Source organism: Candidatus Solincola tengchongensis, from assembly GCF_015711935.1.
Lineage (GTDB): Bacteria > Actinomycetota > Geothermincolia > Geothermincolales > RBG-13-55-18 > Solincola_A > Solincola_A tengchongensis.
In genome coordinates this window covers 1-48,499 of the sequence record NZ_JACVJJ010000080.1, presented here as the reverse complement: position 1 = coordinate 48,499, position 48,499 = coordinate 1, and the positions used below count along the sequence as shown (strand labels likewise).

At 66.4% G+C, this 48,499-nt stretch carries 43 protein-coding genes and 1 tRNA gene; 41 read left to right on the top strand and 3 right to left on the bottom strand.

Going from position 1 to position 48,499, the window contains the following annotated elements; genetic code table 11:
- From H7007_RS06980 to H7007_RS06925, 12 genes are all read left to right on the top strand, one after another.
- On the top strand, positions 1-583 hold a 583-nt coding region (locus H7007_RS06980), incomplete at its 5' end, for a hypothetical protein (protein ID WP_287154207.1).
- A 72-nt stretch (positions 584-655) separates the two neighbouring features.
- Positions 656-1,207, top strand: a complete 552-nt coding sequence (locus H7007_RS06975; protein ID WP_287154205.1) for a FumA C-terminus/TtdB family hydratase beta subunit — start codon at positions 656-658, stop codon at positions 1,205-1,207.
- Positions 1,208-1,951: 744 nt separating this feature from the next.
- Complete coding sequence (gene tmk, locus H7007_RS06970; protein WP_287154203.1) at positions 1,952-2,611, top strand: dTMP kinase; 660 nt, start codon at positions 1,952-1,954, stop codon at positions 2,609-2,611.
- A 430-nt stretch (positions 2,612-3,041) separates the two neighbouring features.
- Positions 3,042-4,190: a DNA polymerase III subunit gene (locus tag H7007_RS06965; RefSeq protein WP_287154201.1), complete on the top strand. Its 1,149-nt coding sequence runs from the start codon at positions 3,042-3,044 to the stop codon at positions 4,188-4,190.
- 168 nt (positions 4,191-4,358) lie between these two features.
- The gene (locus H7007_RS06960; protein ID WP_287154199.1) at positions 4,359-5,231 is read left to right on the top strand and encodes a PSP1 domain-containing protein; all 873 of its coding nucleotides are present in this window, start codon (positions 4,359-4,361) and stop codon (positions 5,229-5,231) included.
- 183 nt (positions 5,232-5,414) lie between these two features.
- Positions 5,415-6,011: a 2-oxoacid:acceptor oxidoreductase family protein gene (locus H7007_RS06955; RefSeq protein WP_287154197.1), complete on the top strand. Its 597-nt coding sequence runs from the start codon at positions 5,415-5,417 to the stop codon at positions 6,009-6,011.
- A 144-nt stretch (positions 6,012-6,155) separates the two neighbouring features.
- The gene (locus H7007_RS06950) at positions 6,156-6,458 is read left to right on the top strand and encodes a 4Fe-4S binding protein (RefSeq protein WP_287154196.1); all 303 of its coding nucleotides are present in this window, start codon (positions 6,156-6,158) and stop codon (positions 6,456-6,458) included.
- A gap of 73 nt (positions 6,459-6,531) precedes the next feature.
- Positions 6,532-7,794, top strand: coding sequence for a hypothetical protein (porA, locus tag H7007_RS06945; RefSeq protein WP_287154194.1), 1,263 nt, complete (start codon positions 6,532-6,534; stop codon positions 7,792-7,794).
- On the top strand, positions 7,791-8,753 hold the full coding sequence (locus H7007_RS06940) for a thiamine pyrophosphate-dependent enzyme (RefSeq protein ID WP_287154192.1): 963 nt from the start codon (positions 7,791-7,793) through the stop codon (positions 8,751-8,753). The genes porA and H7007_RS06940 overlap by 4 nt, the downstream gene beginning before the upstream one ends.
- A 138-nt stretch (positions 8,754-8,891) precedes the next feature.
- Positions 8,892-8,967, top strand: a tRNA-Thr gene (locus H7007_RS06935).
- A gap of 445 nt (positions 8,968-9,412) precedes the next feature.
- A complete protein-coding gene (locus H7007_RS06930) occupies positions 9,413-9,934 on the top strand; it encodes a hypothetical protein (protein ID WP_287154191.1) in 522 nt (173 codons plus the stop codon).
- Between the two features lie 409 nt (positions 9,935-10,343).
- Complete coding sequence (locus H7007_RS06925) at positions 10,344-11,357, top strand: COG1470 family protein (RefSeq protein WP_287154189.1); 1,014 nt, start codon at positions 10,344-10,346, stop codon at positions 11,355-11,357.
- Between the two features lie 475 nt (positions 11,358-11,832).
- Here H7007_RS06925 and H7007_RS06920 read toward each other — a convergent pair whose 3' ends face one another.
- Both H7007_RS06920 and H7007_RS06915 read right to left on the bottom strand, forming a co-directional pair.
- The gene (locus tag H7007_RS06920; RefSeq protein WP_287154187.1) at positions 11,833-12,066 is read right to left on the bottom strand and encodes a hypothetical protein; all 234 of its coding nucleotides are present in this window, start codon (positions 12,064-12,066) and stop codon (positions 11,833-11,835) included.
- A gap of 463 nt (positions 12,067-12,529) precedes the next feature.
- Entirely contained in the window at positions 12,530-13,132 is a 603-nt protein-coding gene (locus tag H7007_RS06915) for a PASTA domain-containing protein (RefSeq protein WP_287154186.1), read from the bottom strand.
- A gap of 607 nt (positions 13,133-13,739) precedes the next feature.
- Here H7007_RS06915 and H7007_RS06910 point away from each other — a divergent pair.
- Positions 13,740-14,567: a prolipoprotein diacylglyceryl transferase gene (locus tag H7007_RS06910; protein WP_287154184.1), complete on the top strand. Its 828-nt coding sequence runs from the start codon at positions 13,740-13,742 to the stop codon at positions 14,565-14,567.
- A 131-nt stretch (positions 14,568-14,698) separates the two neighbouring features.
- Positions 14,699-15,214 (top strand): DUF6141 family protein, encoded by a 516-nt coding sequence (locus H7007_RS06905; RefSeq protein WP_287154182.1) that lies wholly within the window; start codon positions 14,699-14,701, stop codon positions 15,212-15,214.
- 136 nt (positions 15,215-15,350) lie between these two features.
- Here H7007_RS06905 and H7007_RS06900 read toward each other — a convergent pair whose 3' ends face one another.
- On the bottom strand, positions 15,351-16,493 hold the full coding sequence (locus tag H7007_RS06900) for an acyl-CoA dehydrogenase family protein (protein ID WP_287154181.1): 1,143 nt from the start codon (positions 16,491-16,493) through the stop codon (positions 15,351-15,353).
- Between the two features lie 600 nt (positions 16,494-17,093).
- Between H7007_RS06900 and H7007_RS06895 the strand changes: the two genes are divergently transcribed.
- From H7007_RS06895 to H7007_RS06765, 27 genes are all read left to right on the top strand, one after another.
- Complete coding sequence (locus H7007_RS06895) at positions 17,094-17,522, top strand: response regulator transcription factor (protein ID WP_287154179.1); 429 nt, start codon at positions 17,094-17,096, stop codon at positions 17,520-17,522.
- A gap of 952 nt (positions 17,523-18,474) precedes the next feature.
- Complete coding sequence (locus H7007_RS06890; protein WP_287154178.1) at positions 18,475-19,458, top strand: 2-hydroxyacid dehydrogenase; 984 nt, start codon at positions 18,475-18,477, stop codon at positions 19,456-19,458.
- A gap of 111 nt (positions 19,459-19,569) precedes the next feature.
- Positions 19,570-21,243, top strand: coding sequence for a thiamine pyrophosphate-binding protein (locus H7007_RS06885; RefSeq protein ID WP_287154176.1), 1,674 nt, complete (start codon positions 19,570-19,572; stop codon positions 21,241-21,243).
- A gap of 175 nt (positions 21,244-21,418) precedes the next feature.
- Complete coding sequence (locus tag H7007_RS06880) at positions 21,419-21,841, top strand: secondary thiamine-phosphate synthase enzyme YjbQ (protein ID WP_287154174.1); 423 nt, start codon at positions 21,419-21,421, stop codon at positions 21,839-21,841.
- Between the two features lie 19 nt (positions 21,842-21,860).
- Positions 21,861-22,697 (top strand): SAM hydrolase/SAM-dependent halogenase family protein, encoded by an 837-nt coding sequence (locus H7007_RS06875; RefSeq protein ID WP_287154173.1) that lies wholly within the window; start codon positions 21,861-21,863, stop codon positions 22,695-22,697.
- Between the two features lie 310 nt (positions 22,698-23,007).
- Entirely contained in the window at positions 23,008-23,205 is a 198-nt protein-coding gene (locus H7007_RS13700) for a DUF6485 family protein (RefSeq protein WP_350340628.1), read from the top strand.
- 926 nt (positions 23,206-24,131) lie between these two features.
- Positions 24,132-25,682: a hypothetical protein gene (locus H7007_RS06865; RefSeq protein ID WP_287154169.1), complete on the top strand. Its 1,551-nt coding sequence runs from the start codon at positions 24,132-24,134 to the stop codon at positions 25,680-25,682.
- 299 nt (positions 25,683-25,981) lie between these two features.
- The gene (locus tag H7007_RS06860; protein ID WP_287154167.1) at positions 25,982-27,160 is read left to right on the top strand and encodes a thiolase family protein; all 1,179 of its coding nucleotides are present in this window, start codon (positions 25,982-25,984) and stop codon (positions 27,158-27,160) included.
- 462 nt (positions 27,161-27,622) lie between these two features.
- On the top strand, positions 27,623-28,414 hold the full coding sequence (locus H7007_RS06855; RefSeq protein WP_287154165.1) for a DUF7839 domain-containing protein: 792 nt from the start codon (positions 27,623-27,625) through the stop codon (positions 28,412-28,414).
- Between the two features lie 847 nt (positions 28,415-29,261).
- Entirely contained in the window at positions 29,262-30,323 is a 1,062-nt protein-coding gene (locus H7007_RS06850; RefSeq protein WP_287154164.1) for a precorrin-8X methylmutase, read from the top strand.
- On the top strand, positions 30,320-31,114 hold the full coding sequence (locus tag H7007_RS06845; RefSeq protein ID WP_287154163.1) for an energy-coupling factor ABC transporter permease: 795 nt from the start codon (positions 30,320-30,322) through the stop codon (positions 31,112-31,114). The genes H7007_RS06850 and H7007_RS06845 overlap by 4 nt, the downstream gene beginning before the upstream one ends.
- Before the next feature lie 12 nt (positions 31,115-31,126).
- Positions 31,127-31,465, top strand: a complete 339-nt coding sequence (locus H7007_RS06840) for a hypothetical protein (protein WP_287154161.1) — start codon at positions 31,127-31,129, stop codon at positions 31,463-31,465.
- 16 nt (positions 31,466-31,481) lie between these two features.
- Positions 31,482-32,267 (top strand): CbiQ family ECF transporter T component, encoded by a 786-nt coding sequence (locus tag H7007_RS06835; RefSeq protein ID WP_287154160.1) that lies wholly within the window; start codon positions 31,482-31,484, stop codon positions 32,265-32,267.
- Positions 32,254-33,084: an energy-coupling factor ABC transporter ATP-binding protein gene (locus tag H7007_RS06830; protein ID WP_287154158.1), complete on the top strand. Its 831-nt coding sequence runs from the start codon at positions 32,254-32,256 to the stop codon at positions 33,082-33,084. The genes H7007_RS06835 and H7007_RS06830 overlap by 14 nt, the downstream gene beginning before the upstream one ends.
- Entirely contained in the window at positions 33,081-34,964 is a 1,884-nt protein-coding gene (gene hemA, locus H7007_RS06825; RefSeq protein WP_287154157.1) for a glutamyl-tRNA reductase, read from the top strand. The genes H7007_RS06830 and hemA overlap by 4 nt, the downstream gene beginning before the upstream one ends.
- On the top strand, positions 34,957-35,865 hold the full coding sequence (hemC, locus tag H7007_RS06820) for a hydroxymethylbilane synthase (RefSeq protein ID WP_287154156.1): 909 nt from the start codon (positions 34,957-34,959) through the stop codon (positions 35,863-35,865). Before hemA ends, hemC begins: the two co-directional genes overlap by 8 nt.
- Positions 35,862-37,418, top strand: a complete 1,557-nt coding sequence (gene cobA, locus H7007_RS13695) for a uroporphyrinogen-III C-methyltransferase (protein WP_287154155.1) — start codon at positions 35,862-35,864, stop codon at positions 37,416-37,418. Before hemC ends, cobA begins: the two co-directional genes overlap by 4 nt.
- 11 nt (positions 37,419-37,429) lie before the next feature.
- Positions 37,430-38,413, top strand: coding sequence for a porphobilinogen synthase (hemB, locus tag H7007_RS06810; RefSeq protein WP_287154154.1), 984 nt, complete (start codon positions 37,430-37,432; stop codon positions 38,411-38,413).
- A complete protein-coding gene (locus H7007_RS06805) occupies positions 38,392-39,759 on the top strand; it encodes a glutamate-1-semialdehyde 2,1-aminomutase (RefSeq protein WP_287154153.1) in 1,368 nt (455 codons plus the stop codon). Before hemB ends, H7007_RS06805 begins: the two co-directional genes overlap by 22 nt.
- A complete protein-coding gene (cbiD, locus tag H7007_RS06800) occupies positions 39,756-40,961 on the top strand; it encodes a cobalt-precorrin-5B (C(1))-methyltransferase CbiD (protein WP_287154152.1) in 1,206 nt (401 codons plus the stop codon). The genes H7007_RS06805 and cbiD overlap by 4 nt, the downstream gene beginning before the upstream one ends.
- A 3-nt stretch (positions 40,962-40,964) precedes the next feature.
- Positions 40,965-42,206: a precorrin-6y C5,15-methyltransferase (decarboxylating) subunit CbiE gene (cbiE, locus tag H7007_RS13690; RefSeq protein ID WP_287154151.1), complete on the top strand. Its 1,242-nt coding sequence runs from the start codon at positions 40,965-40,967 to the stop codon at positions 42,204-42,206.
- Between the two features lie 25 nt (positions 42,207-42,231).
- The gene (gene cobI / locus H7007_RS06790) at positions 42,232-43,065 is read left to right on the top strand and encodes a precorrin-2 C(20)-methyltransferase (RefSeq protein ID WP_287154150.1); all 834 of its coding nucleotides are present in this window, start codon (positions 42,232-42,234) and stop codon (positions 43,063-43,065) included.
- A gap of 42 nt (positions 43,066-43,107) precedes the next feature.
- Complete coding sequence (gene cobM / locus H7007_RS06785) at positions 43,108-43,842, top strand: precorrin-4 C(11)-methyltransferase (protein WP_287154149.1); 735 nt, start codon at positions 43,108-43,110, stop codon at positions 43,840-43,842.
- Positions 43,843-43,975: 133 nt separating this feature from the next.
- Entirely contained in the window at positions 43,976-46,054 is a 2,079-nt protein-coding gene (gene cobJ / locus H7007_RS06780; RefSeq protein ID WP_287154147.1) for a precorrin-3B C(17)-methyltransferase, read from the top strand.
- Positions 46,055-46,340: 286 nt separating this feature from the next.
- Positions 46,341-47,015 (top strand): Dph6-related ATP pyrophosphatase, encoded by a 675-nt coding sequence (locus H7007_RS06775; protein WP_287154146.1) that lies wholly within the window; start codon positions 46,341-46,343, stop codon positions 47,013-47,015.
- A gap of 182 nt (positions 47,016-47,197) precedes the next feature.
- Positions 47,198-47,920 (top strand): bifunctional adenosylcobinamide kinase/adenosylcobinamide-phosphate guanylyltransferase, encoded by a 723-nt coding sequence (gene cobU, locus H7007_RS06770; protein WP_287154145.1) that lies wholly within the window; start codon positions 47,198-47,200, stop codon positions 47,918-47,920.
- The coding region (locus H7007_RS06765) for a nicotinate-nucleotide--dimethylbenzimidazole phosphoribosyltransferase (RefSeq protein WP_287154143.1) at positions 47,874-48,499 on the top strand (626 nt) is incomplete at its 3' end. The genes cobU and H7007_RS06765, both read left to right, overlap by 47 nt.

Here is a 48,499-nt window from a genome sequence, read left to right as displayed (position 1 = left end):
GATATCCTTCCTGGTGGCCTTCCTGGGCGGCGTCTTCATGGGCTATGCCATCGTGGGCATGGTCACCCTCCTGCATGAGAGGCTGGACGAGGAGTACCGGGGGAGGGCCTTTGCCACCATCCAGGTCATCATGCGGGCTTCCATATTCGTGTCCATCATGCTGGCCGGGCCCCTGGCGGACCTGATAACCGGGCTGGGCCGCCGGTTGGGCCTGCGTCCCCTCTCCCTGTGGCTGGTCAGGTTGGGCGGGTCCTACCAGGGTGAGATAGACGGGAGATACGCGGACTTCCGCTATCTCCTCAACGGCCCCCAGCTCATCCTGCTCGTGGGAGGGCTGGTGATCTTCGCCGCCGGCGTCTACGGGCAGCGTTCCTTCCACCGCCATTTCGCTTTCGCCGGCGAGGGGGCCTGTGGAGGGCCCCTGACCCCGGAGCGGGAGGAGGGCTATGGCTTGCCCGCCCCCTCGCTTGCCGGGGACGGGTCCGCGACCACCACCCTGGCGGGGGAAAGGGGGATGGATCCGGAGGGGCAGGATTCCGGCCGAGGGGAACCTTCCACGGAGGAGGTGGTGGAGGACCGTTGAGACCAGGACGGTCGCGTCGTCAGAGGGGCATGAACGCGGCGGATTCTCAGCTTGGGGAGGTGGGGTAGGGAAATGGCGGGAGGCAACGGGATCAGGGTGGCCACTCCCCTGACGCGGGAGTTCCGGGAGAAGGTCTCCGCGGGGGACCGCCTGCTCCTGACCGGGAGGCTCATCACCGCCCGGGACCAGGCGCACCGGAGGCTGGTGGAGGCCCTTGAGAGGGGGGAACGACCGCCCGTGGAACTGCGGGGGGAGGTCGTCTATTACACCGGCCCCACCCCCGCACCCCCGGGAAGGGTGGCCGGTTCCGTGGGGCCCACCACGGCTTCCCGCATGGACCCCTATACGCGGCGGCTGGCCGAGGAGGGCATCGCCGCCTGCATCGGAAAGGGGCCTCGATCCCCGGAGACAAGGCGGGTCCTGGCGGAGAACGGCGTCCTCTACCTGGTGGGTATCGGGGGGACCGCGGCCCTGTTGGGCTCCCGGGTGCGCGCCTTACGCCTCCTGGCCTATGGGGAGCTTGGGCCCGAGGCGGTGTACGAGCTGGAGGTGGAGGACCTCCCCGTCCTTGTGGCCTACGATCTCAAGGGGGGCGACGTCTTCTCCCACCTGGCCCGTTTGTGAGGGCGGAAAAGCAGCCCGCTCCAGGTGGCTCACTTATCAATGTTCAAGCTCGTTGATCCGCGACCGTGGCAACCTATCGGGGAGGGAATGACGACCTCGGCGCCGCCCCGTTTGAGGTTCTCGCCGGTGCGAAAGGTGGTAAGGTCCGGCCATATGTCTAGTCCAACCTGCGTGATCGCGCAGGTTGGGCGCGTCGGCCTTCCCACGGGGCATAGCGTCCTCGGTCGCGTATGGCCCCAAGGCGACGGGGATATGCCTCTTCAGGTAGCGATTCACTGCCCGCCGGAGCTCCCTGCCGCTAGAAGAACGCGTTCCCCGGTACGGATGAGTGGGGGGCGCCCGATGGTTGCCGTTCCCGCATGGAAGGGAGGATGCCGGAGCGGGACATAGCAGGGTTGAGCGGGTGCAGGACTTCCAGTTTTTAGGCTCGTAAAGAAGGGCCCGTGGGGTGGCACAGAGCGCTTTGGGCATGGGGCGGGAGAGGCTAGATAGGAAAAAAGGCCAATATGGGAGATGGTCAAGGACGGAAAGGCGAGGCATTGGTAGCCGTTGAGTTCCTGCTCCTGCAACTTGAAGGAGCTCCCGCTTCAGAGAAAGAGGACCCCGGTCAGCGGTGCCCAGGTCCAGAAACATGGTGCCCAGGTTCAGAAACATGGTGCCTAGGTCCAGAAACACGGTGGACTGGAGCCGCCGTGGGGGATAAACTTTTCCCTTGACGGGAAGAAGAAGGCGGAAGGGAAGGATATGAGCCACAGGAACGCTTCGAAAACGCCGGGGAAGAGGAAGGGAGTCCTCATCACCTTCGAGGGCGTGGAGGGCTCGGGAAAGACCACCCAGATGAACATGCTCCACGCCCACCTCATCCGCATGAAGGTTGACGTGGTGGCCACGCACGAGCCGGGCGGGACCAGGCTGGGGGAGGAGATACGGCGTATCCTTCTCGACCCCGCCTTCCGGGAGATGCATCCCCTCACCGAGACGGTGCTCTACGCCGCGGACCGGGCCCAGCACGTGTACGAGGTGATAAAACCGGCCCTGGAGGCGGGCAAAGTGGTCTTGTGCGACCGCTACCTTGACTCCTCGCTGGCCTACCAGGGGGTGGCCAGGCGCGTGGGCCTGGAGGGCGTGCGCAACCTGAACGAGTGGGTAACCGACGACCTCTATCCCGACCTGACCTTCCTTTTGGAGATCCCCTACCGGGTGGGCCTGAAGAGGCTGGAGAAGCGCAAGGAAACCCTGGACAGGATGGAGGCGCAGCCGGAGTCCTTTCACGAGCAGGTGCAGGAGGCCTATCGCACCCTGGCCAAGTTCTTCCCCTACCGCTACGTGGTGCTCAACGGGGCGGACAAGCCGGAGAACATCCATCACCGGGTGATGGAAGAGGTGATGAAGCTCATCGGCTGACCTTTCGGGATACGGCGGGGGCACGGAGGGGCATTCCGGCCCCCGACTGCGGTTCCCAGCCGCGGCTTCCCGGAAGGCAAGCGCCTTTCACCCGCGATGATCCTTCCTCCCCCTCGGTGTGGCCTCAAAGGGGGCCCAGAGGTTGGGGCCAAGCGGTCTGAGCGGGGCGGCGCGTAGGGTCGTCGCGGTCTTTGCGGGGGCGCGGGGGAGAGAGGCGGAAGGCATTCCATGAGGTTGCCGGCATCGAGGGTAAGAACCGTCGTCGTGGGGAGAAGCGGTCCGGAAGCCCGGTGGGCATCCCCGGAGATTAAGGGGGCACGGCGCGGAACCGGCGTGACGGGTGAAGGAGAGGGCGTGGATCCCGGAAGGAGAACCCCGGGGAGACGCGCACACGTCATTGGGGGCAGCGGCAGGAAACGGAGGAGAGAGCGTGAATCCCGGAAAGGTTTCCGGTTGGGATGACGTGTTCGGGCAGGAGGCGGCCGTGGGCCACCTCCGTTCCATGCTCCTCAGGGGTGACGTTCCCCACGCCCTCCTCTTCACCGGTCCGCGCGGTGTGGGAAAGTTCACCACCGCTCTGGTGATGTCCGCCGCCCTGCTCTGCCCCTCCGGCGACGCGGATGGATGCCCATCCTGCCGCAGGGTGGCGGCGCGGATGCACCCCGACCTTCACCTGCTGGAGCCGGAGGGCATGAACATAAGGGTGGAGCGGGTGCGCGAGCTGGAGAGCGCCCTCAGCCGAAAATCGGTGGAGGGTCGAGGCCATGTGGTGGTGGTGGACGAAGCCCAGTCCATGACCGCGGAGGCCGCCAATGCCTTCCTCAAGACCCTGGAGGAGCCTCTGCCGGACACCCACCTCATACTGGTCTCCGAGAGCCGGGATAGTCTGCCCCCCACGGTGGTCTCCCGTTGCCGGGAGGTGCGTTTCACCTCCATCGGGTGGAGGGAGCTTGAGGAATACCTTGTGCGGCGGGAGGGCCTCCCCCGGGAGGAGGCGCGGTCCCTGGGCCGGCGGGCGGGAGGGATGTTCGGCCGTGCCGTCACCTGGGCCCGCCACCCGGAGGCCGCCGTTTACTGGAAGCGGGGCGTGGAATGCGCGGCCTCCCTGCGCCGCCTCACCCTCCGGGAAGCGCTGGAGAGGATGGAGTCCTGCCGCCGGGCGCTGCACGAGCTCCGGCTTGAGGAAGAGGATGAGGGGTTGGAGGCCTACCTGGCGGCCCTGGACAGGAAAAGCGCGGAACGCCTGCGCAAGCGCCGGGAGGAAGAGGCCTCCCGCCGCGACAAACGGGCCAGGCGCCTGGCGGCGCGTGACTTCCTGGATGGCATGGCCTCTTTCTACCGGGATATAATGCTCTTGATTGTTGTGGGCGATGAGGGAGGAGAGGCCGTGGAATCCATGCTCCTGAACCCGGAATGGCGGAAGGAGTTGGAGAGGGAGGCCGGCCACCTCGATGCCCGTCGCGCGTACAGGTGCCTGGAGAGGTTGCGGGAGGCCGGAAAGGCGCTGGAGGCCAACGTGGACGAGGAGCTCGTCCTCTCCCACCTGGTGACGGAGATAAGGAGCCTTTATTGTGGCTAGCGCTGCCCCGTTTGGAGGCAGCGGTGTCCGGGGAGAAGGCAGACCCGGGGACCGGTCGAGACGGCAGGATGCGGGCAGCGAGGTCCGGTGGAATGTCGTTCTGTGAGGATTCGTCCAGGTGTCGCCCCCTCGCCGGGGAGGAGCGGGGAGTGGGCCGGGAGGTTGAAGATGGCCACCATAGTGGGTGTGGTTTTCAAGAAGGGCGGGAAGGTACATTACTACGATCCCGACAGGCTCTCCCTCCGCGTGGGGGACGAGGTCATGGTCCCCACGCCCAAGGGACCGGAATTCGCGGTGGTGGTGGTGCCCCCGCGGGAGATACCCGACCCGCGTTGCTCCGGGCAGCTTCAGAAGGTCATCAGGCGGGCGACGGACCGGGACCGCCAGCAGAAGGAGCGTAACGAGTTCCGGCGGGACCGCGCCTGGCGTAAATGCCAGGAGCTCATCGCCAAGCACCAGTTGCCCATGAAGCTGGTGGACATGGATTACGCCTTCGACGGCAGCTCCATAACCTTCTATTTCACCGCCGAGGGGCGTGTGGACTTCCGGGCCCTGGTGCGCGATCTGGCCTCCACCCTGAAGACGCGCATCGAGCTGCGGCAGATAGGCGTGCGGGACGAGGCCAAGATGATCGGTGGCCTGGGGCCCTGCGGCCGCCCCCTCTGCTGCGTGACCTTCCTCAACCAGTTCCATCCCATCTCCATCCGCATGGCCAAGGAGCAGCACCTCCCCCTCAATCCGGCGAAGATATCCGGTATATGCGGACGCCTCATGTGCTGCCTGCACTACGAGCAGGAAGCCTACCGGCGCTTCCTCCGCTGGGTTCCCGCAGTGGGGGAGGAAGTGGAGACGGAGAGGGGGCCGGCGCGGGTGGTGGCCCACGACGTCCTCCACGAGAGGGTGACCCTGGAACTCGAGGGAGGGGAGAAGTTCTCCGTCCCCGCCAGCTACTTCGGCCCGCCGCCGCAGGATGTGGAGCCGGAGGAGGAAGTGGAGGACGAGGTGGTGGAGGACACGGACGAAGAACTGGCCCCGGATTGAGCCCGCTCCACTTTCCCGACCCCTAAAACCTTGCCCGCTGAAGCGGGGAGCCGAGGTCCGCCGGCGGTCTCCTTCTCTCATCGACAACTCAAACTTGCGTGTGCTATATATTTGGTCTATGCGGGCCCAGGCTTTCGTGGCCCTATAGTCCCGTAAGGGACGGCGTTCGTTTTAAGGAAAAAAATGGTAGAGATACGTTTTCACAGTCTGGGCGGCCAGGGAGCGGTGACCCTCATCAACCTCCTGGCCCAGGCGGGAGACCTGGTGGGAAAGCAGGTTCAGGCCTTCCCCTTCTTCGGCGCCGAGAGAAGGGGAGCTCCGGTGAAGTCCTACGTGCGTATGGACGACCGGCCCATATATCTGCGGAGCCAGATATACCGTGCGGACTTCCTGGTGGTGATGAACATTTCTTTGCTGGAGTCGGCACTCAAGGAGGGGACCAAGGAGAGCACCGTGGTGCTGGTGAACCAGCGGGAGGAGGAGGACGCGGCCCTGAAAGGGCTTCCCTTCAAGGCCTATGCCCTGGACGCCACCTCCATAGCCCTGGAACTGGGCATGGTGGTGGAGGGGATGCCCGTCCTCAACCAGGTCTTTCTGGGGGCCGTCTCCTACGTGACCGAGATTGTACCCCTGGAGGCGGTAAATGAGGTGATCCGCCGCAACGTGCCCGCAACGCGCCAGGAGGCGAGCATGGAAGCGGCCCGCAGGGGCTTCACCTCCGTGCGGGAGGTCAGGGGGACGGGAAAGAGGGAAAGCCGGGAGAGGACCGCCGCCTCCTGAGGACATCCCCGGAGAGGGGCCGCCCGCCTTGACCCTGGATAAACATCGCCGAAGGAAGGGTAGTCATCATCTCGGGAAGTCTCGCGGATGGCGGGCCGTATGGGCCGGGACTTCGTGAAGGATCGGAGAAAGGAAAGGGTGAAAATGCCTGGAAGGAAGAGGAGGGAGGAGCCTGAGGAGATCGGTTTCCTCACCACCCTCTCCGTTCCCTCGGAGGGTAGCGTGGGGCTCACCGGCAGCTGGAGGACCTTCCGTCCCGTGCTCGACGGGGAGCGCTGCAATAAATGCCTGCTCTGCTGGATATACTGCCCGGAGGCCTGCATTAGCAAGGACCTGAGGATAAATTACGACTACTGCAAGGGATGCGGAGTGTGCGCCGAGGAGTGCCCCACAAAGGCCATGAGCATGGTGAAGGAGGACGAGGAGGAAGGGGCTGCAGGGGATTGAAGCGGGTCCGCGGCGTTCGTGCCGGGCCATGCTCCTACAGGCCCCGGGAACGATTCCGGGAAAGCGATGAGTCATGAAGACGATCCAGGAACACGGCGAGGAAAAGAGGGTGAGGATGAGGCTGGTGGAGACCGGCAACCACGTGGCCGCCTGGGGAGCCCGCTTGGCCCGGGTGGAGGTGGTGTCCGCCTACCCCATCACTCCCCAAACGCAGGTCATCGAGGAGATCTCCCGTTTCGTGGCCGAGGGTGAGATGGAGTGCGAATACATCCCCGTGGAGAGCGAGTACAGCGCCATGGCGGCCATGATCGGCGCGGCGGCCATGGGGGTCAGGGCCTTCTCCGCCACCTCCTCGCACGGCCTCGCCTACATGCACGAGCTCCTGCACTGGGCGGCTGCCATCCGTCTGCCCATGGTCATGGTCAACGTCAACCGCGCCCTGGGGCCGGGGTGGAACATCTGGTGCGACCACCAGGACACCATGGCCGCCAGGGACACGGGGTGGATACAGCTCTACTGCTCCGACCACCAGGAGATCCTGGACACCGTCATCCAGGCTTACCGCATATCCGAGGACCCGCGGGTAATCCTGCCGGTGATGGTGTGCTACGACGCCTTCGTCATGTCCCACACCTACATGCAGGTGGAGATACCCGAACAGGAGGCAGTGGACCGCTTCCTGCCGCCCTTCCGCTCCCTGTGGAAGCTGGATCTGGAGCGTCCCTTCACCCACGGCTCGGTGATCTATCCCGACGACTACGAGGAGGTCAGGTTCTCCATGCAGCGGGCCATGGACAACGCCCGCCGGGTCATCGTGGAGGCCGCCGGGGAATACCGGGAGCTTGTGGGGAGTTACCACGGCGAGTTGGTGGAGGCCTACCGCATGGAGGACGCGGAGTACGCCCTTCTGGCCATGGGAACCCTTGCCTCGGAGTGCCGGGTGGCGGTGGACGTGCTCCGGGAGAGGGGCTATCCCTGCGGACTGGTGAGGATCCGTTCCTACCGTCCCTTCCCGGCGGCCGAGCTGCGGGAGCTGCTCTCCCCCCTGCGTGCGGCTCTGGTCGTCGACCGCGCCGTTTCCTTCGGGATGGAGGGTCCCTTGTTCTCCGAGGTCAAGGCGGCGGTCTACGGGAGCGGCAACCCCTCGATCCACGGCATCATCACCGGCCTGGGGGGGCGGGACGTTCCCTACGACCTCCTCGTGGAAAACGCGGAGGCCGCCTTCAAGGGGAGGTTACCCGCCGGGAGCCACTGGCCTTCCGTACGCCTTAATGAACACCACCGTCTGGTGAAGAGGAGCCTGGAGGAGTACTGGAGGAAGGAGGGAGTGCGGTGAGGCTGCGCGACTTTCCGGAGGAGGAGCTCTTCCTGCAGGGTAGCGCCGCCTGCCAGGGTTGTCCGGGAAGCGCGGCCCTCCGGGTGGCTTTCAAGGCCCTGGGGAGGAACACCGTCCTGTGCGTGATCGCCTCCTGCACCTCGGTCCTGCAGAGCCCCTACCCCGTCTCCGCTCTCAACCTGCCCACCCTGAACATGGCCTTCGCCACCGGGGGGGCGACGGGGTCGGGCATGGCCGCGGCCGCCGAGCGTCTCGCAGCCAGAGGTAAATTCCGCGAGAAGCCCACCATCCTGGTCTGGGCGGGGGACGGAGGGACATACGACATCGGCATCCAGGCCCTCTCCGGGGCCGCGGAGCGCAACGCGGACTTCATCTACGTATGTTACAACAACGAGGCCTATTCCAACACCGGGACGCAACGCAGCGGGGCCACTCCCTACGCCGCCTGGACCACCAACACCACCAAAGGGAAGGAGGAATGGCGTAAGGACGTGGCTCAGATCATGATCGCCCACGGCATCCCTTACGTGGCCACCGCCTCCTTGGCCTACCCCACGGACATGTTCCGCAAGTTCGCCAAGGCCAAGGAGGTGAAAGGCACGCGTTACATCGAGATCCAGGCCCCCTGCCCCCCGGGCTGGAAATTCCCCTCCGCCCATACGGTGAAGGTCGCCCGGCTGGCGGTACAGACCGGTATGTGGATGCTCTACGAGCACGAGAACGGCAAGACCACCTACACGGCAGGCACGCAGCGCATCATCCAGGGGCAGGCCAAGCTCCTTCCGGTGGAGGAGTACCTGAAAGCCCAGGGGAGGTTCCGCCACCTCTTCCATCCGGAGAGGGACGAGGAGCGCATCGCCGCCATCCAGAAGCGCATAAGCGGCGTCTTCGAGGCCCTGCAGTTCACCCACAAGATGAAGGAGCATCTCATGGACATAGAGATCTCCCCCCGTTTGTGAAAGGGGTCAGGTCTTGAATTGTGAAAGGGGTCAGGTCTTGAATTGTGATACCCCCAAGGGTATCTGACGAAGGTAAATGGTACACTATACCTCCAGGGGTATCACAATTCAAGACCTGACCCCATATAATCTTTTTGGGCCGGCGTAGCTCAGCAGGTAGAGCAGCTCACTCGTAATGAGCAGGTCAGGAGTTCGAGTCTCCTCGCCGGCTCCAGGAAAAGCGCGGGTCGGAGGCATTGGTTGATGGCCTCCGGCCTTTTTTTTCGAGGTGCTGGTTGCCTCTCCCGTCTCTCGCCACGCCTTTCAAAGGGCAATGCGTTTTCGTCCTTACCTCTCCCACGCGATCCACGACCTCCAGGTCCGGCGCCATCTCAATGCTGGGATCAGTCCTGGGACCTCTAAAGCGCCCTTTGAGGTCCGGGAGAGCGGGTGACCGGGTAAATCCGCCGTGACCGGGGACAGGAGCGCGGCCTGTTCTCCTCCGCAGGCTACCCGCGAGTATTTTCCTGTGCCCGCTTTCCGTTCGCCCCCCGGCAAGCGCCGTTCGCCGCCACTATGCCCGCGCTTAGGGTGTCAATGATTAAAAGAGGCCGCGGAAGCTCGATAATCGTAGCGAGAAACGATTCTCGAACCATATTTCCCGAGAAGGAGGTAGGAAGATGGGAAAGAGGATGAGAGTCCTGGGGATGCTGGGGGCCGCCGCCCTGCTCCTGGTGTTCCTGCTCGTCGCCCCGGCCCAGGCCGCCAACCCGGAGAACGTGAACGTCTCCGCCACTGTGGCCGAGGCCCTGCGCCTGACGGTTAGCAAGAACACCGTTAACTTCGGCGGTTCCCTGCTGCCTGACGGCGGACCCGGCTCGGATGGGGTGTACACCGACACCCTGGGGGCCACGGTGTCCGCCAACCGTCCATGGAGGCTGGAGGTGGACAAGACCGGGGACCTGACGGACGGCACATACACCATCCCTTCCAGCCGCCTGACCTTCACCTCCTCATCCGGCGACTCGAGGGTGACGGCAGTGCAGAGCTCGAACACGGAATTCGGCACCGACGTCATGGTGGCGGAAGGCAACCGGGGAGGGAACATCAACCTCTCGGTGAACTACCGCATCGACATCGAGTGGGAGGACCCCCCGTCCACCTACACCGCCACCCACATCTACACCGTGGTGGGGCGGTAAGGAATTCGCAGACAAAGACGTGGCCGCAAGGAGGGAGGGCCCGGCGCAGGCCGGGCCCTCCGGTCTTCGCGCCCCGCCGGAGTGAGACCTCAGCGGGGAGGCGGGTGGCCGTACCTCAGGGAAACGAGGCCGCTCATCCGATCTCGCCCTTTGCGGGGGAGTTCCAGGGATCAAGGGGGAACGCCCGCCGTGTCTGGGATTGTATTAGGTTATGGCGGCATGTGGAGGATTTGTATCCTCCTTTCGCTTCCACCATAATGTTTCCCGGGAGAAGAGGATGAGCCCCGCTCGGCCCGCTATTGCCGAGAACTTCGCATCCGCGCCTCGAGAATCAGGTGGGGGAAGGCGGCGAACCGAATACCTTGAAGGGGAGGAGGACATGTCAAGGAGAGGACTTCGAAGGAGGCAATTGGTTCTGAGAAGTCGTGAAGCCGTTCGGGCAGCGTGGGGCAGGCCCGCGGCCACGGTGGCCGTGGCGCTCGTACTGTCGCTCCTTGTCCTCGCCTTCCCTATAGAAGCGGAGGAGGCGCGGGCCCAGGATTTCGACCTCACCGTCTCACCGGTGAAGAAGGAGCTCACCGTGCGTCCGGGGGAGAGGGTGGACTTCACCATCACCCTGGTCAACCACACCGACGGGGATTTGAAGCTCCTGGTCTATCCCATGGACTTCTTCATAAGACCGGACAACAGCTATGAGTTCAACGAGCCGGGTTACTACACCTATTCCTGTTCCAAGTGGATAGAGATGCGGCGCGACCGTCTGACCGTCCCGCCGCGCTCCCAGCACGAGGAACCCTTCACCCTTGTGGTGCCCCAGGACGCGGAGCCGGGCGGGCATTACTCGGTGCTCTTCTTCCAGGACGCCTCGGAGCCTCCTCCGGGCATGGGGGTCAAGCCCACCTACCGCATAGGCTCGCTCATCCTGGTCACCGTCCCCGGGGACATCGTGAGGGACGCCGAGATAAAGGCCCTCTCCGTGGAAAGTGACTTCTTCTCTCTCTGGGGTCCGCCCGAGGGGGGTGAGGCGGGGTGGCCGGCGCGGAGCATGAAGTACCACCTGGAGGTGGAGAACAAGGGCAACGTGCACCTCACCCTGCAGGCCCAGCTCACCTACCGCGCCGGGGCGGGCTTCGGCTCCGGGGTGATTGACTTGGGGGAGATCACCATCCTCCCGGGGACGGTGCGCTACTTCGACGGCTACCTCCCTTCCCCTCCCGCCCTGGGGTATTTCCGCGCCGAGGCGGTCATCAAGTATGGGCCGGATATGTACACCTTCGACACCGAGAAGCGCGCCGGGAGCGGGTTCTGGGTGTTGCCCATCCTCTGGATACTGTTCATCCTGCTTATCGGGGTGGGACTCCGTTACCTGATACGCTACCTGCGGGGACGCTTCCGGGTGAGCCTGAAGGTCGCCCGTAAATGACCTTCGGATCCTTGCCGCGGGAGGGGAAACAAGAGTAGAGTAGAGACCCTCCCTACAAGCTTCGGGTTGGAGAAGAAGGGAATAGACCCCACGAAGGCGCGCGCAATCCTCGGTCTCTTGCCCAGACAGCCGGAGGAAAGTCGCGCGGACGCTATTATCCGGAGGGCTTGCATCTCGGCCTACGACATTCTCGGTCGGAGGTGGATCCACATCACCTTTGGAGCAGGATTGGGCGCGCCCCTGGAGTTTGCGCGGTGAGGGCATCGGGTCGGTGCCGGAATCCAGCGGGTTTCCGCCGGGGTCGGGCGGGGCGAGGAGAGCCGCGGCAAGAAAGATGTATCGTGTTTCCCGAGGGCCGAGCGATTGGGGACGTCGTCCGGAAGTTGTTTTGCCGGTCAGCACTCGCCAAACCGCGTTCCCTTGGAGTCGTGGGGTCCGAAGAATTGAGGGAAGGCGTTCCTCCGGTTGTGGAGGTTCATCTCGCGGTCACGGTGAGAAGGAGTCCCTCCTCGTGCCAGGTCATCGTGGTCGGAATGTTGCTCTGCAGGGTCCCGTCCGCGCGCACCCGCAAAGCGGGGGCTATGGAGACCTTCACCGTGACCCCGGGCGCGGCCTCGACCGCCGCGGTGAAGGCCAACAGGGCTATCAATATAGTCACCACCAGGGAAGCGGTGATGAGATATCTTGCCCACTTTTTCCCGCTTGCCATCTTCTTCGGCACCCTCCGAAACACCCGTTCTTCGTCTTCCTGCACTTTATTTGACGGCATGGAGAGGTGTGCCGCATATCGACTGATGGTCGGATAGTCGCCCGCCTGAGGTAGTAACGTAATGCCGGTGCATTTGCCCTGATTGCGCGTGCCGTGTGGTGTTGTGTGGGTTTACGGCCTCTTGTAAATGCGGGCCTTCGTCGGGCGGCCGGCCTCGGCGGAGAGCGGCGAAACCTGCGTCTTCCGCCGGCTGTCGGTGGGGGTGAAAGGCCGGCATTGAGTTCCTCTGCCCGAAGTCCGCCCGGAAGGACGCTCTTCGCCGGCGGGTACCGTGATTCGGTATGTCAACCCGGGGAGCCCGTCAGCGGTGGACCCTGCCCCGCCCCCCGCATCTGGAGCAGGTCTCGGTCCGCTTCAGGGTCCCCGTCCCTCCGCACGTGCTGCACGGCACGCTGGAGCCCCCTCACGTGTAACACACGCCGGAGCCGCCGCATTCCGGGCAGGTCTCGGAGACGGTCACCGTGCCCTTTCCCCCACATACGGGGCAGGTCACGTAGGCCGACCCCAGGCTCACGGTGAGTGTAACCACGGACCCCTTAACAAGGGATGTGCCGGGCGGCGGGTCCGAGGCGCAGACCAGCCCGACGGGGACGGACTCGTTGTAGGCCTGCTGCATGTTGGGCTGCAGCCCGAGATTCTTGAGGAGGGCAACAGCCTCTCCCTCCGGCTTTCCTCTCAGGTCGGGAAGGGAGACCGGCTCCGGACCCCTGCTGACCACCAGGTCAACCGCAGTCCCCGGCTCCACCGTTTCCCCTTCCGGAGGCAGGGTGCGGATGACCAGGCCCGGGGGCACGGTCTCCGAATATTCCTCCGAGAGGGAGCCGACTGCCAGTTCCTCTTCCAGCAGCGCTCCCCTGGCGTCCTCGACGCCCATGCCGCCGAGCGCGGGCACCGTGGCTTTGGCCGGCTCCGGCGCCGACCTCCCGCATCCGCAGACGGGCACGGTCAGGAACAGGAAGAACGGCAGGACAACAAGGGCCCACTTCCGGCTCCTATATCCCTCCATGTCCGTCACCCCCTCCAGTCTCCATTTTCCCCACTTACGAGGAAAAAGATTCCCTCCTCCTAGTCTCGGTATCCGCTGATATCCTCGGCACCGCCCCGGCGGGGAGGGTGGCTCGGATTTCCCGCGCCGCCGCGCCCGGAAGCGCCGGATGGAGCTCGTCCCTCTCGGTCCTCTCGACATCTGGCTAATTTTAGGGCGCGTTCCCCGACGAAGGTGGCGTGAGTGAGGGGGTGGCCATACGCTATCCCCTCCGGCGGACAGAGGTACGCGGCAGCGGCCGCGGAGATGTCGGAGAGGTGATGTGACCCTCGCGCCCTCGCCATGACCGCTACCCGGGCGAGCCCTGTACAGAGGGTTTGGGCCGGAGAAGGAGCAGGTTTGAGGAAATCCCCATAAGAGAGGGGCCTGCCCGATACCCCGGTGGAGGCCGAGGGGGTCGAAGGAAAGCTCCATCTGTTAGACTTCTTATGAGCGGGGCCGAAAAAGGAGAATTGAGCGGGGGTCGGCTGGGAACCTCGAACCTTCGCCCGGCAGGAAAGCGACCATGCAGATATCGGCGGACCCGTGGAGTCGTGGGCACCGTGATTAAGAGAGGGGTGATGCGCGGGTGCGTCCCGTCCTTTTTCACATCGGTTCCTACCCCGTATATTCCTACGGGGCCTTCCTCTTCCTCGCTTTCCTGGCCGGGGTCATGGTAGCCGGGCGGGAGCTGGGGCGCCGGGGAGAGGACGCCTCGGCCATCTATCCGGTGGGGGCGGTGGCCGCATTCAGCGGGGTCTTGGGGGCGCGCCTCTTCTACGTCCTCGGGCACTGGGGGGAGTTCTCCGGGGACTGGTCATCCATCTTCGATCTCAACATGCGGGGCCTGGTCTTCTACGGGGGCCTAGCCCTCGCCCTCCCGGCTTGCGTGCTCATTGTGAGGAGAATGGGGCTCGCGGCGGGAAAGGTGGCCGATGCTGTTGGTCTCACCCTCCCTCTGTCCCTGGCCGTGGCCCGAGTGGGGTGTTTCCTCAACGGCTGCTGCGGGGGGAAGCCATCCGGCCTCCCTTGGGCGGTGACTTTCCCTGGCACCTCCACAGCGGTGCACCCTACGCAGCTCTATGAGCTCCTCCTGGACTTGGCCTTCTTCTTCCTGCTTCTGCGCTGGAGGAAGAGGGTGGTCAGGGATTGGGACCTGTTCCTTCTTGCCGTGGGCGGATACGGCGCCATACGTCTCTTCAACGAGTTCTTCCGCTACCACTCTCGGAGCTCTGCAGGCGTTTTTTTCCAGGCCGTCAGCGCTACGGTCATGGTTCTCTCCCTGGCCACGGTCTGGTACCGCGAGAGAAGAACGGGTGGGAGCCAGGCGGTGGGCGGGTTCCCACCGGACGCACGGCGGGCAGAGGCGGGAATGGCGGGAGGCACGGGCGTGCCACAGGACGAGGACCCCGGTTGAGGCGCAGCGGGAAAGGTTTCGTCCTCGCACGAGAAGTGTGCTGAGCGCCGGGGTCGGCGCGCGGAAGGAGACGGGAGCAGGAAGACAGGGGAGGGGCATGATCTCGTGAGGTGGGAGGGGAGGAGACGGCGATGCGGGAGAGAGTCAGGGAAGAGGAATGCCTTTTTCGTGAGGAACAGCGCTTCCACCAGTGGTGGGTCTACGCGGTGGTCCTGGGGACGGCGGGGTTCGCCTGGTACGCCTTCTTCCAGCAGCTCGTGCTGCGCAGGCCCCTGGGCAGCAAACCGGCCCCCGACTGGCTGGTGGCCCTGACCTGGATTCTCATGGGCATCGGTTTCCCGTGGCTCTTCCTCTCCTCCCGCCTGGTGGTGGAGGTGCGGGGGGACGGCCTGCACTACCGTTACCATCCCTTCCACCGGCGCTGGCACCGCCTGGGCCGGGAGGAGATAGCCGAGGTGGAGGCCAGGACCTACCGCCCGGTCATGGAATATGGAGGATGGGGGATACGCTGGGGATGGAGGGGCGGGAAAGCCTACAACGTTTCCGGGAACCGCGGCGTGCAGCTCGTGCTCCGCGACGGGAGGAAGGTCCTCTTCGGATCCCGCCGGCCGGAGGAGCTAGAATCGGCCCTCCGAAAGCTCCTGTGAACCGTACCCCGGAGAGGAGGCCTGCCACTTCCCTTTCTTGGGAACGCCATGCCGCGCTCCTTCCCCACCGCTCCATGGGGTTGGTTCCTTTGACGCGTCCCTGAGGTTCGGGCTTGCCCGCGCGGAGCGGCCCCGGTCAGAGGCCGTAGGAGCGGGCGATGATCTCCCGCATTATCTGGTCGGTGCCCCCTCCGATGGGTCCCAGGCGCATGTCGCGGTAGGCCCGCGCCAGCGGGTACTCCTCTGTGTAGCCGTAACCGCCGTGGATCTGCAGGGCCCGGTCCGCCACCCGGCAGGCCATGTCGCAGGCGTAGAGCTTGGCCATGGCCACTTCCCTCACCGGCTCCTTGCCCTCCACGTAGAGCTTGAGGACGTGATAGGTGAAGGCCCTTCCCAGCTCGATCTCCGTGGCCATGTCCGCCAGCATGTGGGAGATGGCCTGGAATTTCCCTATTGGCCTCCCGAAGGCCTGCCTCTCCTTGGCATACTGTAGGGCGATGTCGAAGAGCAGCTGGGCTCCGGCCACCGCCCCCAGGGCCATGATCAGGCGCTCCCAGACGAAGTTTGCCATTATCTGGTAGAAGCCCCGGTTCTCCTCACCCAGCAGGGCGTCGGCGGGGACCCGGACGTCGATGAAGGAGAGCTCCCCGGTGTCCGAGGCCTTCCAGCCCAGTTTCTTTATCTTCTTCGAGGTCTCGAATCCCGGGGTGCCGCGGTCCACGATGAACTGGGAGATTCCGGCGTACCCCTTGTCCCGGTCCGTCTTGGCGGCCACCACCACCCAGTCGCAACGCACCCCGTTGGTTATGAAGGTCTTGGAGCCGTTGATTATCCAGTCCGAGCCGTCGCGCACGGCGTAAGTGCGGATGCCTGCCACGTCCGAGCCGGCCTCCGGTTCGGTGATACCCAGGGCGCCGATGCTCTCCCCTTTTATGCCGGGGACGAGGTATTTCTCCTTCTGTTCCTCGGTCCCGAAGCGGTTTATCTGGGGCATGGCGATGCCGATGTGAGCACCCAGCCCGGCGGCCACGCCCGCCGAGCCGCAACGGGTTATCTCCTCGTGGAAGACGGCCTCCGCGAGGCGGTCATCGTCCCCCCCGTATCTCTCGGGATAGGACATGCCCAAAAAACCCAGCTCCCCCATGCGCGTGAACACCCAGCGGGGGAACTCCTCCGCCTCCTCCCACTCGTCGGCGTGGGGGGCGAGCTCCTTCTCCACGAACTCCCGGAGATTGCGGCGGAAATCCTCGTGAACGGGTTGGAATATGTCGTAGCTCATCCTGCCCTCCCTCTGATCGCTGCACCGGTGGTAAGGTGCTTTTCAGCCGGTCGAACCAGGAAGATTATAACACCGGCGGTTTGCCCCCTGAATCCGGCACATGGGCCCGGCCGGTTTCAGGCGGGAGGTGTCGCCTCCGGTCTCGGAGGCGCTCGCGGCACGGCGTGAGGGCCCCCACCTTGCTTTGTCCGCCGGGGAGGCAGGAAAAGGGTGGATCCCAGGGCGGTGGTTGCGACAGGGACTGATATGACTCCCTTGGTGTGAGGCGGGGCCTATGAGCGCTCCCTTTCCGGGCCATGGGGTCGCCAAAGCTCCTCCTCTCCTTGTAGCCCGCGGACGGGGGAGTCAAGTTATGAAGTAACGGGCCGCCTTTTCCGATAAGCATAGGGTAGGCCGGCGGGGGTGCCCTCGGGCCGGGCGGCCGTTTCCGCTACCCGGCGCAGGCGTAGCGGATGCCCTTTTCGGTCGGAGAGCGGGAGAGGGAGGGCTACCGGAAGCCCTGCCGGACATCGCCTCCACGGAGGGCGGATGTGAGCGGATGGTTTGTCAGAAAGGGCCTCAGGGATTAGACTAGAGGGGAAAACGTTGCGGGAGGGCGAGATGGCTTACCGGGTTCTGGTGGTAGACGACGATCCGATGGTGACCCGCCTGGTGCGCATCAACCTGGAGCTTGAGAACTTCGAGGTCGAGGAAGCCTGGGACGGGAAGACGGCCATGCGCATGATGCGCGAGAACCGCCCCGACCTGCTGGTCCTGGACATCATGATGCCCCAGATGGACGGGTGGGAGATCCTCAAGCTGGTCCGGGAGGACGAGCAGTTGCGGGACCTTCCCGTGGTGGTGCTCACCGCCAAGGTCCAGGAGGAAGACATCGCCCGGGGATGGCGCATGGGCGCGGATGGTTACATCGTCAAGCCCTTCAACCCGGTCATCCTGGCCGATGCCCTGCGGAAGGTCCTGGAGGCCTCACCGGAGGAGAGGCTCGCCCTGCGCAACGAGGAGATAGAGCGCTACAAGGATTACGTCTGAGCCGGTCCCAATGCCCCAACGGCGCTGCCTCAGCTAAATCTCATCCCATCGCTTACCATGTCGGCGAACCTGCCAAATTCTCCCATGGAGGACAGCAAGGATCGGTAGCTTGCGGAATCAGCGTCTTCAATATGGTTGCGTTGAAGGTTAAACGCAGAGCTTGGGCAGGTATTCCAATTCAGCGGGAGCGGTGAGTTTATGCTCAATATGGAATTTTATGGCGATTCCAGACCGTTATTTCAAAATTTAGTGGAAGGAAAACTTTGCTATATCCGCGGCATCCTTCGAAGGTGGCGCTCGCCGTTGCCATATCGCGGAGAATGCCGGGAACCTCCTCGGCCGCACTTCGCGACGCGGGTGCGGGACGGCTTCGCCTCGTGCCTCCACCTGACCGGCGTCGCTGCCCGGGATGGAGGGAAGCGGAACCGCGTGGCCGCACTTGCCTGCCACGCCTTGAGGCACGACACCCCTTGAGACACGAGGAGGCCAACCTCGACACACCCTCCGGCGGTCGCTGTTCGAGGGATTCCTGAGCCCAGATCTCGAAAACCTCTCCGCAGGCCATACCTCAAGAAGCACAAAAACTCCCGGCGCCGTGGCTCTTATCCCCGCCGGCTCAATAGGATCCGGCTCCCGCCGATGCGCCCCCCGCATAGGCCACCGCCTCAAGGAATCAGGAAACTCCCGGCCGTGGCTCATAAAATATGGATAATAATGGTGTGATGTGGGCATCATTCATGGTAGGCGGGCTTCCCTCCGCCGGACTGGCGTGCCGGGGCGTGGGAGGCGATCGCTTGCGGCCGGGTTTTCCGGGGCCTCGCGTCCTCCCGGCGGAGGCCGTGGGAGGAGAGGGAGAGACGAGGGAGCGATTCCTGGAAGCCGATGGATACCGGAAAATCCCGGCGGATGAGCGGATGGAAGCCTGGAGGTCCGGATAGAAAGGGAGGTGGAGATGTCCAGGGTGGTGGTGCTCTCGCCCCTGCCGGAGGAGGCGGTCAGGGGGATGCTGTCCGGGGTCCTGGAAGGTCGCGAGGTCACGGTGGAGGTCTACCAGGGGGATCCGGGCCCCGGCCTGGAGGAGGCGGTGCGAGGGGCGGACGTGATAATCGGCGATTTCACCTTCCGCCTGCCCATAGACGCCCGGGTGGCGGAGGCGGCGCGGGGCTGCCGGCTCATCCAGCAGCCCAGCATCGGTTACCAGCACATAGACCTGGAAGCCACGCGTGAGGCGGGGATACCGGTGGCCAACGTGGGGGCGGCCAACGCCGTGGGGGTGGCGGAGCACGCCGTGATGTTCATGCTCTGCCTGCTCAAGAAGGCCCTTTACTTCCATAACAAGACCGCCGCGGGGGAGTGGGGGCAGCAGGACATCTTCACCCTGGGGCTTTACGAGCTGCAGGGCAAGACGGTGGGCATCGTGGGGATGGGCAACATCGGAAGGGAGGTGGCGGTGCGCCTGCGGCCCTTCGGCTGCCGAGTCCTCTATTACGACCTGGTTCGCCTCCCGGCGGAGAAAGAGGAGGAACTGGGGGCGGAGTACGCGGAGCTTGAGGAGCTCCTGCGCGCCTCGGACATCGTCACCCTCCACGTTCCCCTGACCCCGGAGACCCGTCACCTCATCGACCGGGAGAGGCTGGGCTTGATGAAACCCGACGCCTACCTCCTGAACCTGGCACGGGGGGAGGTGGTGGACGAGGAGGCCCTGGCCGAGACCCTGCAGGAAGGGAGGATAGCCGGCGCGGGCCTGGACGTCTTCGCCCGGGAGCCGGTGGAACCCGACAACCCGCTTCTCAAGTCCGACCGGGTCATCCTCTCCCCCCACGTGGCGGGAGGCACCAACGAGAGCCGGGTGCGCATGCTCCAGGTGACCATAGACAACGTCATGCGGGTGCTCTCGGGAGAGAAACCCCGCTTCGTGGTCAACGGCGTGGAGTGAGCACAGGGGGTGTGCGATGATTTCGCGTTGCAGTAAGCGGGGTGGACTTCCCGGTGGAAGATACGGGGTCTGGCCATCGCCGGCCCGGGGCGGGAGAAGGAGGAGCGGCCCATGAACTGCGCGCAGATGCTCATCGAGGGCCTGAAGGTCATGGGGGTCCGCCGCATCTACGGTATCATCGGCACCTCAAACTTCGCCTTCGTCAACGCCCTCTACGATCACCGGGAGGACATCCGTTACATCTCCTGCCGCCATGAACAGGTGGCGGCGAGCATGGCCGACGCCGAGGGACGGCTGACGGGAATCCCCGGGGTGGCGCTCACCCACTCCGGCCCCGGCACCCTGAACGCCCTCATCTCCGTGGCCAATGCCTATAAGGACGGGAGCCCCATGATCCTCTTCAGCGGGGCGGTGAAGAGGAAGCTACGTGGCAGCGACGGCATGCTGGAAGCCAACCACATGGAAATATTTTCCTCTTTATGCCGGGGGGTCTTCCGGGTGGAGGAGGCGGACCATACCGCCGCCGTGCTCTCGCAGGCCTATACCCTGGCCGTCTCGGGGGGAAGGGGCCCGGTGCTCATAGAGGTCCCCGAGGACGTGTGGGAGGAGGAGGTGAAGGTGGAGGCGCCCCGCTTCCGCTTCGCCGCCGAACACCGCCCCCCACTGCACGTGGAGGACGTCTGGAAGGCTCTGGAAAAGGTGAAGGAGGCCAAAAGACCCCTCATCCTCTCCGGGGGAGGAGTGGCCTACTCGGGAGCCTCGGAGCTCCTGGTGCGACTGGCGGAGACCCTCCGCGTCCCCGTGGCCACCACCGGGAACGGGCGGGGCACCATCCCCGAGGACCACCCCCTGTGCCTGGGGAGGGCCGGGTTCGGAGGAGGGAACACGGTGGCCGACGCCGCCCTATCGGAGGCGGACGTCATCCTGGGGGTGGGTTGCATCATCTCCGACCTCACCTCCTACGAGTACACCCTCCCCATCCCCGGGGAGCTGGTGCTGGTGAACATCGACATGGAGGCCATGCTCAACTGCCGGAGGCGGCCCCAGTTGCCCATCGAGGCCGACGCGCGCGATTTCCTCCTCGAGGCCGTGGACGCGGTGAAGGATTATCGGCCGCCGGACCGCAGGGAGTGGTGGGAATTCCTGGAAGGAAAACGCACGGAGTGGAGGGCGCTGGTGGAACAGGCCCGGAACTCGGACCGGGAGCCGCTTTCCGGAGCCAGGGTGATCCACGAACTGGTCCACCTCCTGCCGCGAGAGAGGATAATCACCGTGGGAGCGGGCACTCACCTCCTCTATCCCATGGCCTTCCTTCCCTGCCTGGAGCCCCTGACCTACCTCTCGGCGGTGAACTTCGGGGCCATGGGCTTCGGCTTCCCCGCCGCCCTAGCCGCCAAGCTGGTGCGCCCGGAACGGGAGGTGGTGGCCATCCTGGGGGACGGGGACTTCATGATGACCCTGCAGGACCTGGAGACCGCCTGCCGGGAGGGGATAAAGGTCCTGGTACTGGTGATGAACGACCACATGTACCGGGTCCTGAACATCCGGCAGAGGGTGCAGTGCCAGGGGAGGATACTGGGCACCTGCCACGGCAACCCGGACTTCGCCGCCCTGGCCCGCTCCTTCGGAGCGGCGGGGTGGAGGCTGGAGAAGGTGGCGGACATCCGCCCGGTCCTGAGCGAGGCGCTGGCCGCGGAAGGGCCGGCGGTGGTGGACGTGGTCATCGACCCGGAGGACTTGCCCCCCTTCAACCTCGAGGCCTCCCTGCGCATGAGCATGGGATAAGCTTTCGGAAGGACGCGGGGACAGGCCGCAGGGGCTTGGGCGCTGGCATTGGCGGTCTTCGCCTCCCTGCGCCCAGGAGCGGGATTCGGCCGGGGCGAGATGGGAGTTACCGGAAGTCGCAATGATGGTGCGGCTCCTCGCGTGACATGGGTTGAGCGGTGGAAGGAGCGGATGAATGGACGTCGTAGGGATGAAGGCCTACCGGGGGGAGTTCGAGGTGAGCACCGGGACGCGGGCTCAGCTCGTCGACATCACCTCGAGGGTGCGGGAAGTTGTGCGCGGCTCCGGGGTTCGGGAAGGGATATGCCAGGTCTACATCCCCCACACCACGGCCGGGGTGACGGTCAACGAGGCCGCCGACCCGGACGTGGCCGCGGACATCATCGAGCACCTGGAGAGGCTGGTGCCCCGGGGCAGGTACCGCCACCGGGAGGGAAACGCCGACGCCCACATCAAGGCCAGCCTGGTGGGCTTCTCCGCCGCCCTGCCCGTCTTCGGAGGGGACTTGGCCCTGGGCACCTGGCAGGGGGTGTTCCTGTGCGAGTTCGACGGGCCGCGGCGGCGCAGGGTGTGGGTGACCGTGCTGGGATCGGGTTGAGCCGGAAAGGAGGCGGGAGGTGGATACCGGGGAGGCGCGCCTGGAGGGACTGATCACCTTCACCAGCGATTTCGGGACCTCGGAGGAATGGGTGGGGGTGGTGAAAGGGGTCATCCTCTCCATCAACCCCAGGGCGGTGGTCGTGGACCTCAGCCACGAGATACCGCCCTTCGACATCGGGAAGGGGGCCCTGGTGCTCGCCGCCGCCCTTCCCCATCTCCCCGTGGGGGTGCACCTGGCGGTGGTGGACCCCGGCGTGGGTACGCGGCGCCTGGCCGTGGCCCTGCAGTGCCGAAGGGGCGATTTTCTGGTGGGTCCGGACAACGGGTTGCTCCTTCCTGCAGCGGAAAGGCTGGGGGGCGTGACCCGCGCCTTCTTCCTGGAGAACAGCGACTTCTTCCGCCGTCCCGTCCACCCCACCTTCCACGCCCGCGACATCTTCGCCCCGGTGGCCGCCCACCTCTCCCTCGGTGTGGACCCATCGGAGATGGGGATGCCCATGGACGCAGAGGACCTGGCCCCCGCTCCCTGGGGGAGGGCGAAAGAGGGCGAGGGCGCCGTTTACGCCACGGTCATAGACGTGGACCGTTTCGGCTCCCTGCGCCTCAACGCTTACCCGGAGCAGGTGGAGGGACTGGGCCACCGGCGGGGTGACCGCGTCATAGTGGGGCTGGGAGAGGGAGAGATGGAGTTCGTCCTGGCCTCCACCTTCGGGGAGGTAGAGGCGGGATCCCCACTACTCTTCGAGGACTCATCGGGGGTGATGGCCCTAGGGGTGAGCGGGGGGAGCCTATCCGCCCGGACGGGTTCGCGTCCCGGGGACACGGTGATAATCTACGGACCAGCAGCCCGGTGATTGCCGGCGTGGGCCGGGTTGAGCTGGAGCCGCAAGTCGAAGTAGTGATGATCCGCGCACCGCTCCCCGGCAATTTCCGGGGCGGGAGGTGGCAGGTTTGAGGTTCGATGCGCCGGATCATGCCCGGGGATGACCGCTGGAGACCGTGGCAGGAGGGTGACCGGTTTCAGGAGCCCGGAGCATGCGAGAGGTCCTGGCCGGGAAACGCGAGGCGGGAAGGGAGGGCCCGAAGGTGTCGACCATCCGGGCGCTCGTCCCCGGCACGGCGCGAAGGTGGTCGAGGGAAACGTTCGAGCTTGAAGGAGGAGAGATGCCGGAGGAATGCCGAAATCACCGCGCCAATCTGGAGATGTGCAACTGCACCTACGAACCCTGCTCCCGCAAGGGTTACTGCTGCGAGTGCCTCCATTACCACCGCCGCAACGGGGAGCTCCCCGCCTGTTTCTTCCCTCCCGAGGTGGAGAGGACCTACGACCGCTCCGTGAGCCGCTTCCTGAAGAGCCGTTGAGTCGCGGTCTCGGCCTCGCCCGGAAGGGGCCTCCGGACCTGGTCGGGGGATGGGGGAAGAGCGGGCGATCGGCGGGGGCAGGCGCAGGTCCCCGGCCCCCGCCCGCCGCTACCGGGGAGCCCGGTGCAGGGCCTCGAATAGCCGGCGATCTCCGGGAACCCGTAGGGACACCGGGATCGAAGGCCTTCAAAAGGGTCGAAACCGCCATCATCGGTGTGCCGGCTCTCTCTTGGGGCGCCAGGACTCGGCTTCCTCATCTCCTTAGACGATCCCCGCAATGGGATGCGGACTCAAATTCCGCGGGCGGGGATGGAAGGACCATCGTTCGCGTGAACGACCGCATATCGCCTTCTCCCCGCCGGCAAGGGCAGCGACACCCTGGGAATCCTCGAATTCCGATAAACCCTCGGCCCGTCTTTGCCGATATTGGGGCGCCAGGACTCGGCTTCCTCATCTCCTTAGACGATCCCCGCAATGGGATGCGGACTCAAATTCCGCGGGCGGGGATGGAAGGACCATCGTTCGCGTGAACGACCGCATATCGCCTTCTCCCCGCCGGCAAGGGCAGCGACACCCTGGGAATCCTCGAATTCCGATAAACCCTCGGCCCGTCTTTGCCGATAAAAAGCAAAGGATGCGAAAGGAGGGGAGAGGATGGATCAGGCCGCCGCCTAGACAGACGGCGGCCTTCGTGTTTTCCGTGGGGCTGCCCGGCCGTGGCCTTGAACCCGTAACGGGCCTTGTCATACCCGTGAGCGTCATGGACGCGAGTGGGCCTCGGTCGGGCGTGGGCGAGGTTGAAGGGAGGGATGCGGATGGGATGAAAGGAACCCGTGTTGCCTACCTTTCAGGGTCAGATGGCTATGGATGGGGAGACGAGGGAGGGGATGTCTATGAGAGGGCGCTATGGGGCGGGAAAGTTTATCATGGCGACTTCATCGATACTTCTTTTCATCTTACTGGCTGGCGCCTTTCACGTGGCGGCGGGGGATTTTAATGCCGCCTGCGGGAGCAGCGGTTGGTATTTCGCCGAGGGTTTCACCGGCGGAGACTTCGACACCTGGATCCTCATCCAGAACCCCAACCAGGTGGACACCGTGGCTACCCTGCGTTTCCTCACCCCTGAGGGAGAGCTCGAGCCCCTGGAGGTGCCCCTGCGGGGGGAGACCCGGACCACCGTGTATCTAAACGCCCTTCCGGAGCTCGGGGACCGGGAGGTGGCCACGGAGGTCAAGGTGGAGGGAAGCGGCATCGTGGCCGAGCGGGCCATGTACTTCAGCTACGGAGGGCAGCGCGCCGGAGGGCATTGCTCCATCGGAGCCAGCCACCCCTCGTGCACCTGGTATCTCCCGGAGGGCTACACGGGAGGCAGCTTCGACACCTACGTGCTGCTCATGAACCCGGGGGAGGAGGACGCCAGGGGCGCATGGCTCAAGCTGATGAAGCCCGCCGACGGCCGCTACTACCCTTTCAAGGTGGACGTGCCTGCCGGCAGGAGGGTAACCGTCAAGCTGGACGACCTGGTGTGGACGGAGGGCTCGGAGAATTACATCTCCGCCACCTACGAACCGCCGCCGGCCACCGATCCCGAGCAGGTCAGGTTCGACGACACCTCGGTGTCCACTTGGATACTCTCCGATAAGCCGCTGGTGGCGGAGCGGGCCATGTACTTCGACTACTACGGGAAGGCCGGCGGCTCCTCCTCCATAGGGGCCACCGGCACGGCGCCGGTCTGGTATCTGCCGGAGGGATATACGGGAGGAGACTTCGACACCTGGGTGATGTCCATGAACCCCAACCCCTCTCCCGTGGACATCACCTACACCTTCTTCTCCAACAGCCCGGGATTCACTCCCGTGAGCGTGACCCATGAAGGGGTGCCCGCCTACTCGCGGGACACCATTTTCGTGGACCAAGTGCCCGGGCTGGAGGGTTCCGACGTCTCCACCATGGTCACGGCCTGTCCGTCCGGTGGCGGGACCGAGGCGGCCTGCACCGGGAGCGAGGCCTGTATAGTCGCCGAGCGCTCGGTGTACTTCCGTTACGGGACGGCCAGCGACGGGGCGACGTCCGTCGGAACACCGTGCCTGTTCGACGAGTGGGCCCTGGCCGAGGGTTATACGGGGGGAGGGTTCGACACCTACGTCCTGGTCATGAACCCAAATGACCACTGGGTGAAGATCACCGCCACCTACATGACCCCGGAGGGGACCAAGGTGGTCAAGGAGTACCCGTGCCCACCCCGTTTCCGTTACACCATCAAGGTGGACGACCAGGATCCCGCCCTGGCCTCCACCGACGTGTCCACGCGCATATTCGCCGAGTACATGGAGGAACCGGGAGCGGAAGCGGCGGTCTACGGGAAGAGCTGTTCCGCGGGAGTGGCCGTGGAGCGGGCCATGTACTTCGTCTACCGCAGCCCCGAGACGGGCAAGGTGATGTCCGGGGGCACCTGCTCCATAGGCTTCGGGGAGTGATACCGCGAGGGCGGAAGACGGCCAGTCCATCCCCGTCCCACTTTGACGCCTATGGAACGGCGGGCGGAAAGCGAGAAAGGGAGGGGTGAGCGGAAGGCCGGCGATAGCCGGCCTTCCCCTTTCCCGCCCCGTGAATCTCAAGCCGTAATATAATAATCCGGACCCATCAGGCGCGAGGCGGCATGGGTCCTTCCTCCCGCCTGGAGGCGAGGGCAGCGCCGGCCCGGCCCTTCGCGCGGGGCCCATGCGGCAGGAACGGAGCAAGGTTCGTGAGACACCCGAGGAGCCAAGGAGGGAAGATGGAGGAGGTCTACATCGTCAGCGGTTGCCGCACCCCCATCGGACGTTTCGGGGGTAGCCTCAAGGACGTCATGCCCGCGGAGCTGGTGCGTCTGGTCATCCAGGAGGCTTTGCGACGAGCCGATATCCGCCCCGACCAGGTGGACGAGGTCATCTTCGGGCAGGTGGCGGTGCGTTACGACGAGCTGTGTATGCCCGCGCGCATGGGCTCGTTGAAGGCGGGGATACCTTACACCGTGCCCTGCAACATGGTGGGAAGGGCATGCGGGTCGGGGATGCAGGCGGTGGTGGACGCCGCCCGGGCCATCAAGATGGGGGATTCGGGGGTCGTGGTGGCCGGGGGGGTGGAGAGCATGAGCAACATTCCCTTCTACAACGACGACCTGCGCTGGGGAAGGCGCATGCGCAACAGCGTGATGAAGGACGGCCTCACGGACATCCTCACCGACCCCTACAACGGGTTGATCATGGGCCTCACGGCGGAGAACGTGGCCGAGCGATACGGGATCTCGAGGGAGGAGCAGGACGCCTACGCCCTGGAGAGCCAGCGCCGCGCCGCGGCGGCCATCTCCGCCGGGAAGTTCAAGGAGGAGATCGTTCCCGTGGAGGTCCAGACGCGCAAGGGGACGGTGGTCTTCGACACCGATGAGCACCCTCTTCCGGACACCACCCTGGAGAAGCTGGCCGCCCTCAAGCCGGCCTTCAAAGAGGGAGGGACGGTGACCGCGGGCAACGCCTCGGGGATAAACGACGGGGCCGCCGCACTGGTGGTCATGTCCGGGGAGAAGGCCCAGGAGCTGGGCGTGAAGCCCCTGGCCCGCGTGGTCTCCTGGTCCTATGTGGGCGTGGACCCGGACATCATGGGGGTGGGCCCCATCTACGCCATCCCCAAGGCCTTGGAGAAGGCGGGCCTGAGGCTCGAGGACATCGACGTCATCGAGCTCAACGAGGCCTTCGCCGCTCAGGCCGTGGCCTGCATCCGGGAGCTGGGCCTGGACATGGAGAAGACCAACATCTACGGCAGCGGTATCGCCCTGGGGCATCCCGTGGGGTCTACGGGAGCGCGCATCCTGGTGACCCTGATGACCGCCCTCAAGGAGAGGGGCGGGAGGTACGGCCTGGGTTCCCTCTGTTGCGGCGGCGGCCAGGGCATCGCCATGATCATCGAGAGGGTTTGAGTCCTGCGCTCCCCCTCCGTCGCCGGAGGTGCAACAAAGGAGGAGCCGGCGTACTTTTCCGGATCCGTTGGTGCTGAGGCCCGGCCATACCCGCCAAAGCCAGAGGCTACGCCGGGGTCCGACAGGGCGGTTCCGGTGAACGATCACGGCGTCGCGTCCTTGCGCAGGGTAGTACACCCCCGTGTGTTTGGCGAGGGGGCACCTCGGGTCGGGCGACGGTCTCGGGATGTCCGGCCTGAGGCGGCACCGTTTTCCCCCCAGATTGCAAGCGTCAGGGACGGAGATGGCGGAGGCCGGTCGGGTCTCGTTCTCGTCGCAAGAACCAGTTCCGGCCGGCGGGGCGGCGCGGCGGGAGCGGCGCGCGTTCGTTCTCCCTCGCCCGGACGGAATGGGAAGATTTACTCGCCATGGCTTTGAGGTTAGAATTGACGCATCGGCGGACCACGGTGGCGTTTTCCGGACATGGACGTTCTTAAGAACAGGAACCTCAGCGTCAAATTCCAGATCCTGGTGGAGATAGCACTGCGCCAGCCCAACGTGCAGCAGAAGGACATCGCCGAGAGGCTCGACCTCACCAACCAGGCCATATCCGAATATTTCCAGGAACTGAAGGAGAACGGCTGGATAGAGCAGTACGGGCGCTCCAAGTACCGGGTGACCAGGGAAGGCGTGGCCTGGATGCTCTCCGCCTATCGGGACCTGGTCTCCTATCTGGATAGGGTTGGGGAGGCCATAACCGGGATCTCAGTCTGCGCGGCCATAGCCGAGAGCGCCATCCGAAAGGGTCAGGAGGTGGCGCTGTTCATGGAAGGGGGCCTCCTCATGGCCACCACCAGGCCTCTGGGGGCGGTGAGGGCCGTCGCCGCCACCTCCGCGAAGAAGGGGGAGGACGTGGGGGTCACCGAGATCCGGGGGATCATACCCCTGCGCAAGGGGCGGGTCCGCGTCTTCAGCGTGCCCACGGTGGAAAAAGGAGGTTCGCGCGCCGCCGACATTGAGCTCCTGCGATCGGAACTGAACGGGAAGGCCCTCCTGGGCTGCATAGGGCTGGAGGCCCTGGCCCTCCTGAGGAAGATCAGGAGAAACCCGCATTATTTCTACGGGGTTCGGGAGGCGGTGGTGGAGGCGGCCAACTCGGGGATGGATTTCCGGGTGGTGGTATCGGAGGATTACCTGTCCTCCCTCCTGGCCAGGCTGGAGGAGGAGGATATCGGCTACGAGCTGACTGACCTCGCCCGGTCGGTAGAGGGATGAGCAACCACGTTCCCTAAGGGTCGGAAGAAGTATGCCGGGAGCTGCGGCTCTTGCCGGCGCTGTGAAAGGACCGGGCGAGTGGATATCCACCCTGCTTCGACGTGCGTTCTCACTTTTCTCCGACCGCCTCTCTTCCGTTACGAGAGCGGTGGGGGATCCTTTTCCCCTCACGGCATTGCGCCGCCGCCAGGGGCGAATCGCCTCGTTCCCTCTTGGAAGAAAGCCTTTTCGGGTGCGGCTGGCTCGAGGTCGTAAATGAGGCCGGGGAGCTGCATCCGGAGAATAAGGTTCCCGTCCTTTCCGTGGCCGGGGATTTCACATCATACGCGCCGGTCTTGCCCCTGGAGGCTTTGGCCTTGCAGGCCAGGGCCGGCCCCTGTCAGGCGTCACCGAGACCTGCCTTCGTACCGCGAAGGCTTTCCGCGGCACGGCTTCTCCCGGGTCCGCACGCCCTCGAGGGTTTAATTAATCCCCGGAAGCGCGCCGGGCGCGGGAAGGGAGACGTCATGTTGTCGCGTATCGGAGCCGTGGGTTGGGCAAGGGCGACCCTCTGGAGTCCGGAAAGGGATTGGGAGGCTGTGTTCGCTTCGGCGGTAGACCCACGGTCCCTAGCATGACCTGCTCTTCTGGAAGATGATTCCATATATGAGGGTTCCCGGCACTATCTGGAAGTTTCGATTGCTGTGACCTCCCCGGCGGGCGCGTCGCGGGATGGATCGGGACCCTGCTCCTTCTCGACTACTTCGCGATCGGGCGGCCGTATTGGTTGACAAATTAGAAAAACAAATTAATTTAATTATAATCCATTTTATTTGCTTAAATATCTGGAGACCAGCGGAACTCGGATATGGAGAAGTCCGGCGTCATCCTCCTCGCCCACGGCAGTAGGGAGGACGAAAGTACGACTCGGTGGATGGAGGAACTGCTGCGTAGAGCGGCGAACCTCCTGCCCGACGGTCTGCAGCTCGAGGCGGCATACCTTCAGTTCAACAGGCCCAGCCTCGAGAAGGCCGTGGAGCGCATGCAGGAGGATTCCATAGAGGTCGTCTACGTCCTGCCCCTTTTCCTGCACCCCGGGAGGCATCTCCGCCAGGACATACCCAGCCTGGTGGAAAGGCTCGCGGAGCGTAAGCCCGGGATCAGGCTGGAATTGCTCCCCAGCCTCGGGGAGCAGCCATGGCTCTTCGAGGCGCTGGCCCGCTGGATCGCCGCGGAGCTCCCGGACGCGTTCTACGATGGGTCCGCGGAGCGGTGGAGGTCCGTCACCGGAGAGGAGATCATGCGGGCCAGCATGCGCCTGGCCCGGGACATCCTGGGAAATCGGTGCTTCCGGGAGGGGGAGGAGAAGGTCCTCATGCGCATCCTGCACGCCACCGGCGACCCCACCATCCTGGGGAGCGTTTTCTTCAGCCCGGGAGCGGTGGACAGCGGCGTGAAGGCCTTGCGGCGGGGCGCTGCGGTGATCGCCGACGTGGGCATGGTCAAGGCGGGGCTGAACCGCGGAGTGCTGGAGCGGCTGGGATGCCCGGTATATTGCGCCGCCGAAAGACGGGAAGAAGTTCCCGCTTCCGGTACGCGCGTAGGTAACGGGATCCTGGATCTCCGGGGTCACCTTGACGGCTCGGTGGTGGTCGTGGGCAACGCCCCTACCGCTCTCATGACCGTCATCCGCCTGGTCCGCGAGGAGGGAACGGCGCCCGCTTTGGTAATCGGTACACCGGTGGGCTTCATCCAGGCCTTGGAATCCAAGAGGAGCCTCATGGCCCTGGGGATACCCTACATCACCGTGCAGGGGAGTAGGGGAGGAAGCTCCGTGGCCGTGGCGGCGGCCAACGCACTGCTGGAGATGGCAGCCGGGGACAGGGGCTCGCAGGGTCCCGTTCCCGCGGAAGAAGGAGGTGGGAAATGAAGGACGGCGATCGAAGGGAATCGCGCATGCGCTGTTCGCCGGGGATCAGGCTGGCGCTCTTCATGGCCGTTTTCGCCCTGGCCGTCCAGTTGCGCGACCGCGTTTACGCCATGCACATAGCGGAGGGCATCCTACCCGGTGCGTGGGCCGGCCTCTGGTACGGGGTGGCCGCAGTCTTCGTCGCCGCCGGCCTCTACGTCATGTCCAGAGAGCTGAGGAGGGACCGGTCCCGGGGGCCGCAGATGGCCCTCATGGGAGCCCTCATCTTCATCTTCTCCCTGTTGCCCATTCCCGTTCCCATCAGCGGGACCTGCTCCCATCCCTGCGGTACCCCCATGGCGTCCGTGGTCATAGGGCCGGCGGTCTCCGCCCTCATGGGAGGCATCGCCCTCCTCTTCCAGGCCCTCTTCTTCGCCCACGGTGGCATCACCACCTGGGGGGCCAACGTGGTCTCCATGGCCGTGGTGGGCTCCTTCGCCGGTTTCTTCGTCTACCGGCTGTCGAGGAGACTGGGCGCCAACACCTTTCTGGCCGCCTTCTTCGCCGGCTTCGTGGGCGACCTTTGCGTTTACCTGGTCACCGCCCTCCAGCTCGCCCTGGGCGTTCCCACCGCGGCCGGGGTGCTGAGCCGGTGGGGTACCGTCTTCGTGGCCTTCCTACCTACACAGCTCCCCCTGGCGGTCCTGGAGGGCGTGGTGACGGGGGGCGTCGTGGCCGCCATCGCCGGAAGGAGGCCGGAGATGCTCGCCGAGGCCGTCCCCGTCTTCGCCAGGAGAGGGAGAGGGAATTAGGGAGGGTCGGATATGGAAAAGCGGACTGCGTTCATCGTCTCTCTGGTCACCGTGCTCGTCGTGGCCGCGGCCTCCGTGGCCCTCGCCTTCTCCTTGAGGGACAGGGCCAAGGTGACCGAGGAGGAGGCGGGGGAGGAAGCGGCCTGGTCGGGCATGGACGAGAGTGTGGTGGAGACCTTCGCCGCCGAGCACGGGAGGGAAGCCAGGGGCCCCGTTCTGCCCCTGGAGGAGGGGGACATTCTGCTCTTCCTGTTCTGCCTGGGCGGATTTCTGGCCGGGGTGGTCGTGGGCTACCTCTGGAGGAGGATCCTGGGCGAGAGTCCCGGAAAGGAGGAGGTCGGGGCGGCCTGACGTCCCGGGTGGGCGAATGGAGCACTTCCGCGAGCTGGACCTCCCGGTCGTCAGGGGGCTGGAGCATCTGGGGGACCCCAGGGTGGCGCTGCCCTTCGTGGCCGCAAGCCTGGGAGTCCTCCTCTTCACCTCTTCGCTGCTGCTCCCGCTATTTGTCTTCCTCTTCTGCCTCACCCTGCTCATGGCCGGTGGGGTGCCCGTCTCCACCGTGGTCCGAAGGCTCTCCTTCCCCCTGGTGGTGGCCGGCGTGCTCATGCTCACCCAGCTCTTCGCTTACGGGCGGACGCCGCTATTCCACCTGCGCCTCTTGGGCTTGGACCTGGTGGGCCGCTCCGAGGGCCTGATCCGGGGCGGCATCCTGGTGGGCAGGGTCATGGCGGGGGTGATGCTCCTCGTCTTCCTCACCTCCGTCATGCCCGTGTACCGCCTGCTGGAGTTCGCCGGGCGGGTGGGCGCATTGCGCCTCTTCGTGCTGCAGTGCCTCATGGTCTACCGCTTCGCCTCCATCCTCGTCAACGAGGCGGCCAGGATACAGGAGGCCCAGGCCGTAAGACTGGGTCATATTACCTTCCTCAGGAGGATACGCGCCCTCCAGCTGCTGGGCACCTCGCTGGTGATCAGGTCGCTGGAAAGGTCCGGGAACGTGTACGACGGGGCGCGCATGCGCGGCGCGGGGACTGTCCCCACCCGGCGCATATTCGCCGGTTCGGAGGGGAGACTAGAATGGCGCACGGCTCTGCTTCTGGCAGCGGCCGTGGCCCTCTTCGCGCACGCTGGGAGGATTTTCCATGTTGCGGCTTGAGGGAGTGGGCTTCGCCTATCCGGGAGGCTCCTTCGTCCTCCGAGACGTCGATCTGGAGCTCTCCCGCGGGGAGATTTCCGCCCTGGTCGGCCCCAACGGATGCGGGAAGACCACCCTGCTCAAGCTGATGATCGGGCTCCTCGAGCCCGTTGAGGGCTCGGTGAGCCTGGACGGCACACCGCTGCGAGCCCTCGGGGAGAGGGAGGTCTTCAGTCGGGTAGGCATGGTCTTCCAGGACCCCAATGACCAGATCTTCCTCGCCACTCCCGAGCAGGACGTCCAGTACGGTCTGACGAACCTGGGCCTGCAGCCCGAGGAGGTCAGGGTGCGTGCCCGGGAGGCCATGGAGGCGGTGGGGATTGGGCATAAGTCCGGTGTCCCGGTCCAGCACTTGAGCCACGGGGAGAAGAAGAGGGTGGCTCTAGCGGGGATGCTGGCCATGCGCCCGGAATTCCTCCTCTTGGACGAGCCAACCAACGGCCTGGACCCCATGGGCGCGCATCGTTTCATGCGGACCCTCGTGGAGCTCAAGGGATCCGGCGGCATGGGGATCATGGTCGCTACGCACGACCTGGACATGGTGCCGGTCTTCTGCGACCGCATGTACCTTCTCGACTGCGGGCGCGTCGTCAGCCGGGGCGAGCCCTCGCGCGTCTTCCAGGAGGTGGAAAAGATACGCCGGGCCGACCTGCGGCTTCCCAGGGTGGCCCACCTCATGGAGGTCCTCTGGCACAAGGACGGGTTGGGGAGCCCTCTGCTGCCGCTCACCATAGGACAGGCCAGGAGGGCCATATTGGGATGGGGGTGCAGGAGTTGACGTCCTCCGAAGCCTACTTCCTGCAGCCGCTTCTACTGGACCTGAGGGGCAAGCCTTGCCTGGTTGCGGGCGGGGGAAAGACGGCGGCCAAGAGAGCGCGTGCGCTGGCTTCGGCCGGGGCGCAGGTAAGGGTGGTGGCTCCAGCGCTCTGCGAGGAGCTGCTGGAGATGGTCCGTCGGGGCGAGGCGGAGTGGGAGGAGCGTGAATTTCGGCCCCAGGACCTGGAAGGGCCGTTCCTGGTGGTGGCGGTCACCGATGACGCCTCGACCAACGCGGAGATCGAACGGTCCTGCCGCCGGCGTGGAATCCTGGTATGCGCCAACGCACCGCATTCATTCGGCGACGTCCTCTTCCCCTCGGTTCTCAGGAGGGGCGACCTGGTCATAACCGTCAGCACCAGCGGGGGCAACCCCTCGCTCTCCCGGATGATAAGGGAGGACCTGGAAGCGAGCATCGATCCGGGCATCGGCGAGCTGGTCTCACTGGTGAACGAGGTGCGCAGGAAGCTGAGGTCCTCGGGGCTGCGTCCCTCCTTCCGGGAATGGAGGTCGGCCCTGGACGAGGAGTTCTTCCGGTTGATGGAAAACGGCCTGCAGCGCGAGGCGGAGAGGCTGCTTGTCCGCCGCCTGACCGGGTCCTCCATGGAGCGCCCCGAGTTCCTGGTGTGGGGGATAAGCCACAGGACGGCCTGCCTGGAGGTGAAGGAGAGGCTCTCCCGCCAGGGAGCCGAACTGGAGGGACTGCTCAGGGAACTGAAAAAGGCATTGGAAAGGGTTATGGTCCTCGATACCTGCAACCGTTTCGAGGTCTACGCCTATGCCCAGCCTTCCCTCCTGCGGGAAGCGGTCTCCGCCGTCGTGCTTCCCGGGCTGGCGGGGTTCGAGGAAGGGGGTCATTACACCCCTTACCTCCTGCGCGGGGAGGAGGCCCTTGCCCACCTCATCCGCGTCATCTGCGGCCTCGATTCCATGATCCCCGGGGAGCAGCAGATAAGGAATCAGGTGCGCAAGGCGGCCCGGCTCGCGGATTCCGTGGGAGCCCTGGGCGACCCGTTGAGGGGTGTGCTCGAGCGCGCCGTGCGCGCCGGGCGCAGGGTCGCCTCCAACCTCGGGGCGGTCGCGGAGTGGAGATCGGTGAGCGGGGCGGCGGTCATGGAAGTACGCCGGCATCTCGGTGGCCTTGAGGGCCGTACCGTCCTTGTCGTCGGGTCGGGCGAGGCGGGGCGGCTGGCCCTCCACCTCCTGAGGAGGGAGGGGGCGGCGAAGCTACGGCTCATGGGTTCGGACGCGGAGAGGGTCGAGGGCCTGGCCCGGCGCTTCAGCGCCGAACCCCTCCATTACCGGGACCTGAAGGCGGCGCTCTGCGACGCCGACGCGGTGATCAACTCCTCGCCGCGTCCGAGTTCGATCCTGGAGAGGGAAGACCTGCTCAAAGCAGGTGAGAAGCGAGGCGACCACCCCCTGCTCATCTTGGACATCTCCGTACCCCGCGGGTTCCCCGCCTGGTGCTCTGAGCTGGAGGGGGTGGTATACAGGGACCTGCGTGACCTGGGGGACTGGGGCGGCGGTGACCTGGACCCGCGAACGGAGGTGGAGGCCCTTCTGGAGGGCGAGGCGCGTCGCATAGCCGCCTGGCTGGAGGAGAGAGCGGTTTCCCCCCTCATCGCCCGGCTGCATAGGGAGGCCGAGGACATTGGCCGCCAGGCGGCGGAGGAGATCGCCTCCGCCCTCCGGCTGGAGGACGGCCAGAGGGAGTACCTCGGCAGGAGCATCCACAGGCTGGTGAGGCGGGTCCTCCACCGTCAGACCCTCATCGCCAGGACCTTTCCCGCCACGACGGGGCTCGCATCTTCCCGGGGGGAGGCGGCGGGCGATGCCTGAGGTGCTGAGGATAGGCACCAGGGGAAGCCCCCTTGCCCTGCGGCAGGCGGAGATGGTGCGGGATTTGCTCCTGAGGAGGGGTGCCCGGTGCCGCCTCGAGGTGGTCCCCGTGAGGGCTCGCGGCGGGGTCGAGGGCGAGGCGGGCGCCCCAGCCGGGAAGGAGAGGTTCGTCGCCGCCCTGCGCCGCTCCCTATTGGAGGGGGAGGTGGACCTGGCCGTGCACAGCCTGAAGGACGTGCCCCTCCAGTTCCCGCCGGGCATAAGCCTGGTCGCCTTCCCGGCCTGCGACGATCCCCGGGAGGCCTTCGTGTCCCTGAAGCACCGCAGCCTACTGGAACTACCGCCGGGTGGTATGGTAGGCACCTCCAGCCCGCGGCGCGTATTGCAACTCGCCCTGCTGAGGCCGGACCTCCAGGCCGTTCCCCTGCGGGGGAACGTGGACACCCGCCTGAGAAAACTCGAGGAGGGGGAATGCGACGCGCTCATCCTGGCCCTGGCAGGCCTGAGGCGCCTGGGCAGGGAGGGGGAGGTGAGGGAGGTATTACCCCCGGATGTCTTCGTGCCCGCGCCGGGCCAGGGGATCATCGCCGTGGAGGCCAGGGTGGAAGACAGGCGGGTGGTGGAGATGCTCTCGGCGGTCGACGATGCGGAGGCCAGGACCCGGGCGCATGCGGAGAGGTCCTTCTGTGCCGCCCTGGGGGCCGACTGCGACACGGCGACCGGGGTGGTGGCGGTGCGCAGGGGGGAGACCCTGGAGATGACCGCCATTCACCGTTTCGAGTCCTCGGGGAGAGCGGTGAGGGGGAGGATAGAGGGATCGCCCCGGCACCCGGAGGAATTGGGAAGGGCGCTGGCGCGCAGGATCGTGGATTCCCACCGGCGAGGGGAGGTGGCGCGGTGAGGCGGGCGGCCCGGGAAGAACGGCGGGAGTCCAGGAGAGCGGGAAGTGTCTTCTTGGTGGGGGCCGGGCCCGGTGATCCTTACTTGATGACCCTCAAGGGGGCCGCGCTCCTGCGTGAGGCCGACGTGGTGGTCCACGACCGCCTGGTGCCCGAGGAAGTCCTGCGCCTCTCCGGGGGGCGGGCCAAGATGGTCTGCGTGGGGAAGGAACCCGGAGGGCATACCCTGACCCAGGAGGAGATAAACGAGCTGCTTCTCCGGGAGGCCTCCGCCGGCCGGAAGGTGGTCAGGCTCAAGGGAGGCGACCCCTTCCTCTTCGGGAGGGGCGGTGAAGAGATGGAATATCTTACCAGCAGGGGCGTATCCGTGGAGGTGGTCCCCGGCGTGACCTCCGCCCTGGCGGCACCCGCCTACGCGGGCATCCCCGTCACCCACCGGGGCGTGAGCCGTTCCCTGGCCGTGGTCACCGGGAGGACCTGCGACGGGGAGGCGGATGGCGTGGATTGGGAGGTTATCGCCCGCTCCTGTGACACGGTGGTGGTGCTCATGGGGAGGGGAAGCCTGGGGGAGGTTGTGACCCGGCTTCTGGCCGGTGGGCTCTCGCCGGGCACGCCCGCCGCCGCCGTGCAGTGGGGCGCCACCGCATCCCAGAGGACGGTTGTCTCTCCCCTCGACCGGCTGGAGCACGCGGTCATCGAAGCGGGCCTGGGAGCCCCCATGGTCCTGGTGGTGGGGGAGGTGGTGGCCCTGCGGGAGAAACTCTCCTGGTGGGAGAGGAGGCCCCTCTTCGGCAAGACGGTCCTCCTGCTCCGGGCCGCAGGCCAGGAGTCCGGGATGGCCTGCCGCCTCGCCTCCCTGGGCGCACGGGTGGTCCACGTGCCGGCGATCCACATCCGCCACAACCGGCACCCCTCCGTGGAGGAGGCCCTGGAAGGGCTGCGGGGTTTTCACTGGGTGGTCTTCACCAGCCCCAACGCCGTGACCCATTTCCTGCAGGCCCTCCGGAGGAGGGGAAAGGACGCGCGCGCCTTCGGGGATGCGAAGGTCCTGGCCCTGGGACCGGCCACCCGGGAGGCCCTCCGGGATTCCGGGCTGTGGGCAGACCTCGTGCCGAACCGCCACTCCGTGGAGGGGATCATGGAAGCGTTCCGGGGCGAGGACCTGCGGGGTGTCAGGTTCCTCCTAGTCAGATCGGACATGGCTCCCTCTGACCTGAGGGAATTCCTCCAGGGGAAAGGGGCCTCGGTGCGGGAGGTGCATCCCTACGGGGTGGAGGTGGCGGAAGGCCCGGACCCGGCTCTTATACGGAGATTCCGGCAGGGAGAGATTGACGTCGTGCTCCTCACCAGCCCCTCCACGGCGAGGGGCCTGCACCGCCTGGTGGGGGAAGACCTGGAAACGATCGCCAGATCAGCGGTTGGATGCATCGGTCCCGTGACCGCGGAAGAGGCCAAGAGGCTGGGTATGCAGGTGGCCTTCACGGCGGAGGAGCACTCCGGGGAGGGTCTCGTGGAATCCCTGCTCCGTTTCCTGGAGTTTCCTGGAGATGAGTGAGGTGAGCGGACTTGGCTGATTTCCCGTGGTTGAGGTTGAGGCGGCTCCGGCGCACGGAGACCCTGCGCGAGATGTTCTCCGAGACGCACCTCAGGCCCTCCGACCTGGTCCAGCCTCTCTTCGTGCTCCCCGGCAGGGGGAGGAGGGAATCGGAGGAGGGGCTTCCCGGCATCATCCGGGTCACGCCGGACATGGCCCTCTCGGAGGTGGACGGCCTTCTGCGGAAGGGGATAAGGGCGGTGCTGCTCTTCGGGCTCCCGGCATCCAAGAGCCCCGACGGGGCAAGCGCCTGTTCCCCGGGGAATCCCCTCTTCGAGGCGGCCTCGGAGATAAAGCGGAGGTTCCCGGAGGCGGCGGTCCTGGCGGACATCTGCCTCTGTTCCCATACCGAAAGCGGTCATTGTGGGGTGGTCTCCGGGGATGAGGTGGCCAACGATCCCACCCTGGAAATACTTGCCAAATACTCCGTAGCCGCCGCGGGGGCGGGATGTGACGCGGTAGCTCCCTCGGCCATGATGGACGGGATGGTCCGCCGCATCCGCGAGGCCCTCGACGAGCAGGGCTTCCAGGACACGCTCATCGTCTCCTACAGCGCCAAGTTCGCCTCCTCCCTCTACGGGCCTTTCCGGGCGGCAGCGAGGAGCGCGCCCCTCCGTGGCGACCGCCGCGGCTACCAGCTGCCCCCCGGGAACGCCAGGGAGGCGCTGCGGGAGCTCGCCGCGGACGCGGAGGAGGGGGCGGACGTGCTGATGGTCAAACCCGCCCTTCCCTACCTGGACGTGCTGTCCGCCGCCCGCCGCCTCACCATGCTCCCCCTGGCCGCCTACTGCGTGAGCGGGGAGTACGCCATGATCAAGTCGGCGGCCGGGAGGGGATGGCTGGAGGAGGAGGCGGCGGTGATGGAGGTCCTGACGTCCATAAAGAGGGCCGGCGCCTCACTCGTCGTGACCTACCATGCCGGGGAGGCGGCAGGATGGATGGGGAGGGCGACGTGATGACCGAGAGGCAGAGAGAAGGGATAAGGGTAACGGGCGCGCCGCGGGGAGGCGTGGAGGAGGATGCGGGCCTCCACGACCTCTACCGCAAAGCCTGCCGCCTCATGCCCGGAGGGGTCAACAGCCCGGTGAGGTCCTTCCGCGCCGTGGGGGGGACCCCCCTCCCGGTTCGAGGCGGGCACGGGCCCCGCCTGGTGGACGACACGGGAGCGGAATACCTCGACCTGGTCATGGGATGGGGTTCACTGATCCTGGGCCACGCCCATCCCGAGGTGAGGAAGGCCCTGCAGAGAGCGCTTCGCAGGGGCTGGAACTTCGGCGCCCTGACCGGGGAGGAGGTGGTCCTGGCCGAGTTGCTCTGCCGTGCCGTCTCCGGGGTGGAGATGGTGCGCCTGGTCAATTCCGGGACCGAGGCCGCCATGTCCGCGGTGCGCCTGGCACGCGCCTTCACCGGCAGGAGCAAGGTGGTCAGGTTCCACGCCTGTTATCACGGCCATGCCGATGCCCTCCTGACCGCGCCGGGGGAAGATGGATTCTCCTCGCGGCCCTCCAGCCTCGGCGTGCCTCCGGGCTGCGTCGCCGACACCCTCACCCTGCCCTACGGCGACGAGGCGTCTTTGCGTGGTGTGTTCGAGGCACACGGGGAGGAGATCGCCGCGGTTATCGTGGAGCCCGTGGGGGGGAACGCGGGGGTCGTCATCCCCGCGGCCGGGTTTCTCCCCGAGGCAAGGGGCCTCTGCGACCGTTGGGGAACGCTGCTCATATTCGATGAGGTCATAACCGGCTTCCGCTTCCGGTTCGGCGACTGCGGGGAGATGCTGGGCGTGAGGCCCGATCTGGTCTGCCTGGGGAAGATAATCGGAGGCGGCCTGCCCATCGGGGCTTACGGGGGGAGAGGGGAGATCATGGAGCTGGTGGCCCCCCTGGGAGGCGTGTACCAGGCAGGCACCTTCTCCGGGAACCTGGCCTCGGTCACCGCGGGTCTTGCGACCCTCGAGGTGCTCGAAGAGGAGAACCCTTACCCCTTCCTGGACGAGCTGGGTTCGCTTCTCCAGAAAGGCCTGGAGGAGGGAGCTGCCGAGGCCGGCCTGGAGGTGAAGGTCCACCGCTTCGGGTCCATGCTCTCCCTGACCTTCCTCCCCGAGGCGGTAGGAGCCGGGGGAAAGGAGCAGGTGAACGCATCTTATTATGGTAATTTTTTCCATGAAATGCTCAAGCGTGGGATCTACCTCCCTCCCTCGCCCTCGGAGTCATGGTTCCTCTCCACGTCCCACGGGGAGGAGGACGTGCGCCTGCTTCTGGAGGCCGCCGGTGAGGCCTTCAAGGAGGTGCGCAAGAGAGGATGAGAGGGAAGGCCGGCCGGGAGGCGAGGGGTTATTCCACCGGCACCTGGGCCGCGGCGGCGGCCAAGGGCGCGGCCGCGGCGCTGTTCCTGGGGGAAAGGCTGCGGGAAGCGGAGGTCAGCCTCCCCTGCGGCGAAAAGGTCCGCCTGCCCTTGCGGAAGGTGGTGGCAAGGGGGCGTGCGGCCTCCTGCGAGGTGGTCAAGGAGGGGGTGGAGAGAGGCGACGTCACCGCCGGCCTCACGCTCGTGGCCACGGTCATCGCCGAAACGGGGGCCTGGGTGCGGGTGACCGGAGGGAGGGGGACGGGCGTGGTGACCAAGCCGGGCCTGGAGGTCCCCGTGGGAGAGAGGGCCATAAACCCCGTCCCGCGGGCCATGATCCGGAGAGAGGTCATGGAGGTGCTGAGGCGGGCGGGCGGGCAACGGGGGTGCCGCGTGGTCATCAGCGTTCCCGGCGGGGAGAAGGTGGCGGAGAGGACCCTGAACCCGCGCCTCGGCGTGGTGGGCGGCATATCCATCCTGGGCACCTCGGGGCTGGTGGTTCCCTATTCCGACCGCGCCTACCTGGAGTCGTTGAGGAGGAGCATGGAGGTCGCCCGGGCCTGCGGCAACCTTGCCCTCGTCCTCTGCACCGGGAGGCGCACGGAATCCCTGGCCCGGAGGCACCTGCGCCTGCCCGAGGAGTGCTTCGTCACCTGCGGCGACCGCTTCCATTTCGCCTTTCGCCATTGCGCCGCCCTGGACTTCCGCCTGGTTAGCGTCTGGGCCATGCCGGGGAAGATGGCCAAGCTGGCTTCCGGACGGGTTGACCTGCGCAGTCGGAGGGGCCTTCCGGACGTGGGCTTCCTCCTCCGTTACCTGGACGGGTTGGAATCCCGTGAGGCCGGGGGCCGTCCGCCGGTCACGGTCCATGCCCTTCTGGAATCGCTGGGGGACACCGAAAAAGACGCTCTATACCGCTGTCTCTGCCTGCTGGCCGCCTTCCACTGCCGGCGGTACCTGGGTGGAGGGAGCGCGGTGCAGTGCAACCTGGTCACTCGGGACGGGAAGCTCGTTGCCAGCGCCTGCCATTTCCAGCCCCCTCCGGCGGCGTGGAGCGGTGTCGCGCGGCGGAGTTCGGGGAACGGGGAACTCCCGCCGCCGGCGGGGGATGCCACGCGGCGGCTCCTCGAGGAGCGGCGCGGTGGAGGACGGGAGGAGGAGTGAGCAGTGGCCGGAGTAGGCGCGGGTAAGATCCACGTGGTCGGAGTCACGCCAGGCGCGCACCTCCCGGAGGATCCCGGAGTGCGGAGCCTGGTGGAGCGGGCGGACCTCCTGGTGGGGAGGGAGGAACTGGTCTCCAACTGGAGAGGGGTGCCGACCATGACCCTGCGCGGGGACCTGCGGGAGGTCATCGCCGCCGCGGAAGGTGTGCGTTCCCAGGGAGGGACGGTGGTCTTCCTCGTCTCCGGGGACCCCAACTTCTTCGGCATCGCCTCCCTAATCCGCAACGCGCTGGGCAAGGACCATGTGGCCACCTACCCGGCGGTGAGCTCCATGCAGGTGGCCTTCTCCCGCCTCGGGGAATCCTGGCACGACGCGCGCTTCCTCAGCGCCCACGCCAGGCCCCTGGAGGAGGTCCTGGAGGGGCTGCGAGGTTGCCGCAAGGCCTGCGTTCTGACCTCGGACGGGAGGCAGCCGGCGGCCCTGGCGAGGGCCATGCTGGATAGGGGTCTGGACCGTTTCCGGGTCTTCCTCTGCCAGGACCTGGGCACGTCGGAGGAACGGGTGGAGGAGGTGTCCCTCGCGGAACTCGCCTGCAGGGAATGCCGGCCCCTCAACCTCCTGGTGTTCCTGGATGAGGAGGCCCAGGGGAAAGCGGAAGGCACCGGTTCCGCTCTCCTGGGCATCGCCGACGAGCTCTTCGCCGCCCCTCCGGGACGGACGGGGAGGATGACCAAGCGGGACCTGAGGGCGGTGGTCATCTCCCGGCTGGAACTCTCGCCGGACGACGTCCTCTGGGACGTGGGGGCGGGTTGCGGGACCCTATCCGTCGAGGCCTCCCGGCTCCTTTTCCGCGGCACCGTCTATGCCGTGGAGGAGGACGAGGAGGACCTGGACCTCATAAGGGAGAACGTGCGCCGCTTCGGGGCATGGAACGTGAAGCCGGTGAAGGGAGTGGCTCCGGAGGTCTTCGACCGCTTGCCCTCCCCGGACGCGGTTTTCGTTGGGGGAAGTTCGGGGAGGCTGGAGGGGATCATCATCCGCGCCGCGGAGAGGCTGAGGGAGGGCGGGCGGATGGTATGCAACCTGGTGGGCCTGGAGAGGACCCTGGCCGCCATGCGCCACCTGGAGGAGGCTGGGCTGGACTGCGAGGTCTCCCTCCATCAGGTCTTCAGGGTGAGGAAACTGGGAGGGGGCCATGTCATGGAACCGAGAAACCCCGTTTTCGTAGTCTCGGGCCGCAAGTAAGGCGGGAAAAGGGGGTGAAGGCCTGATGCGCGGAGAGGACCGGGGACGCGAGGGAGGAGAGGTGCTCCTCTACGGAGTGGGGCTCGGTCCGGGAGACCCGGAACTCCTGACCCTCAAGGCCAGGAAGGTCTTGGAGGAGTCCTCCCTGATCTTCGTCCCCACGCCGCGCGGGAACGGGACGGGCAGGGCACTTTCCATCCTCTCCTCCCTGGACCCGGGGCTGCTGCGGAAGGCAGTGCCGGTAGAGATCCCCATGGCTGGAGATGCCGGGAGCAAATGGGACCGGGCGGCCTCCACCGTCCTCGGAGCCCTGCCCCATGGCGGAGTCTGCTCCTTCGTCAACGAGGGCGACCCCCTTCTCTACGGGAGCTTTCTCCACCTGCTCCGCCAGCTACGGAAGCGGAGGCCTGACCTGAGGGTGGAGGTGGTGAGCGGCATACCCTCCTTCATCGCCGCGGCGGCCGGCCGGCTGGCGCCCCTGGCCTCGGGCCGGGAGAGGGTGGTCATCCTGCCGGGTCCCGTGGAGGCAGGGGAGCTGGAGGAGCTCCTGGACGGGCGCACGGTCGTGGTGCTCCTCAAGTTCAACCTCTGCCTTGAGGAGTTCCGCCGCTTTCTGGCCCGAGAGGGGGAGAGGGTGGAGTGGTGGTGCGTGGAGAACTGCACCCTTCCCGAGGAGCGCCTGGGCGGCGACCTCGCCTCTTTATCTGGAAATGATTGGAATTATTTCACCCTGGCCGTGGTCAGGAGGAGGGCGGTCCCCCCGAAAAGGGATGCGGCGGAGGAAAGAGGGAGGACGCCACGTGTAGGGTCCCAGGGGCCGGAAGGCCGCCGGGGAGGTCGGATCGAGCATTGGGAGTGAAGAACGGTGGGTTCAGGCGGCGCGAGGACGAGGAGTGAGGGCATGAAGGTGTATTTCGTGGGCGCCGGACCCGGCGACCCGGAGCTCATCACCGTCAGGGGAAGGAGACTCCTGGAGGAGGCGGACGTGGTGATCTACGCCGATTCCCTCATCCACCCCGGGATACTCGGCTACGTACGGGAAGGAGCGGAGATCCACGGGAGCTCCTCCATGCGGCTCCAGGAACTGGTCGACCTGATGGCCGAGGCCTGCGCCGCGGGCAAGATGGTGGTGCGCCTGGTGAGCGGCGACCCCTCTCTCTACAGCGCGGTCAACGAGCAGACCTCCCTCCTGGAGCGGAAGGGGATAAGCTCCGAGATCGTGCCCGGGGTCAGCTCCTTTTCCGCCGCCGCCGCATCGCTGGGGGTGGAGCTCACCTGTCCGGAGGTGTCGCAGGCGGTGGTGCTGGCCAGGGCGGAGGGCCGTACCCCCCTTCCGGAGGGTGCCCGTTTGGCCGACGTTCTGCATCCCTCGGCCACGGCGGCCGTCTTCCTCAGTGCCGGTCTGGGGGAGGAACTCCTCAGGGAGTTCCTCGCCGCCGGGTTCCCGGAGAGGACCCCCGCTGCGGCCGTGTACAGGGCCAGCTGGGAGAGCGAGAGGAGGCTGGAGACCCGACTCGAGCTCCTCCCGGAGCGGCTGGCGCGGGAGGGGATGCACCATCAGACGCTGATCCTGGTGGGGGAGGTCCTGGGCCGGGAAAGACGGGAAGGGAAGAGGTCCAGACTTTACAGGGGGTGAGATGGGAAGCGGAGCGACGGGTGCTAAGGCCGACGCATGCGGGGCGAGCCCCTTTTCCTCGCCGGCGGGAGCCCGACCGCTGGGTGAGGGGCCCGGTCCCGGCAACCCTGGACCGGCGGGAGGGGAGAGGCGGATGAGACCGGAAGGGGCATCGGCGTCCGTGGCCGCGGACGCGTGCAGGGCGAGGCCATTTTCCCCGCCGGCGGAGGTCGACCTCGGGAATGGGGGGTGGGGTACCGCCGGCCAGGGAGCCGCGCAGGGCGGTGGGGCTTCGGGGGAGGAAAGAGGCCCTGATCCGGCCGGACCCTCCTCTCCGCCGGGAGTAGGGCGGGAGGCCACCGCCGTCGTCGCCGTCACCGGGAAGGGGGTCTCCGTCGGCCTGGCCATCAGCCGCTGGCTCGGTGAGGCGGACCTCTTCGTGCCCGAGCACCTTTCCTCAAGGCTGGAGGGGCGGCACCTCACCTACCGGTTCCCCCTTTCCGGCTTCCTGGCGAAGGTATATCCACGCTACCGGCGCCTAGTGCTGGTCCTCGCGCTGGGAGCGGCGGTACGGCTCCTCGCCCCCCTGCTCGGGGACAAGAGGAGCGACCCTGGGGTGGTGGTGGTGGACGAGAGGGGGTGGAACGTGATCTCCCTGCTCTCCGGTCACCTGGGAGGGGCCAACGCCCTCGCCCGGGAGCTGGCCGCTTTCCTCGGTGCCCGGGCGGTGATCACCACGGCCACGGACCTGTCCGGCCTCCCCGCCCTGGACCTCCTGGTGGAGGAGAAGGGGTGGCGGTGTGAGGACCCCGGAAAGTTCCCCGCCCTCCTCTCGGCCATGCTGGAGGGGGAGGAGATACTCGTTTACCAGGAGGGCGGAGGGGGTCTCGTCGAGGAGTTGGCCGCCTGCGGGGTGAACGTGTCGCCCTCCGCCCCCGGTGACCCGGCATGGGACGGGGGGAGGAAATGGAGGATAGCCGTCACCGACCGTGACCTCCCATCGCCCTCCCGGGCTCCTGAGGGCAGGCTGGTCATCATACGGCCGAGGCGGCTGGTGCTGGGATTGGGGTGCCGTAGGGGCACTCCCGGAGAGGAGATCGAGGCCGCGGTTCTCGCCACCTTGCGGCGGCACGGCCTCAGCCCCGCCGGCGTGTCCCTGCTGGCGACGGTGGCGGACAAGAGGGACGAGCCGGGGATCGCCCTCTTTGCCGCCCGGTGGGAACTCCCGCTCCGCTTTCTCTCCCGTGAGGAGCTAGGGGCCGCGCCCGCGTTCTCCCCGCCCAGCGGAGCCGCCCTGCGGGCCCTGGGCATACCCGGCGTGTGCGAGCAGGCCGCGTTGGTCGCCGGCGGGGGCGGTGAGCTGCTCGTCCCCAAGGAAACATACCGCGGGGTGACCGTGGCCGTGGCCTCGGCGAGAGATGAGGAGAAAACCCGCCGCAGGGGGGAGTTGAAGGTGGTGGGCCTGGGCCCGGGCGATGTGGACCTCATGTCCCCCCGAGCACTTAGGGCCCTGCTCTCCGCGGACACGGTGGTCGGTTACGAGGCCTATGTGCGGCAGGTGGAGCGTATCCCGGTCCCGGGGAGGACCGTGGCCTTCCGCATGGGGGAGGAGGTGGAGCGGGTGCGGGCGGCGGTACGGGAGGCCATGGAGGGGAAGGTGGTGTGCCTGGTCTCCGGAGGCGACCCGGGGATCTACGGCATGGCCGGCGCCCTGGGGGACCTTCTGCTACGCGGCGAGGGGATACCCGGAGACCTGGAGGTGGAGATGATCCCGGGCATCCCGGCACTGTGCGCCGCGGCGGCCCTTCTGGGGTCGCCGCTGGCCGGCGACTTCGCCGTCATAAGCCTGAGCGACTACCTGGTGGAATGGGAGGAGATCGAGAGGAGGATTCGCTCTTCCGCGGCGGCGGATATGGTCCTGGTGCTCTACAACCCGGCTTCCTCGAGGAGGAGGGAGGCCCTGGCGCGGGCGGCGGAGATAGTCATGGAGTACCGGAGCGGGAGGACGCCGGCGGGAGTGGTGAGGAACGCCTTCCGCCCGGGGCAGGAGGTCTGCACGGTCCTTCTCGAGGACCTCAAGGGGATGGAGCTGGGGATGGACTCCCTGGTGCTGGTGGGAAACTCCTCCACCCGGGTCTTCCGGGGATTGATGATAACCCCCCGTGGTCACCGCCTGGAAGGCGCGGGCGGGGGCGTAAGAACGGCTCCACCACGAACCCGCGAAGGGGGGTGATCGGATGGCGTCGACCGACGAACTGTTTTGCGCGCCGGCCGTGTCGCCAGGGGCGCAGCGGGCGTTTCCGGAAAAAGGCAGGACCGGGATGCGTTCCTTTGATGGCAATAATTTACAGTTTTCCCGAGCGCCCGAGGACGCCCCCTTTGGTGTTAAAGGGATTGCTCCGCTCAACCCGGGTGAAGCTCTCCCGGTCGGCGGTCCGCAGAGGCCCTCCGCCACCGGTGATCACACGGAAAGAGGGAGCTGAATACGGAGGTAACAGGAGTCGGAGAAAGGGAAGCGGATGGAGAGGAAAAAAGAGGCGAGGGTCTTCTGTTGCTGGAGCGGCGGCAAAGACAGCTGCCTGGCCTTATACCGGGCGAGGACGCGGGGATACGTCCCCGCGATGCTGCTTTCCCTTGTGGACCCGTCCCGGCGGATCTCCAGGTCCCATGGCCTGCCCGAGGAGGTCCTCCTCGCCCAGTCGCGGTGCATGGGTTTGGAACTGGAGGTCGTTCCCCTACCGCGCGGCGGCGCAGAGGCCGCCTTCGAGACGATGGCCGAGAGGGCTGCGGGGAAGGGCTGCCGCACCGGGGTTTTCGGGGATATCTACGTCGAGGAGCATCGGCGATGGATCGAAGGCGTCGCCGACAGAAGCGGATTTCAACCCCTCTTCCCCCTGTGGGGAGAGGATACCGCCCATCTGGCCAGGGAGTTCCTCGCCGCGGGATTCCGTGCCCTGGTGGTCTCGGTGAGGAAGGGGCTCCTGGGCGCGGAGTTCCTGGGAGCCGACCTCGACGAGCCCCTGATCTCGGCTCTCGAGAGTAAAGGGGCCGATCCCTGTGGGGAGAACGGCGAATTCCACACCTTGGTATATGACGGGCCTCTCTTCGCGGAACCGCTCCCCTTTTCCGCCGGGAGGGTCGTGGAGACGGAAAAGCATTTTCGACTCGAGATCGGTGTTTCCCGGGAACCGTGAGGGAGAAGGGCCGTGAAAGCCGGATTTCCACCGCTTACGCGGGTCTCGGCTGCGTGGTGGGGCATGGGGAAAGGCGGGGAAGCGAACCCGGTGGGAGTTCTGGTGCCTTCTTCCGCTGGGGTTCTCGGTCCGTTGAAGGGATCGGGATGGCCGGATTTCCTCGCGAGGAGGGTTTGTGACGTGTGCCCGCTGGCGAGGAGGGATCGCGGTTGAGCGCCCGCCTGGTGCTGGTGCTCGGGGGGGCGCGAAGCGGCAAGAGCGCCTTCGCCCAGTCCTTGGCCGAGCGGGCCGGTGGCGGGGTGTGCTTCGTGGCCACCGCGGAGGACGGGGATGAGGAGATGAGGCGGCGCATACGCCGCCACAGGGCGAACCGCCCCAAGGAATGGGAGACGGTGGAGCTGGAGGGCGGCATACGCCTGGGGAAGCCGCCCACTCCCGGCCGCGTGGTCCTCCTGGACTGCCTGACCCTATACCTCTCCAACCTGATGGCCGTGCGGGGCCTGGACCGTACGGATGAAAGCGGGGCATCTATCCCGGAAGAGGAGTTGGAGCGGAGGGAGCGGGAGGTCGTGGAGGAGGCCCTGTCGCTGGTCGAGAGGCTGCGCCGCCGCTCCAGGTTGCTGATAGTGGTCTCCAACGAGGTGGGCATGGGCCTGATACCTCCCTTCCCCTCCGGGCGCCTGTTCCGCGACCTGGCCGGCCGGCTCCATCAGAGGCTGGCGGAGGAAGCGGAAGAGGTCTATCTGGTGGTGGCGGGTCTGCCGCTGTGCCTCAAGGACGGTGAAAACCCCCTTTCGGGGGAGAGGCATGGAGGTCTCAAGAGGACCGTTGATCTTATAGGAGCGAGGAGGCAAACGGATGGAAAGACTGAGAAGGACGCTGGAGAGGGTCCCGGAGCTGGATGAGGAGGCCATGCGGGAAGCATGGGCGAGACAGGACCGCCTCACCAAGCCGCAGGGGTCCCTGGGAGTCCTGGAGGAGATCTCGGTGCGCATGGCGGGCATCTTCGGGGAACCGCGGCCCCGTCCCGCGCGGAAGGCGGTGATCGTCATGGCCGCCGATCACGGCGTGACCGAGGAGGGGGTGAGCCTCTATCCCCCCGAGGTCACCGCCCAGATGGTTCTGAACTTCCTCTCCGGCGGGGCGGCCATCAACGTCCTCGCCCGTCATGTCGGCGCCGAGGTGCGGGTGGTGGACATCGGGGTGGGGTCCCGCGTCGAGGGGGAGGGCCTGATCGCCAGCAAGGTGAGGCCGGGGACCTCCAACATGGCCCTGGGTCCCGCCATGAGCAGGGAAGAGGCCGTGGCCGCCCTGGAGGTGGGCATAGAGGTGGCGGAGGCGGAGATCGAACGCGGCGTCCGCTTCCTGGCCGCCGGGGACATGGGCATCGGGAACACCACCGCAGCCAGTGCCATAACCGCCTGCATTTCCGGGCTGGACCCTCGCGAGGTCACCGGCCGGGGCACGGGATTGGACGACCGGGC

Coding starts and splice junctions, on each gene's coding strand:
- H7007_RS06975 (WP_287154205.1), top strand. CDS start 656: ATGGCGGGAGGCAACGGGATCAGGGTGGCCACTCCCCTGACGCGGGAG.
- tmk (WP_287154203.1), top strand. CDS start 1,952: ATGAGCCACAGGAACGCTTCGAAAACGCCGGGGAAGAGGAAGGGAGTC.
- H7007_RS06960 (WP_287154199.1), top strand. CDS start 4,359: ATGGCCACCATAGTGGGTGTGGTTTTCAAGAAGGGCGGGAAGGTACAT.
- H7007_RS06955 (WP_287154197.1), top strand. CDS start 5,415: ATGGTAGAGATACGTTTTCACAGTCTGGGCGGCCAGGGAGCGGTGACC.
- H7007_RS06950 (WP_287154196.1), top strand. CDS start 6,156: ATGCCTGGAAGGAAGAGGAGGGAGGAGCCTGAGGAGATCGGTTTCCTC.
- porA (WP_287154194.1), top strand. CDS start 6,532: ATGAAGACGATCCAGGAACACGGCGAGGAAAAGAGGGTGAGGATGAGG.
- H7007_RS06930 (WP_287154191.1), top strand. CDS start 9,413: ATGGGAAAGAGGATGAGAGTCCTGGGGATGCTGGGGGCCGCCGCCCTG.
- H7007_RS06920 (WP_287154187.1), bottom strand. CDS start 12,066: ATGGCAAGCGGGAAAAAGTGGGCAAGATATCTCATCACCGCTTCCCTG.
- H7007_RS06915 (WP_287154186.1), bottom strand. CDS start 13,132: ATGGAGGGATATAGGAGCCGGAAGTGGGCCCTTGTTGTCCTGCCGTTC.
- H7007_RS06905 (WP_287154182.1), top strand. CDS start 14,699: ATGCGGGAGAGAGTCAGGGAAGAGGAATGCCTTTTTCGTGAGGAACAG.
- H7007_RS06900 (WP_287154181.1), bottom strand. CDS start 16,493: ATGAGCTACGACATATTCCAACCCGTTCACGAGGATTTCCGCCGCAAT.
- H7007_RS06895 (WP_287154179.1), top strand. CDS start 17,094: ATGGCTTACCGGGTTCTGGTGGTAGACGACGATCCGATGGTGACCCGC.
- H7007_RS06890 (WP_287154178.1), top strand. CDS start 18,475: ATGTCCAGGGTGGTGGTGCTCTCGCCCCTGCCGGAGGAGGCGGTCAGG.
- H7007_RS06885 (WP_287154176.1), top strand. CDS start 19,570: ATGAACTGCGCGCAGATGCTCATCGAGGGCCTGAAGGTCATGGGGGTC.
- H7007_RS06880 (WP_287154174.1), top strand. CDS start 21,419: ATGGACGTCGTAGGGATGAAGGCCTACCGGGGGGAGTTCGAGGTGAGC.
- H7007_RS13700 (WP_350340628.1), top strand. CDS start 23,008: ATGCCGGAGGAATGCCGAAATCACCGCGCCAATCTGGAGATGTGCAAC.
- H7007_RS06865 (WP_287154169.1), top strand. CDS start 24,132: ATGGCGACTTCATCGATACTTCTTTTCATCTTACTGGCTGGCGCCTTT.
- H7007_RS06860 (WP_287154167.1), top strand. CDS start 25,982: ATGGAGGAGGTCTACATCGTCAGCGGTTGCCGCACCCCCATCGGACGT.
- H7007_RS06855 (WP_287154165.1), top strand. CDS start 27,623: ATGGACGTTCTTAAGAACAGGAACCTCAGCGTCAAATTCCAGATCCTG.
- H7007_RS06850 (WP_287154164.1), top strand. CDS start 29,262: ATGGAGAAGTCCGGCGTCATCCTCCTCGCCCACGGCAGTAGGGAGGAC.
- H7007_RS06845 (WP_287154163.1), top strand. CDS start 30,320: ATGAAGGACGGCGATCGAAGGGAATCGCGCATGCGCTGTTCGCCGGGG.
- H7007_RS06840 (WP_287154161.1), top strand. CDS start 31,127: ATGGAAAAGCGGACTGCGTTCATCGTCTCTCTGGTCACCGTGCTCGTC.
- H7007_RS06835 (WP_287154160.1), top strand. CDS start 31,482: ATGGAGCACTTCCGCGAGCTGGACCTCCCGGTCGTCAGGGGGCTGGAG.
- H7007_RS06830 (WP_287154158.1), top strand. CDS start 32,254: ATGTTGCGGCTTGAGGGAGTGGGCTTCGCCTATCCGGGAGGCTCCTTC.
- hemC (WP_287154156.1), top strand. CDS start 34,957: ATGCCTGAGGTGCTGAGGATAGGCACCAGGGGAAGCCCCCTTGCCCTG.
- H7007_RS06805 (WP_287154153.1), top strand. CDS start 38,392: ATGGATGGGGAGGGCGACGTGATGACCGAGAGGCAGAGAGAAGGGATA.
- cbiD (WP_287154152.1), top strand. CDS start 39,756: ATGAGAGGGAAGGCCGGCCGGGAGGCGAGGGGTTATTCCACCGGCACC.
- cobI (WP_287154150.1), top strand. CDS start 42,232: ATGCGCGGAGAGGACCGGGGACGCGAGGGAGGAGAGGTGCTCCTCTAC.
- cobM (WP_287154149.1), top strand. CDS start 43,108: ATGAAGGTGTATTTCGTGGGCGCCGGACCCGGCGACCCGGAGCTCATC.
- cobJ (WP_287154147.1), top strand. CDS start 43,976: ATGAGACCGGAAGGGGCATCGGCGTCCGTGGCCGCGGACGCGTGCAGG.
- H7007_RS06775 (WP_287154146.1), top strand. CDS start 46,341: ATGGAGAGGAAAAAAGAGGCGAGGGTCTTCTGTTGCTGGAGCGGCGGC.